Raw genomic sequence first — 56,326 nt, 5'->3', positions numbered from 1 at the left:
CGACCTGCGGTTCGAGCCGCTGCGCCACGAGCGTCTGAAGGTGCTGCGGATCGAGTCCGGCGGGCTGCCGGTCGAGGTCGTGCAGGCGGTCGCGGGCGGCGACCTGCCCGCGCTGGAGCACCTGGACCTGTGGATCGGCTCGGACATGCACGGCGGGTCGTCCGCGGCGGAGGACTTCGCGCCCTTCCTCACCGGCGAGCGGTTCCCCTCCCTGAAGCACCTCGGCCTGGAGAACGGCCCGTTCCAGGACGAGCTGGCGGAGGCGCTGGCGAGCGCCCCGGTCGTCGCCCGGCTGGAGTCGCTCAGCCTGGCGATGGGGATGCTGTCGGACCGGGGAGCGGAGGCGCTGCTGTCCGGGCAGCCCCTCACCCATCTGCGCAGCCTCGATCTGCACCACGCCTTCCTGAGCGAGCCGATGGCCGAACGGCTCCGGGCGGCGCTGCCCGGCGTCGAGCTCGACCTTGAGGACGCGCTGGGCGAGGCGGCGTGGGTGGGACAGGAATGGGCGTTCAGCGACTTCTATGTCGCGGTGTCGGAATGACCCTCGCGGTGGTCGGCACGCCCGGAGACCGGCGTCCCGCGCTGTTCGCCGCGGCATGCCGGTCCGCCGGGCTGCCCGAGCCGCGGCTCGTCCCCTGGACGGACGTGCTGCGCGGAGCCCCGCTCTCCTTCCGGGCGGGTGAGGCGGTCCGCGTCGACTCGCCCGGCGAGGACCCCGAGGCCGACGCGCTGCTGCGCGGTCCCGGCGCGCCCGAGCGGGCGGGCGGCGGGGCGCGGTGGCACCGGACGTTCACCGCGGCGCTGCGGCGGCTGTCGGCGGCGGCGTCGGCGTCCGGTGCCCGGCTCCTCGGCGACGTCGAGGAGATCGCGGTCATGTTCGACAAGCGGCTGACCCACGCCCGCCTGCTCTCCGCGGGTGTCCCCGTGCCGGTCGCCCTGCCCGAGGTCAACGGGTACGGGGAGCTCCGCTCCCGGATGGACGAGGCAGGCGAGCGGCGGGTGTTCGTGAAGCCGGCGCACGGCTCGTCCGCCTCGGGGGTGGTCGCGCTCCAGACCGCCCCGGGCCGCGTGCGGGCCGTGACGTCGGCCTTCCTGGCCGGCGACCGGCTGCTCAACTCGCTGCGCGTCCGCTCCTACGGGACCGAGGACGAGGTCGCGACGCTGGTCGACCTGCTCGCGCCGGACGGCCTGCACGTCGAGCGGTGGCTGCCCAAGGCGACGCTCGACGGGCGCGTGTTCGACCTGCGCGTCGTCGTCATCGACGGCGAGCCCACGCACGCGGTCGTCCGCACCAGCCGGACCCCGATGACGAACCTGCACCTGGGCGGTGCCAGGGGAGACCTGGGGACGGTGCGGCGCGCGCTCGGGGAGGGCGGCTGGAAGCGGGCACTGGACGTGTGTGCGCGCGCAGCCGCCTGTTTCCCGGGCAGCCCGATGGTCGGCGTCGACCTGCTCGTGGGATTCGGATTGAAGCGGTTCGCGGTGTGCGAGGTGAACGCCTTCGGCGACCTGCTCCCCGGGCTGACCGGCCTGCCCGGAAGCTCCGCCGAGGGCCTGGACACCTACGGCGCCCAGGTCAGGGCGATGGTGCACGCATGCACGACATGAACGCGGTCATCGGCGGCCACGACGTGCTGCTGGTGACCCTCGACACGCTGCGCTACGACGTGGCCGCCGAACTGGCCGCGGCGGGGGAGACCCCCACCCTCACCGGACTGCTCCCGGAAGGACGCTGGGAGCGCCGCCACACACCCGGAAGTTTCACCTATGCCGCGCACGCGGCGATGCTGGCCGGCTTCCTGCCGACGCCCGCGTCGCCCGGCCCGCATCCGCGACTGTTCGCCGGCGCCTTCCCGGGCAGCGAGACCACCGCCCCCGGCACCTGGACGTTCGAGGCCGCCGATCTGCCGACGGGCCTTGCCGCCGCCGGCTACCACACGGTCTGCGTGGGCGGCGTCGGGTTCTTCAACAAGCTGACGCCGCTCGGGTCGGCGCTGCCGTCGCTCTTCGCCGAGAGCCACTGGGAGCGCGGGTTCGGCGTGACCGACCCGGAGTCGCTGCCCAACCAGATCGACCGGATCGCCGAGGTCATCGCGCGGCTGCCTGCCGAACGCCGCCTGTTCCTGCTGCTGAACGTCGCGTCCCTGCACCAGCCCAACTGGTTCTACCTGGAGGGCGCCACACGCTCGGACGGGGACACCCGTGCGACCCACGCCGCCGCCCTCCGGCATGTGGACGCGCACATCGGCAGGTTGTTCGGGCTGATGCGCCGCCCGTGCTTCGTCATCGTCTGCTCCGACCACGGGACGGCGTACGGCGAGGACGGCCACACGGGCCACCGCATCGGCCACGAAGTCGTCTGGACCGTTCCTTACGGGGAGTTCGTGCTGTCGTGAACCCATACCGGGCGTACGTGTACGCCTACCCGCACAAGACCGCCTACCGTCCGCTGCAACCGGCACCCGGATTGCGTGATGTGTGGGCGGGGGAGTCGCTCGACGCGCTCTTCCTGTACCTGCACGTTCCCTTCTGCGAGATGCGGTGCGGCTTCTGCAACCTCTTCACCCGCACCGGCGCGCCCGAGGAGCTGACCGGCGCCTACCTGGACGCGCTGGACCGCCAGGCGACCGCGGCCCTGGACGCCCTGGACGGCGCCGCCTTCGCCACCGCGGCCTTCGGCGGAGGGACGCCGACCTACTTCACCGCGTCCGAGCTGGAGCGGCTCTGCGGCATCGCCGGACGCTTCCCCGGGTTCGGGTCGATCCCGCTGGGCGTGGAGACGTCCCCGGCGACCGCCACCACCGACCGGCTGGCCGTCCTCGCCGAGCACGGCACCACCCGCGTCTCCATCGGCGTGCAGAGCTTCCTGGACGAGGAGGCCCGCGCGGCCGTCCGGCCGCAGAAACGCGCCGAGGTGGAGGCCGCGCTGGACCGCATCCGCGCCGTGGGGTTCCCCATCCTCAACATCGACCTCATCTACGGCATCGACGGCCAGACACCCGCGACGTGGTCGCACTCCTTGAACGCCGCTCTCACATGGCGCCCGGAGGAGATCTACCTCTACCCGCTCTACGTCCGCCCGCTGACCGGCCTCGGACGCCGCGCCCAGGACTGGGACGACCAGCGCCTCACCCTCTACAGGCTCGGCCGTGACCACCTTCTTGGCGAAGGCTACGAGCAGGTGTCGATGCGGATGTTCCGGCTGCCGTCCTCAGGCGCCGGCGGCACGGAGTACTGCTGCCAGACGGACGGCATGGTCGGCCTGGGCTGCGGAGCACGCTCCTACACCTCCCGTCTCCACTACTCGTTCGAGTACGCGGTCGGAGCCGGGCAGGTGCGTTCCATCATCGACGACTACGTGCGCGAGACCGACTTCAGCACCGCCCGCGTCGGTTTCACACTGGACGAGGACGAACGCCGCAGGCGGCATCTCGTCCAGTCCCTCCTGCAAGCGACCGGTGTCGACCTGGGCACCTACCGAGCGCGCTTCGGGAGCGACCCGATGGACGACTTTCCCGCTGACCTGAAGTCGTTCGCCGACCGCGGATGGCTGGAGACCGCCGAAGACGTCGTCCGGCTGACGCCGGAAGGGCTCGCCTACTCCGACGCCATCGGCCCGGCACTCTTCTCGTCCCGCGTCCAGGCGCTGATGGCGTCCTACGAGGCGCGGTGATGGACCATCTGACGATCCTCTACCGGGGGCCGTTGGCCAGTTGCGACTACGACTGCCCGTACTGCCCGTTCGCCAAGCGCCGCGACACCCCGGAGAAGCTCCGCGCCGACCGCGCCGCGCTCGAACGCTTCACCGAGTGGGCGTCACGTTGCGACCACCGTGTCTCGGTCCTGTTCACGCCGTGGGGGGAAGGGCTCGTCCGCTCCTGGTACCGGCGCGCCCTGACCGACCTCAGCCACCTTCCGAACGTGGAACGGGTCGCGATCCAGACGAACCTCAGCCACCGCGTCTCATGGACGGCCGGCGCCGACCTCACACGCTTGGCGCTGTGGGCGACGTACCACCCCGGCCAGGTTCCGTACGAGCGGTTCCTGGGCAAATGCCGGGACCTGTCGGTGCGCGGGGTCCGCTACAGCGTCGGAATCGTCGGCCAGCCGGAGCACCTCGACGCCGCCCGCCGCCTGCGCGCCGACCTTCCCGCCGGAACATATCTCTGGGTCAACGCGGCCGAAGGGCGCACCTACGACGACGCCGAGGCCGCCTCCTGGACAGAGATCGACCCGCTGTTCCCCGTGAGCCGCCACCCGCACGCGAGCCGCGGCCTCACCTGCCGGACGGGGAACACGGTCGTGTCAGTGGACGGCGACGGCACGGTCCGCCGCTGCCACTTCGTCCCGTCCGTCCTGGGGAACCTCTACGACGGCTCGTTCCGTGCCGCACCGACGCCCCGCCCGTGCCCTCTCGACACGTGCGACTGCCACATCGGCTACGTCCACCTCGAACCCCTCGGCCTCTACGACACCTTCGCCGGCGGCATCCTCGAACGAATTCCCGCCCTGTTCAGCCACCCCTGACCATTACCCGCGCGGTGAACCGCACGACGGCCGTGAGATCGCGCGGCGGACATCGCGTCGTGCGCGCTGCCGGAGCATGAACCGCTCTTCATCGGTCCCGGCCCTCACCCGAAGCCTGGTCTTGCCCGCTCTGCCCCTCTGGATCGCCGGTGTAGCGGCCGGCGAGTTCGGCGCCGATCCGGGCGAGTTCGCGCCGGACGCTGCCGGGCTCGACGACGTCGAGCAGCGTCCCCCAGCCGGCGAGGTGGCGGGCGATGTCCAGCGGGGTCGGGGCGGCCAGCCGGACCCGGACCCGCCCGTGGTCGGCCTCGCCGTCGGTGTGGCAGTGCCGTCCGAACTGGTCGCGCAGGATCGGCACGAACCGCTCCTCGACGAGCACGGTCGCCCATGTGCGCGAGCGACGCCGTTCGATATCGTCGACGACCTCCTGCCAGGCGCCGGCCAGGGTGAAGTCGTCAGGGCGTTCGGCGGGAAGGCCGGTGGGCTCGGCCCGGGTGATCCGGTCGACGCGGAAGGTTCGCCGTCCTCGGTCGGTATCCGCCAGCAGGTACCAGATGTCGTCCTTGTCGATCAGACCCCACGGGTCGACCAGCCGTTCCGTCGCCGCTCCGGTGCGGCCTGCGTAGGCCAGGCGGACCTTGCGGCGGCGGATCACGGCGGTCTGCAGCAGGTCGACCATCGCGGGCCGGGGGCGGTCCCGCTCGCCCCACCGGACGGGGTCGACGATCGTCGCGTCCATGGCGGCCCCGGCGTCGGTGCGGAAGGTCCGCGGCAGGGCTCCCATGAGCTTGCGCAGCGCCGCTCTGGCCTCGGGTGACACGGCGGCGGGGCCGGCGAGCAGGAACAGGGCCTGCGCCTCGGCCGCTGTCAGACCGCTGAGATCGGTGCGGGCGCCGCCGACCAGTTGCCAGCCGCCGCCGCGCCCCGGCTGCGGATAGACGGGGACGCCTGCCGACGCGAGCGCCTCCAGGTCTCGGCGGGCGGTGGCCACCGACACCTGGAGTTCGGCCGCCACGTCGGCGGCGGTCACTCGGCCGCGGACCTGCATCAGCAGCAGGACGGCGACGAGGCGGTCGGCGCGCATGGAACCAGATTCTCCAACAAAGTGCTCAGAGGATGAGCACTTTACCGGGAAGCATGGAGGTCGTCGCCCACCGAGAAGGGAACCCACCGATGCTGCGAGGCCTCACCACCGACCGACCCCTCCGGCACCATCCTCGGCGTCGTGACCCGTGGCAGGTCGTGGGCCGATGATGCACTTCGCGGACGCCGCCGAGTGGGAGGCGTGGCTGGCCGAGCACCACGACAGCGGTGACGGCGCCTGGCTGAAGATCGCCAAGAAGGGGGCGGACACCGGCTCCGTCACGATCACGCAGGCGCTGGAGATCGCGCTGTGCTACGGCTGGATCGACAGCCGGCGCAGGTCCTATGACGAGCACTTCTACCTGCAGCGGTACTCACGCCGCCGCAAGGGCGGCTCCTGGTCGCGCAAGAACGTCGAGCGCGTGGAGGCCCTGACCGCCGCCGGGCGGATGCGACCGCCCGGCCTGGCCGAGGTCGCCGCCGCCCAGGCGGACGGCCGCTGGGCGGCCGCCTACACCGCCCAGCGGGACGCCGGCGTCCCGCCCGACCTGACGGCCGCGCTCGCCGCCTGCCCGCAGGCCGCCGCCCGCTTCGAGGCGCTCGACAGGACCACCCGGTACCTCCTGATCCTTCCGCTGCTCAAGGCCCGGACCCCGGCCGGGCGCGCCGCCCGCCTGCACAGGGCGGTCTCCGACCTGATGAATCAGTAGACCGGGGCGCAGCATGATCGGGGGCGCGTCACTTCTCACCGGCCGGGCCGCCTGCACTGGTCCGAGTACGACTTCACCCGAGAACAAGCGGCTCAACGCACGTCCTGTTCACCCGCCGGCAAGACGGGGGCGGTTCCGCCCAAGATCTGGTCGGAACCGCCCCCAGGGTCAAGTCTGCTTTTCGGGGTGGTAGTCGGCCTCGTCCACGCCGAACGTCCACGCGACGCCCGCGCGCGCCGTGCGGGTGTCGGGCGGGACGCGCAGGTAGTAGGTGCGGTGCGTTCCGTCCGGTTCAGGGGTGGAGTTGACCACCTCCACCATGACCACCGGCTCGTCGCCCGGCAGGTCGATCGACCACAGGACGCCCGTCTCGTCCCGGTGCAGGGGCCGTGCGCCGGTCTCGGCCAGGTACCGGTCGTAACCGAAGATCTCCAGCATCACGCGGCGCAGCTCGGCGTTCTGCTCGGAGGAGATGCGGTCGGGCGTCAGATTGCTCAGCGACGCGACGAAGTCGGGCGGGATCGGCATGCCGCGCCATGCGTGCAGCGCGAATCCGTCCGGATAGGCGAGGGCGGGACCGTCCCCGCGGTGCAGCCGTCCGGGCTCGTCGCGGTACAGCTCGCTCGGCCGCTCCGAGAGGATCACCAGCCGCTCGTAGGGCCACCACCAGCCGGCCGACCGGGCCACCTCCGCCGGCCCCGCCAGCGGGCCGTCGAGGCGGCCGAGCGACTCGAACAACGCCAGCCATGGCCCGTCGTGCTGGCCCAGGACGGCGTCCAGCGTGGCCGCGCGCAGCAGCGACCCGGCCGCGTCCACCTCCGAGGTGGACCGCCGGTCCGCCGCCCTGCCGGACCCGCTCTGCGCCTGCTCGCCGACCGCGCCGCGGACGCGCGTCACCAGCGACTGCACCTGGTTCCACAGCAGGCCACCGGTCTCGGCCCACGCGCGAGGCCACTGCTCCGGCCCCAGTTCGGAACAGGCCGCCGCACGTTCGGCCTCCCAGGGGCGGGTGCGCACGTCCGTCAGGACGCTCGGCCCCGCCTCACTGGCACCGAGATCGGCGCGGGCCCGCTCCAGCAGCCCGTCCAGCCCGGCCTTCTCCAGCGCCTCGCCGTGCCCGGCGATCACGGCCGCCAGGACGGCGCCGCGCACGGGGGAGGGCACCCACAGGAACCGCTCGGGGGGCCTCAGCCCGGCGGAGGCGTAGGCGGCGGTCACGCCCGCCTCGGCGCGGGCGCGGTCGGTGGGGCCTGTGGCGAACGCCGCCGCCTGCCAGTCGCCCACCACGAAGTGGGTCTCGCGTACCGTTCCGGTAAGCACGGTATCCGCCTCCTAGTCGGCCACGACGCGGACGGAACCGGGCACGTACTCGCGCTGGCGTATCACCCGGTACCAGCCCTTGGGCAGCGTGATCGCCGCGTGCTCCTCGTGCACGAGACGCCCGCCGGACGGCAGGTGCAGGTGGTCCGGCACGAGCGGGTCGGGGGTGCGCAGCAGCGTCCCGGGCGCGGCCAACGCGTGCGCGTGCCCGGTGGCCTCGCCGAGGGCGAGCACCATGCGGCCCCGGCCGTCGCGCGGGGACGGCGGCAGCCCGCGGACGGACTGCGGAACCGTCTCCTCGGGCACGGGCAGGATCAGGACGTCTCCCTGTCGGTACATGCGGCGAACGTAACGCCCGCCACCGACAGAACCACCCCCGCCGGCGACCCGCCACCGGTGGGATCCGTGCACCCCGGACACCCGTCGTCGGCAGGACCGGCCGCCGTAGAACGTGGAGTCCTTCGACAGCAGCGAGTGGAGATCCATCACCGGCCACGCGCTGGCCGGCCTCACCCTGCGGCTGCGCTACAGCGCCCAGCCCATGACCAGCCGCCGGTGGATCGGCTGTCCGACCGACCGGCCGCCGACGAGATCGGCTGTCAGGTGATCGCCTGTCGAGGACCCGGGCGGCGTCAGAAGCCGCGGGTTCGGCGGGCCGCCGGGCGGGCCCAGCGGCCGGACGCGCTCAGGCCGACGTGCTGGAACGCGCGGACGAGTTCGCCGCCGAGGTTCACTCCGGCGCCGAGGGCGAGCGCCACGGACACGGCTCCGATGAGGCTCAGCACGCCGGCCTGCGGCGAACCGGTGTTGAGCTCGACCATGCCGCGGTAGAGCGCCGTCCCCGGCAGCAGCGGGCCGATGGCGGGGACCACGAACGGCATGACGGGCTCCCCGTGCCGGCGGGCGAGCCAGCTCGCCATCACGCCGACGACAGTGGCGGCCAGGGCCGCGGCCAACACGGGTGGAACGTGCCATCCTCGGGCCAGGACGTAGAGCACCCAGATCAGCGCGCCGCCGAGGGCGACGGTGGTCAGCACGTCCCGCGGGGCCGCCAGGGACACCGCGAACGTCAGCGAGATGGCGGCGGCGGCGATGACGGCGACGGGCTCCAGGCTCGCCGACGGGGTGGGCAGATGCCGGACGTCGATCGGCACGCCCAGGCTCACCCCGATGTACACCACGGCGCCCAGCCCGGCGACGATCGCCGCGATCATGAAGAAGACCTCCAGCACCCGCGCCCCGGCGCTGACCAGGTCGCCGGTGATGCCGTCCTGGATGCTCGCCACCAGCGGACGCCCCGGGAGCAGCGCCAGGATCGAGCCGGTGACGATCGTGGCGGCCTGGCCGGGGTTGCCCATCGCCACCACCACCGCGGCCGCCGCCGCGCCGATCGCGGCGGCCACCGTCAGCTGGAAGAACTCCGCGATGCCGCGGCGCGCCAGCGCGGCGGCCGTGCGGTCGCCCAGCATCGTGGCGACGAACGCGGTGGTCGCCACCAGCGGCCCGCCGCCGGACAGCACGCTGCCGGACGCGGCGATGAGCCCGAGGGACACCACCAGCAGCCAGGTCGGATAGGGCGGGCCGGCCCTCTTGATCTCCGCGAGCCGCTTGTGGCCCTCGTCCAGTTCGAGCATGCCGATGGAAGCGTCCTGGACGAGCTGGTGCAGCGCGGTGAGCCGCCAGTAGGCCGGAGTCCGTCGCCGGATGGACCGCGCGCTGGTCATCGGCGCCGCGCCCCCGCCGGGGTGCGCCGAGACGAGGATGCTCGTCAGAGTGACCTGCACCTCGCAACGCGGGAGTTCGTAGGCCACGCCCAGGCCCAGCATGGCCTCGTTCACGCGTTCGGTGGTCTCGCCGCTGGCCAGGAGGAGCTCGCCCACCCGCAGGACGAGGTCGATGACCCGCGGGTCGACGATCTCGCCGGGCTCGTCTTCGGGCGGTTCCGGGGGCGACCCGTCCATGAGGACCTGCCATGTCCGCCGCAAGCGTTCAGCCGCGCCCATACCCCCGCTGGTGTCCCTTCCCGCCCATGAACCGATCTTGACTGGCAGGCTACCCACCAGCCCGGTGTCCCCAATCAGCGGCCTGCGTTCGCCTTCTCCACAGAACGTGATTCTGGTGCGGTGTCTTCCGAGGCACTGGTACGAAGGACGCATGAGCTCCTCGGACGGTCTGCGCGACGAGGCCGAGCGGTGCCTGCGCGCCCTCGCCGGTGACCACGCGCGGCTGCGCGACGACCAGTGGACGGCGATCAGCGCGCTCGTCGTCGAGCGGCGGCGCGCCCTCGTCGTGCAGCGGACGGGCTGGGGCAAGTCCGCCGTCTACTTCGTGGCGACCCGGCTGCTGCGCGAGCGCGGCGCCGGCCCCACGGTGATCGTCTCGCCGCTGCTGGCGCTGATGCGCAACCAGATCGACGCCGCCGTCCGGGCGGGCATCCGCGCCCGCACGATCAACTCCTCCAACACCGGCGACTGGGACCAGGTCTTCGCCGAGGTCGAGCAGGGCGCGGTCGACGTCCTGCTGGTGAGCCCCGAGCGGCTCAACAACCCCGACTTCCGCGATCTCGTCCTGCCCAAGCTCGCCGCGGGCGCCGGGCTGGTCGTGGTCGACGAGGCGCACTGCATCTCCGACTGGGGCCACGACTTCCGCCCCGACTACCGGCGGCTGCGCACCCTGCTGGCCGAGCTGCCGCCCGGCATCCCGGTGCTCGCCACCACCGCGACGGCCAACGCCCGCGTCACCGAGGACGTCGCCGAGCAGCTCGCCGGCGACGACGCCCTGGTCCTGCGCGGGCCTCTCGAACGCGACTCGCTGCACCTCGCCGTGGTGAACCTCCCCTCCGCCGAGCAGCGCATCGCCTGGCTGGGCGAGCATCTCGGCGACCTCCCGGGCAGCGGCATCATCTACACCCTCACCGTCGCGGCGGCCCACGAGATCACCGGGTGGCTCCGCGACCGCGGTCACGAGGTGGCCGCCTACTCCGGCCAGACCGAGCAGGCCGAACGCCTCCAGGCCGAGCGGGACCTCCACGACAACAAGCTCAAGGCCCTCGTCGCCACCAGCGCCCTCGGCATGGGCTTCGACAAACCCGACCTCGGCTTCATCGTCCACGTCGGCGCCCCGCAGTCCCCGGTGGCCTACTACCAGCAGATCGGCCGCGCGGGCCGCGGCGTCGACCGCGCCGAGGTGATCCTGCTGCCCGGCCGCGAGGACCGCGACATCTGGGCCTACTTCGCGAGCCTCGCCTTCCCGCCGGAGCACATCGTCCGCAGCACGCTGGACGTCCTGGACACGGCCGACCGCCCCCTCTCCACCACGGCCCTGGAACCGCTGGTCGACCTCAACCGGGCCCGCCTGGAGATGATGCTCAAGGTCCTCGACGTCGACGGCGCCGCCCGCCGCGTCAAGGGCGGCTGGACGTCCACCGGCGAGCCCTGGTCCTACGACCGCGAGCGCTACGAGCGCGTCACCGCCGAACGCCGCCGCGAACAGCAGGCCATGCTCGACTACATCGCGACTTCCGGCTGCCGCGAGGAGTTCCTGCGCCGCCAGCTGGACGACCCCGCCGCGGCCCCCTGCGGCCGCTGCGACAACTGCACGGGCCGCCACTGGCCCACCGACGTCACCCAGGAGAGCGCGACCCAGGCCCGCGAACGCCTGCAGCGTCCCGGCGTCGACATCGCCCCCCGCCGCATGTGGCCGACCGGCGTCAAGGACGACCTGGGCGTCTCCGGCCGCATCAAGCCCGAGCTGCAGGCCGAGACGGGTCGCGCCCTCGGCCGCCTCACCGACATCGGCTGGGGCAACCGCCTGCGCGACCTGTTCGCCGCCGGCGACACCGAGGTCCCCGCCGACCTTGTGGACGCCGTCGTGCAGGTCCTCGCCGCCTGGGACTGGACGGACCGCCCCACCGGCGTCGTCACCGTCGGCTCCCGCTCCCGCCCCCGCCTGGTCACGACGTTCGGGCGGCGCATCGCCCAGATCGGCCGCCTGCCGTACCTGGGGGAGCTGGTCCCCGTCGGCGAGCCCGTGCCGCGCCGCCACAACAGCGCCCAGCGCCTCCGCTCGGTCTGGCACACCCTGACCGTTCCCACCGACCTGGCGGAGGCCCTCGCCGACGACCCCGGCCACATCCTCCTGGTGGACGACCGCATAGAAACCGGCTGGACGATGACCGTGGCCACCCGCCTCCTGAAGGAGGCCGGAGCCAGAACCACCCTCCCGCTGGCCCTGGCCACCCCCAACTGACGGCGTGCCGCCCGCGCGCCCCCGTGGGCGCGGGCGGGACGTTTTCGGGCCGGCCCGTGCGCGCGGCCCCGCGCACGGGCCGGCGTCCGGTCCCGGCGCCGCGGCGGAGAAGAGCCGCGGCGAACGGGAGACCAGGGCGCCGGGCGGCGGCCCCGGCGGCCGGCACCGCCGGGGCGCGCCCGGGAGCGCCGCCGTCCTGGGGTGGGACGGGTGACGGCGGCGGTGGAGCGGCTCGAAGGAAAGTGTTCTAGAGGTTAGAAAACTCTGTCCAGTTGTTTAGGAGAACATCTTGAGATAAGTTCAGGCGGAAATGTCATCATTTCCCGCTTAGTTGGCCCTGCGGCCATTTCTGCGGGGGTCTTGGAAGAGGTAGTAATGTCCCTCCCCGTGCCACCGACCCTGGAGTCGCTGCTGGAGTGTCCGCCCGGCCTGCTCGACATGACGTTCGACCAGCTGCGGACCCTGCTGGTGGTGCACGAGACGGGGTCGGCGCTGCGGGCGGCGCGGGTGCTGGGGCGCGAGCAGTCGAGCGTCCAGAAGCAGCTCGACACGCTGAACCGCAACAGCCAGATGCTGTGCGGCGAGGTCCTGACCGTCCGGCAGGGGCGCGGGAAGGACTACCTGTTCACCCCGACCGGGGAGACCACGGTCGAACTGGCGCGCACGACGTTCGGGAAATGGCTGGAGTCCATTCACTGGAGCCGCCGCCGCCTCGGACGCATGCTGACGGTCGGCACCACCGAGTTCACCCTGCCGATCGTCTCCAGGGCCTGGGACCGGGTCTCGGAGGAGTTCCGGCAGCGCGAGGTCGAGTTCAAGGTCGCCCACGTCCGCACCAAGGACCTGTGGTCCCGGCTGGAGACCCGCCAGGTCGACCTCATCTGCGGCAGCATCGTCAGCACCCCCGAGGGCGACCTGCGCCTGGAGGAGTACGAGGTCGTCGAGTACGCCCGGGGCCAGGCGCTGCTGCTCACCAACCTGCCGGAGGGCGAGCTGCCCGACACGCCGGTGCAGACCAGCCGCCTCGGGCGGGTCCCGCTGGTGGTACCGCCCGCCGGACTCGTCGCCGACCTGCTCGCCACCTGGTACGGGACGAACTTCCGCGAGCGGCTCAACGTCGTCGCCGACATCGACGACGTGCACTACGGGCTGTCGCTGCTGCGGTCGGGGTTCGTGCGCGGCTGCATGATCGTCACCGGTTCGATCGGGCGGGGCATGGCCGCGCAGGAGGACCCCGACGCCGTCCCGCTGCGCACGATCGGGCTGCACGACGACCTGGAGCCCAAGGCCGAGCTCATGACGGGCGCCTTCGTCCGCCGCGCCGACCTCGAACGCTACGACGCGGGCCACCCCCTGAACCGCCTCTGGGACGCGGTCAGGGAGGACGTCCGCACCTACACCCCGCTCGCCTGAGCGGGCCCGCCCCTACTTGATCTGGTTGTCCACCACGTCGAGGGTCGGACGGGCGCCCAGATGCTGCATGGCGCGGGCGGCCAGGCGGCAGCCCGCGGTGAGGGCGTCGGCCGGCTGCTTGCCGTCCAGCCACGGCGGGAGGAACCCGGCGACGAACGCGTCGCCGGCGCCGGTGCCGTCGATGATCTTCTCGACGGGCTCCGCCGCGACGGTGACGGGCTCGGGGCGGCCGTTGGTGTACCAGAGGGCGCCGTCGGCGCCGGTCTTGATCACGACCTGCGGGTACCAGGCGGTCAGGACCTTGGCGGCCTGCTCCGGCGTGTCGCGGCCGGTGAGGATCTCGGCCTCCTTGGTGTTGACGACCAGGAGGCGGGCGCCCTGCGTCCACTCCAGGAAGGGCTCGGCGCCCATCCGCTTGAGCGGGGAGGACGAGCCGCCGTCCACGGAGACCGACATCTGTATCTTGCGGGCGATCTCCAGAGTGTGGATGGCCGCCTTGCGGGATCCCTCGTTGATCAGGGAGTAGCCCGACAGGTGCAGGTGGGTGCCTCCGGAGAACAGGTCCTTGCAGCGCTCGATGTCCTCCGGCAGGAGGGCGGCGTTGGCGCCGGGGTCCGACAGCATCGTCCGGTCGCCCTTGTGGGTGACCATGACCACACAGGTGCCCGTGGGACGTTCCTGGTCCATGACGAGGCGGGCGTCGACGCCGTAGCCCATCAGTTCCATGTCCCGGTTCCGGCCCGCGATGTCGGAGCCGCGGCGGCCGACGAATGCGGCGTCGGTCCCCTCCACGGCGAGCCATGCGGCCACGTTGGCGCCGGAGCCGCCACCGTGCGTCGTCACGGCGGCGGGCGTGTCGCTCCCCTTGGCCAGGGGAAAGGCGGCACGCGCCACGGTGTCTGTCATAAGATCGCCGACCACGACCACGCGCGTCATGGAGTCATCACCTCGATCAACACGGCCCGCGCGAGCGGCAATTCTTGGGGCGTGGGCTCGACCGTAACAGCTCTGGAGCCCGGATTAGGTCTCGAACGCGCAGCGAAACCGAGGAAGCCGGTTTTTTCGTCGCGGGGCCGTGACGCATCCGTGCCTTACCCTCGGGTACGTGACCGAGCGTTATCCGGATCAGTGGGAGGCCGACGTCGTCCTCAGCGACGGCGGGACGGCCCATCTGCGTCCCATCCGGCCCGAGGACGCCGATCTCCTCCGCACGTTCCACGCGCGGCTGTCCCCGGAGTCGATCTACTACCGGTTCTTCTCGCCGCGCCCCCAGCTGTCGGACCGCGAGATCGAGCACTTCACCACCGTCGACTACGACCGGCGTGCCGCGCTGATCGCGACGATCGCGGGGGAGATGGTGGCGGTCGTCCGCTACGACCGGCTCGCCGACCGGACGGAGACGGCGGAGGTGGCGTTCCTGGTGGAGGACGCGCACCAGGGCCGCGGGCTCGGCGCGGTGCTGCTGGAGCACATCGCGGCGGCGGCGCGGGAGCGGGGCGTGCGCCGGTTCGTGGCGAGCGTCCTGCCCGACAACCGCCGGATGACCCGGGTGTTCCGGGAGGCGGGATACCGGGCGGAGCAGCGCTTCGAGGAGGGCGTGATCGAGCTCGTCCTCGACCTGGAGCCGACCGACACCTCGCTGGAGGTCATGTCGGCGCGCGAGCACCGGGCGGAGTCGCGCTCGATCCAGCGGCTGCTGTTCCCGCGGTCGGTGGCGGTGATCGGGGCGAGCCGGGCCGAGCACAGCGTCGGCCAGACCGTCCTGCGGAACCTGCTCGCCGGGGACTTCAGCGGGCCCGTGTACCCGGTGCACCCGACGGCGGTCGCGGTGGCCGGGGTCCGCGCGTACGCGTCCGTCCTGGAGATCCCGGACGACGTCGACCTCGCGGTCGTGGCGGTGCGGGCCGACGCCGTCCACGAGGTCGTGGAGGAGTGCGCGGGCAAGGGCGTGCGGGGACTGGTCGTCGTGTCGTCCGGCTTCGGCGAGGTAGGAGAGGAAGGACGGGCCGCCCAGGAGCAACTGGTGCGGCTGGCACGCGCCTACGGGATGCGGGTCGTCGGCCCCAACTGCCTCGGGATCGCCAACACCGACTCCGACGTGCGGCTCAACGCGACCCTGGCACCGACCATGCCGGGACGGGGCCCGGTGGGGTTCTTCTCCCAGTCCGGTGCGCTGGGCATCGCCATCTTGCAGCGGACGGCCGAACGCGGTCTCGGGCTGTCCACGTTCGTCTCCGCGGGGAACAGGGCCGACGTCTCCGGCAACGACCTGATGCAGTACTGGGAGGAGGACCCGGCGACCAGGGCCGTCCTGCTGTACCTGGAGTCGCTGGGCAATCCCCGCAAGTTCGCGCGGCTGGCGCGCAGGCTCGGCCGTCACAAGCCGATCGTGGCGGTGAAGAGCGGTCGCAGCACGCAGGGCGTCCCGATCGGGCACGCGGCGCGGGCGCTGACCCTGCCCGACCACGCGGTCAGCGCGCTGTTCGAGCAGGCCGGCGTGATCCGGGTGGAGGACCTCACGGAGCTGTTCGACGTGGCGCAGGTGCTGGCCTACCAGCCGCTCCCGGCCGGCGACCGCATCGCGATCATCGACAACTCCAACTCGCTCGGCCTGCTGGCGCAGGACGAGGCCGTCGCCCTCGGCCTGGAGGTCCGGCCCCGCATCGACCTCGGCCCCCGCGCCGACGCCGACGACTACGAGGCCGCCCTCGCCGGGGCGCTGGACGACGACACGGTCGACGCGGTCGTGGCGCTGTTCACGCCCCCGACGATCGGCGGCTACGACGTGCGCGTCCCCGAGAGGATCCTCCGGCTGGCCACCGAGGGCAGGAAACCGATCGTGGCGACCTACCTCGGCACCGAGGGCATGCCCGCCGACCTGCGCGTCACCGGCCCGGACGGGATGGCCGCGGAGGGCTCCGTGCCGTCCTACACGGCGCCCGAGGACGCCGTCCGCGCGCTGGCGTACGTGATCCGGTACGCGCGGTGGCGGCGGCGTCCCCCCGGCCGCATGCCGGTGTTCGAGGACGTGGACCGCGCCAAGGCGCGGGAGCTGGTCGCCGCGTGGCTGGGCGACGGCGGTCCCGTCGAGGTCGCGCCGGAGCAGGCGGCGGAGCTGCTGGCCTGCTACGGCATCGGGCTCGCCGGCGGGACGGACGGGGTCGCCACCCGCATCGTCGTCAGGGAGGACCCCTCGTTCGGGGCGCTGATCTCGTTCGGGATCGCCGACGAGACCGCCGAACTGCTGGAGGACCGCGCCTACCGCCTGTCGCCGCTGGCGGACGCGGAGGCCGCGGAGATGATCCGCGCGATCCGCACCGCCCCGCTGCTGCTGGGGCACCGGGGCGCCGACCCGGTCAACCTCGGGGCCCTGGAGGAACTGCTGCTGCGCGCGTCCCGCCTCGGCTACGACCTTCCGGAGGTGGCGCGGCTGGAGCTGAACCCCGTCATGGTGGGCCGGTCCGGGGTCGCGGTGCGGGCCGTGACGCTCACGCTGGAGCGCCCCCTCGGACCGCGGCCCGAGTTGGAGCCGCGCCACCTCTGATTCCGGCCCGGGCGTCCGGGGCCCGGACACCGTCCCGGGTCTGCGGCGCCGCCTGAACAGTGGCCGCCTGAACAGGGAAGGCACGACGGTTCACGCGCACGCGTGAACCGTCGTGCTCGGCGTCAGCCGGGGGGCGGGGGAGGGCTGGGCTCCGGCGTCGGCGGGACGGGGTCCGGCGGGGGCCCGGGCGGGATCGGCTCGGGCCCCGGCGCGGGCGGGGACGGCTCGGGCGGCGGTCCGGGCGGCACCGGCTCCGGCGAGGGGCCGGGCGGGACGGGGCCGGGAGGCCGCGGCGCGGGTCCCGGGGCGGGGCCGGGAGGCGGCTCGGGCGGCACCGGGGGCTGCGGGGGCGGCGCCGGGTCGGGGGTGGGCGGCGGCACCGGCGGCGGGGTCGGCAGGGGATGCTCGTCCATGACCACCCTCTACCCCGCACACGGACATATGACCGTGTGCCGCGGCGGTCATGTGCGCGTCCGGCCCCGGACAGGGCAGGATGGGGCCATGAGGGAAACCCGAGCGACCGTCAGTGGTCTGCGCACGGCGATCGAGCGCAGCGGTTACTACCCGGCCCTGGTCGCGGACGCGGTCGAGTCGGCCGTCGGGGACGAGCACGTCACCGCCTTCGTCGTCCACCACGAGGCGACCTTCGACCCCGCGATGGAGGTGCGGAGGCACGTGACCGTGCTCGTGCTGTCGGCGAGCCGGCTGCTGGTGTGCCACACCGACGAGCACCCGCCCGGCGAGGGCATGACGCGGCCGCACGCGTCCACCACCACCGAGGCCGTCAAGCTGGAACGCGTCCAGTCGGTCGCGGTGACCCGGGTGGTCCCGGACCCGGCGTCCTACGTGCCCGGGGTGCCGCCCACCGAGGTGGTGCTGACCATCGGCTGGGGCGCCATCGCCCACATCGACCTCGAACCCGCGACGTGCGGCGACGAGAACTGCGAGGCCGACCACGGCTACACCGGCAGCGTCACGGCCGACGACCTGTCGCTGCGGGTCAGCGAGGCCGCCGACGGCGCGGACGCCGTGGGCCAGGTGCTGGCCTTCGCCGAGGAACTGTCCGCCGCGACGGCGCAGTGAGCGAGGCGGTCGCAGGGCGGCGCGGCGGGTCCGGACGCGGGGAGGGCGGGTCCCTCCCCGAACCGCCCGTCCCGCGGTACGGCGAGGCCGCGCTGGCCGATCTGCCGTCCTCCGCGCTGGCCGCGCTGGGCGTCCCGGACGCGCCGAACGTCCTGGGCCTGCCCGCCGTGCCGCGCGTCTGCGTGCTGCTGGTCGACGGCCTCGGCTGGGAGCAGCTGAAGGCACATCCCCGCGAGGCGCCCTTCCTGAACGCGATGGACGGCGGCCCGATCACGGCCGGGTTCCCGGCGACGACCGTCAGCAGCCTCGGCTCGCTGGCCACCGGCGCCCCGCCCGGCGAGCACGGTCTGCTCGGCGTGCAGGTCGCGATCCCCGGCACGGGGCGGCTGATGAACTGCCTGCGCTGGCGGGACGACACCATCGAGCCCGAGACGTTCCAGCCGGTTCCGACCGCCTACGGGCGGGCCGCCGCGGCCGGTGTCGAGGTCGCGTACGTGGCGCACCCTCTGTACCGGGGGTCCGGCCTCAGCCGCGCCACCGCGCGCGGCGCCGACTACCTGTCGGCCAACGGCCTCGGCCAGCTCGTCGGCCGCGCCGAGCTGGCCCTGCGCCGCGGCGACCGGGCCTACGTCACCGTGTACCACGCCGACCTCGACGCGACCGGCCACCAGTTCGGGGTCGGCTCCGCCGACTGGCGGCACCATCTGGGGTTCGTCGACCTCCTCGCGCAGCGGATCGCGGACGTGCTGCCGCCGGGCTCGTCCCTGCACGTGACCGCCGACCACGGCATGGTCGACCCGGACGAGCGGATCGACGCCGACACCGTCCCCGAGCTGGCGGAGGGAGTCGCGCTGCTCGGCGGGGACGCCCGCGCCCGCTACGTCTACAGCCGGCCGGGCGCCCACGGGGACGTGCTCGCCGCCTGGACGGCGACGCTGGGTGACCGGGCGTGGGTCGTCAGCCGCGAGCACGCCGTCGAGAGCGGCTGGTTCGGCACGATCGGCCCCGGGATGCTGGAACGGATCGGCGACGTGATCGCCGTCCCGCGCACCGACCTCGCGATCGTGGCGTCCGAACGGGAGCCGTGGCTGGACCGGATGGTCGGCATGCACGGCTCCCTCGTACCGGCCGAGCAACTGGTGCCGCTGCTCACCGCGTCCCGGCCCTGAGACCCCGCGGAGTTGAGATGAACCCGGATTCGCCCCTCCAAAATCGGCGCGACGGCGGCCAAACTGGCGATGTGCACCCTCTCATCGAAGTGCCCGCGCTGGACCGGCTGCTCCGACGGCAGGCGAACGTGGTCCTGCTGGACGTCCGATGGCATCTGGCCGGACCGCCGGGGATCGAGTCCTACCGCAGGGGGCACCTGCCCGGCGCCGTGTTCGTCGACCTCGACCGTGACGTGGCCGGGCCTCCCGGTCCCGGCGGCCGCCACCCCCTGCCGGTCCCGGCCGCCTTCGAGGCGGCGATGCGCCGCGCCGGGGTCTCGGCCGACAGCCTGGTCGTGGTCTACGACGACGCCGACTCCACGGCCGCCGCCCGGGTGTGGTGGTCGCTGCGCTACTTCGGGCACGACCGGGTCCGCGTCCTGGACGGCGGCTACCGCGCCTGGACGGAGGCCGGCCACGCGGTGAGCACCGCCGAACCCGAGGCCAAGCCGGGCGACTTCGTCGCCGCCCCCGGCCGCCTGCCCGTCCTGGACGCCGAGGGCGCCGCGGAGCTGGCCCGGGCGGGCGTGCTGCTGGACGCCCGCGCCGCCGAGCGCTACCGCGGCGAGCAGGAGCCCGTCGACCCCGTCGCCGGGCACATCCCGGGCGCCCGGAACGCTCCCACCTCCGGCAACGTCGGTGTCGACGGCCGGTTCCTGCCGCCCGAACTGCTCCGCGAGAGGTTCGCGCAGCTCGGCGCGACCGACGCCCTCGACGTCGGCGCCTACTGCGGCTCGGGCGTCACCGGCGCCCACGAGATCCTCGCCCTCCACCTCGCCGGCATCCCGGCCGCCCTCTACGTGGGGTCCTGGTCGAACTGGGTGGCCGACCCCGGCAACCCGATCGCCACCGGCGACGGCTGACCCACAGGCGGCGGCTTCAGCCGGCGCCCATGGCCAGGAAACCGGTCGTGGCCGGGGCCCGGGCGGTGGCGGCCAGCGCCCGGGAGGGGGTCTTCCCGGTCGCCAGCGCCGTGTGGAAGGCGGTCATGAAGGCCGGGGTCGCGTCGTCCCGGACGGGCAGAACGCTGGCGATCACGGTCGCGGTGCCCAGGGCCAGCAGGGCGCCGGCCATGCCGAGGACGGCGTCCCCCTCGTCGGCGCGGCCGATGTCGCACGCGGACAGGACGATCAGGTGCGGCGGATCGGCCAGCTCGTCCAGGTCGTGGACCATGAGGGGGCCGTCGGCCAGGCGCAGCCGGGAGAACAGGGCGTTGCCCTGATGGAACTCGCCGTGGGCGGCGATGTGGGCGACGGCGGCCCCTTCCAGGGCGTCGCGGACGGGTTCGGCGCGGGCGTCAGGGCCGTCCAGGACGACGGCGCCGGGGTGGAGGCGGCGGAGGGCGGCGATCTCGCGGTCGGCGTGCTGGAGGTCGGGGCCCGCCACGAGGACGGCGTGCCCGCCGGAGGGGGCGCGCGTGCGGGCGTGGAGCCAGGCCCCGGCGGACGGGACGACCGTGAACGGGCGCCCCGCCAGGGACGGGAGCGCCGCCCAGGGCAGCCCGTGCAGGACTCCCGTCGGGGCGATGACCAGCTCGCGGTCGCCCAGGACGGGCCGCAGCGGGGCGAGCAGGAGGCGGTCGAGGCGTTCGGCCGCGCCCGCGAGGGCGGGCGGCGCGGGCGGCCCGCCGTCCTCGGCGAGGCGGCGGGCGGCGAAACGGAGCAGGCCGGTCTCGCGGCGCGCCCCGTCGCCCGCGCCGAGGCGGTGGCGGCGGGTCCGGCCGCCCGCGACGGTGACGGCGTGCAGCTCGTCGCCGATCGCGATCAGCTCGACGAGGGCGCGGTCGCCGAGCGCGGCGGCGACCGCGCCGGCCGCGGCCGGGCGGCCCGGGGAGGCGCCGGACGGGCGGCGGCGCGTCCGCTCGCGGATCTTCGCCTCCAGCGCGGTCAGGCGCGCCTCCCGCGCGGCCGGGTCGGCCCCCGGCGCGGGCGGGGCCCCGCCGCGGGCGGTGTCGGCCGTGCGGTCGACGCTGAGGGCGCGCAGCGCGGTCAGCGCCGCGGCGCGCCCGGGGTCCTTGGGCGGGCGGACGCGGACCGGCCGCGCGATCGCCCGCCGCCGCTCCTCCACGGCGAGCAGTTCCCGCGCCGACCCGGACAGGCGGAGGCCGAGCTCCGCCAGCTCGGTGGCGAGTCCCGCCGCGCGGGCGCGCAGGTCGAGCGCGTCCAGGACCTCCGCATGCTCCTCGGTCACCTCCAGCCCGGCCCTGACCGCCGCCACCGCGCCCTTGCGGGCGTCACGGGAGGAGTGTTCGAGGGCTATCGCGTGCCAGGCGGCGATCCTGCCCGAGGCCGGGCCGCTCGTCCGCCGGACGGGGGCCAGCAGGTGACCTGCCGGGCGGCCCAGCGACAGCGCCACGCGCGCGGCGACGATACGGGCCTCGTCGGCGGCGTCCACCCATCCGCCGCCCTCCAGCCGTTCCGCCGCGGCCGTGGCCGAACGGAGCAGGACGGCGGTTCGCTCGCCGGCCGCCCACCGGGCCTTGAGCAGCACATGCTCGGCCAGAAGCGCCCATCCGGTGCGCTGCTGCTCGGTGAACGTCGTGCGGGCCCGCTCCGCCGCCACCGTGGCCTCCTCCGCGTTGCCGTCGGCCAGCTCGGCGTGGGCGAGGAGCAGGTAGCCGTCCGCCGTGTCGCATCGGTACCCGTTCGCCGTGGCCGCGTCCAGGGCGGCGGTGAGGACGGGACGCGCCTCGCCCGGCAGGCCGGCCATGATGAGCGTCTCCGCCTGGTCGAACCGGCACTGCGCCAGGCGCTCACCGGTCAGGCCCTGTTCGGCCTCCGCGAAGAGGCGGAGCGCGCGCGGGACGTCCCCACGCCGCGACACCGTGAAAGCCAGATTCCCCTTCGCCATGGCCGTCTGGTGGCGTAACCCGGCGGACTCGCCGACGGCGACGGCCTCGGCCAGCGCCTCCTCCGCGCCGTCGTAGTCACCGCGGAACACCCGCGCCAGGCCGAGGTTGGTGAGCAGACCGTTGAGCGCCGCCGGATCCTGCCCGGCACGCAACCGGGGCAAGGCCTGCACGGCGACTTCGTGGGCCTCCTCCAGACGTCCGGCCCGTGCCAGCGCGCCCGCCTTGTTGGCGGCCAGACGGTCGGCGTCGGGCCCGTGCAGGACGGTCTCCGCCCGCCGCGCGTGGGCGAGCGCCCCGGTGACGTCACCGCTCGCCGTGAGCAGCCCCACGAGATTCATCCGCACCTGCGCCGCCGCATACGGGTCGGACCCGGAGGCCAGTTCCAGGGCGCGCTGGAGGAAGGCGAGCCCTTCGTCCAGCCGGCCCAGCTCCTTGGCGGCGAGGCCGGCCACGCGCAGAGCCAGGATCCCGCCGCCGTCCTCCAGCAGCGCGAGCGCCCGCGTGAAGGCGGTCGCGGGATCCCTCGCCGCCATCCGCAGCAGGACGCGCTCGTCCTGCCCGGTCACAGCCGGATCCAGCTCGTGACGATCGAGGTGCCGTCGTCCAGCCGCAGGATCAGGCTCACCAGCCCGGCGGGCACGCGAGGCAGCCAGAACATCCCCTCCGGCTCCGTGCGCGCCGTGATCCCGCCCGGCGGCAGGTCGCGGTGCCGGACCTCGACGAGCGCCTCCGCGGACGGGACGAGCCGCCCGTGGATCTCCCGGAGCCGGCCGTCCGGCGTCACCTCGATCTCGACCGTCGCGTCGGGGCAGGTGAACGTCAGCGTCCGGGCCGGGCCGCCCCGCACCCCCGCCGCGGGGCCGCCCCGGTCGTGCTCCAGCTCCGCCAGCCGCGCGGCCGGCGCCCGCCACGCGATCGACGCGCGGGCCGCCGCGAGGACGGCCGCCGGCACCGGGTCGAGGATCCGGAACGTCTCGCGGACCCCCGCCATCAGCTCGTCGTCGTTCACGGGACGAGCCTCCGCAGCGACTCCAGGCAGCGCGCCCGCGTCGGGCCGACGCTGCCCACGGGGATCCCGAGGGCGGCGGCCAGCTCGGCGTGGCTCGGCGCGAGCGCGAACAGCCGCAGCAGCGTCCGGCAGCGCAGGGGCAGCCTCTCCAGCGCCGCGCCGACCATGCCGAGCCGCTCGCGCGCCGCGACCACCCGCGCGGGGTCGGGCTCCGGCTCGCGCGGCGCGGGCACCGACGGAAGCGTGCGGCCGCGCCGGCGTGCCAGCCGCAGGCTCTCGTGGCGCGCCGTCGTGGCCAGCCAGCACGCCGCCGCGGCGGGCTCGCGGAGCTCGTCGATCCGCTCCACCAGCCGCAGCCACGTGGTCTGCACCGCGTCGCCCGCATCGGCGTCGTTCAACCCGTACGAGCGCGCGATCGACCACAGCAGCCCGCTGTGCCGCTCGACCAGCCGGGCCCACGCGTCACCGTCGCCGTCGCGTGCCCGGACCACCAGCTCGTCCGTATCGTCCCTACGGGCCACCGAAGTCTCCTCCCGAGGCCCCCCGCTCCCCTTTCACCCTATGACACCGAGCGATGACGCGGCGTGCACTTCGGTGCCTAGGCCGGGAAGTACCGGGTGCCGGGCCGGATCGAGCACGCGGTCGGCCGCCTCGGACGCGCCGATGCCCTCCTCCGCCGCGAGGGCGGCGATCCGTCCCGCCACGACCGGCGTCGCGAACGACGTCCCGCTCCATGTCGCATAGCCGTCGAACCGGTCGGGATCGGCACCGTCCACCGCGGAGCGGGGGCCGTCGAACCGGACGAAGGCACTGGCCACGCCGACGCCCTGCGCGCAGGCGTCCACCCACCATCCGTGGTTGGAGAACCAGGCCCGGTCGTCGCCGTCCAGGGCGGCGACGCCGATGACCGGCTTCATCGCGGCGGGCCAGAACGGGCGGTCCGTCGCGGTGTTCCCCGCGCACGCCACGACGACCGTGCGGCGGCCGAGCGCGGCGATCGCCTGGGAGAGCACCGGCGAGGGGCGGTCGTCGTAGGTGTGGCAGCCGAGCGAGATGTTGACGATGTCGGCGCGGCCCCAGGCGGCGAGCCACTCCAGCGCCCGGATCACGTCCAGCTCGTCGCCGATCCCGTGGCCGTCGATGACGCGGCGGGCCCGCAGCGCGGCGGACGGCGCCTGGGACAGCACGACGCCCGCGATGAACGTGCCGTGCCCCGCCTGCGCGTCCAGCTCGAAGTCCAGATCGGCGTCCAGGACCTCCGCCGCCTCGTCGCGCTGCTCGCGGTACCAATCCTCGCCCTCGTACCAGGGGTGCGGCGACAGCCCGGTGTCCAGGATCGCGACCGTCACGTCCCGCCGGACCGGGCCGCCCTCGGGCGCGGGCAGGGGAGGGGCCGGGCGGGGCAGGTCCGCGGGCCCGCTCCACCACATCGGCTGGCCGAGGACGAGATGGTTCGGCGCCGCGCTCAGCCGGCGGTGCCGCCGGTCCGCGCCGCCGAGGACGGCCGCCAGCTCGCACACGTCGACCTTCGCGGGGGCGCGCAGCCGCAGCCGCGTGACGCCGCCCTCGTCGTCGCGCGAGTCGTACCAGCGCCGGACCAGCGACTCGGCGGCGCCCGCGTCCCGTCCCGCGACCAGGATCTCGTCCCGGCGGATCAGCGCCGGTCGCCCCGGCATCGGTTCCACCACGACGGCGTCCGCGTGCCGCGCCAGCACCCGGTCCAGCCGGGCCTGTTGATCGAACATCGAGCCTCGCCCTCTCCGCACCGACCCTTTCGCTCATCGTGCCGGAATGATGACGCTCCGTGCCGGGAAACGGGCGGAACGCGGGCCGATGACGGCTCCGTGACGAGTCTCACCCCGAGAGGGGCGCACACCTCTCTCCCCTTCGCAATAGTGGATCTTGCCGGAGTCGCCGGGTGAACGATGTGCATCCTGTGTTCAAGCGTTCAACAAACTGCGAACTCACGGTGGTGCGACTCCGGCCGATGATGCACAATGAGGGACGCGGACGCCGACTTGGGACGTACGAGGCCGTAGGGGAAGACGAGCCTCGGTACAGATCCAGGAGGTCCGGTGACCGCACGTGGCGTTTTTTACGTCCACTCCGCGCCACCTGCGCTGAGCCCGCACATCGAGTGGGCCGCCGCAGGTGTTCTCGGGGTGCCCGTTTCCCTTGAGTGGGCAGATCAGCCGGCCGCGCCCGGAACGCTGCGCGCCGAGCTCCATTGGGAGGGCAGGCCCGGTACGGCGGCGGGCATCACCTCCGCGCTGCGCAACTGGAAACTGGTGCGGTTCGAGGCCACCGAGGATCCGACGCCCGGCACCGACGGCGTCCGCTTCAGCTTCACCCCGACCCTCGGGGTGTTCACCGGGGTCATCGGCGCCAGCGGCGACATCATGATCCCCGAGGACCGGCTCCGCGCGGTGATGGCGAACGCCGCCGTCGGCAAGGCCACCCTGGAGCAGGAGCTCGACCGGCTGCTCGGCACGCCGTGGGACAACGAGCTGGAGCCCTTCCGCAGGGCCGGCGACGGCGCCCCCGTCCGCTGGCTGCACGCCGCCGTCTGACGGACCCGCCGGCGCGGAGCGTGCCCGTCCCGCAACTCGCACGCTCCGCCGCGGAGGACGGTCATGCCCGCCACCCGGTCGGCCCGGGAGGTGTGGAGGCGCGAGCCCCGGGGCAGGCAAGAGAAGTGTCCGTTTTGACCCGCAACAACGTTCATGACCTGGGCCGACGGTCAGGTCAGCCCATGATCTTCGCGCACGGGTTCGGCTGTGACCAGACGATGTGGCGGCTCACCGCACCGGCCTTCGAGGCCGAACGCCGGGTCATCCTGTTCGACCACGTCGGGATGGGGAACTCGGAGCTGGCGGCCTACTCGGCCGACCGGTACGACGCCCTGGACGCCTACGCCGAGGACGTGCTGGACATCGTCCATGAACTGGACCTGCGCGATGTGATCTTCGTCGGGCACTCGGTCAGCGCGATGATGGGGGTGCTGGCCGCCAACCGGGAGCCGCATCGCTTCGCCGGCCTCGTGCTGGTCGGCCCCTCTCCCCGCTACATCGACGAGGGGGACTATGTCGGCGGGTTCAGCGGCGCCGACATCACGGAGCTCCTGGAGTCGCTGGAGAGCAACTATCTCGGCTGGTCGAGCCGGATGGCGCCGCTGATCATGGGGAACGCGGAACGGCCCGAGCTGGGCCAGGAGCTGACCAACGCCTTCTGCCGTACCGACCCCGACATCGCGCGGCAGTTCGCCCGCGTGACCTTCCTGTCCGACAACCGGGCCGACCTGCCCGAGGTGAGCGTCCCGGCACTGCTCCTGCAGTGCTCGGAGGACATCATCGCCCCGGAGGCGGTGGGGGAGTACGTGCACCGCGCCATCCCCGGAAGCGAGCTGGTGCGGCTGCGGGCGACCGGGCACTGCCCCATCCTGAGCGCGCCCGAGGAGACGATCGAGGCGATCAAGGCCTTTCTGGAGAAGGTTCCGGGTGGCCCCGATGTCCGGCACGGATGACGAACTCGCCCGCCTGCGGGACCTCTATGAGCACGCGCCCTGCGGCCACCTGTCGCTGAGTCCTCCCGGGACGATCACCAGGGTCAACCAGACGTTCCTCGACTGGACGGGCTACCGCGCCGAAGAGCTGCTCGACGGCACGCGCTTCCAGGAGCTGCTCCCCGTCGGGGACCGCATCTACTACGAGACGCACGTCCGGCCGCTGCTGACCATGCAGGGCGAGGTCCGCGAGATCGCGGTCGACCTGAAGTGCGCCGGCGGCGAGCGGCTGCCCGCGCTGGTCAACTCGACGCTGCGCCCGGAGGAGCCGGGCGGGTCCGCCTCCGTCCGGGTCTGCGTCTTCCGCGCCACCGACCGCCGGGAGTACGAGCGGGAACTCCTCAACGCCCGCCGGCGCGCGCGGGAGTCGGAGGCACGCGCCCGGCAGCTCGCCGAGACCCTTCAGAGCAGCTTCATCCCGCCCGCGCTGCCGTCCGTGCCCGGCCTGGAGGTGGGCGGCGCCTACCGCCCGGCAGGGGCCGGCGACGAGGTGGGAGGGGACTTCTACGACCTGTTCGAGATCACTCCCGCCCGGTGGGGGCTGGTGCTGGGGGACGTGTGCGGCAAGGGGGCCGGGGCCGCGGTGGTGACGAGCCTGGCGCGGTACACGGTGCGGGCGGTCGCCACGGAGGCCGAGTCGCCCGCCGACGTCCTCCGGAAGCTGAACTCGTCTCTGCTGAGCCATGGCGAGGAGCGGTTCTGTACCGCCGTCTACGCCGGCATCGAGTGCGGTCCGGGCGGCGGGCCGCTCCTGACCGTCTCGCTCGGCGGTCATCCCGCGCCGCTCCTGGCCACCCCCTCCGGCGAGGTGCGGCCCATCGGCCGGCCCGGCGACCTGCTCGGCCTGCTCGACGACGTGGTGCTGGCCGACGAGGCCGTGGAGCTGCGGTCCGGCGACGCCGTCCTGTTCTTCACCGACGGTGTCAGCGAGGCGCGCCGCGGCCGGGAGTTCTTCGGCGAGGACCGGCTCGCCGCCCTGCTGTCCGACGTCAGGGCCCACGCCGCCGACGCCATCACCGGACGCATCGTCGACCGCGTCCTCGGGTTCCAGGACGGCGTGCCGCGCGACGACATCGCCCTCGTCACCCTCAGGGTCCCCTAGTCTCGGAGCCCGCACGCGAGGCTCGCGGTCACGGGCGGTGCCAGGCCGCGGGGGAGGCGTCCGCATCCACGGGACGCCACGCGGGGCCGTCGCCGTCCCGCCGGACCCGCCCGAACACCACGTCGGCGAAGTGGACGCCGAAGCCGATCGTGCCGGGCTCCTCCAGCTCGGCGACGAGACGGCGGCGGTGGTCGGCGGACCGGGCGGGGTCGTGGTCGACGGACGCGGACCATTCGGGGTGGTCGATCTGGATGGGTGAGTGCAGGGCGTCGCCGAACGCGATCAGCCGCTGTCCGCCCGAGGTGACGACGTACTCGGCATGGCCGGCCGTGTGCCCCGCGGTGATCCGGACCCGCACCCCCGGGAAGATCTCCTCGCCCTCTGTCACCGTCCTGACGCGCGACGCCATGGCGGTGACCTCCTCGGCCATCACGTCGCGCTCGGCCCATTCCGACTCGGACACCAGGTAGTCGGCGTGGGCGAACACGGGACGGTCGCTCCCGGGGGCGGGATGCCAGGCCCAGCCGAGGTGATCGGAGTGAAGGTGGGTGAAGGCGACGGCCTCGATCTCTTCCGGCCCGCGGCCGAGTTCGGCCAGGCTCTCCAGAAGCGCGCCCCCGTGGATGTCGCCGCGCGGGGTGCTCGGGTCGGGCGGCAGCGACTGCGGCCCGAACCCCGCGTCGATCAGCAGGGCGCGGTCGCCGTGCTCCACCAGCAGGCCGCCGATGCTCGCCACGAGGTGACCGGAGGCGTCCAGGTAGTCCGGGTGGGTGATCCACACCTCCTCGGTGGTGTCCGGGAGCCAGCCGCGCGGAGGGAGCCGCACGGCGCCGTCCGGTACGTAGGACACCCTCATGTCGCCCAGCGGGAGCGAGCGGATTCCCGCCGGCCGCCGCAACCGCTCGGCCTGGTCGACCACGGAGTTCGTCATGATCCCTTCCCTTCTTCGGTGCCAGGTCGTCGCCGGGCTCCGCGGCGACGGCACCCACCATAAGCATCAAGCTAGAAACATTCAAGCTCTAATTATTATGACTTGATGCACTTGCTAGGATGGCTGCATGACAACGCCCCGGGAGCCACAGGCGGCCGCCGAGCGCGAGGTGTGCGGTCTGGTGAACGGGCTGGCCCAGCAGATCGCCGATCACGTACGCGACCGCGCCGTCACCCTGGGCCTCACCGCGGCGCAGGCCACCGCGCTGCGGGAGATGACCGGACCGATGACCATGCGGGAGCTCGCCGAGCGCATGAGCTGCGAGCCCTCCAACGCCACCTTCGTCATCGACAAACTGGAGAAGCAGGGACTGGTCGAGCGCCGGGCCCATCCCACCGACCGCCGCGCCAAGCTGCTCGTCCTCACCGCTGACGGCGACGTGCTCCGCGAACGGCTCCTCGAACTCCTCGTCCAGGACTCACCGCTGGCCGGCCTCACCGCCCAGCAGCAGCGCACCCTTCAGGACCTGCTCGAGCAGGCCATCACCCGACGGTGAACCGACGCGTCGGGTCTGTGCACGCGCGAACGGCCCGACGGGTCTAAACCCGGCGGGCCGTTCGGTGAGAAGGCTCAGAGAGCGCGCTGGAAGGCGACCGACACGTTGTGGCCGCCGAATCCGAACGAGTTGTTGAGCGCCGCCGCCGGGCCGTCCGGGAGCTTGCGCGGCTCGTCCCGCACGATGTCGAGGTCGACCTCGTCGTCGAGGTCCTCCAGGTTGGCCACGAACGGCACGAGGCCCTCCTTGAGCGCGAGCACCGTGAAGATCGACTCAAGCGCGCCGGCGCCGCCGAGCATGTGCCCGGTCATCGACTTGGTCGCGGTGATGACCACCTGGCGCGCGGCCTCCTCGCCGAGCCCCGCCTTGATGGAGGCGAGCTCCGCGACGTCGCCGGCGGGGGTGGAGGTGGCGTGCGCGTTGATGTGGACGAGGTCGCCGGGCTCCAGGCCCGCGTCCTTGAGGGCCCGCTGCATCGCCTTGGCCTGCCCGGCGCCGGACGGGTCGGGCAGCACGATGTCGTAGGCGTCGCCGGAGTAGCCGCAGCCGGCCGCGATGCCGTGGACGTTCGCGCCGCGGGCGCGGGCGTGCTCCTCCGATTCGAGGATCATCACGGCGGCGCCCTCGCCGAGCACGAAGCCGTCGCGGTTCTTGTCGTAGGGCCGGGACGCGCGCGCGGGCTCCTCGTTGCGGGTCGACATCGCCCGCATCGCCCCGAACGAGGCCATCTGCAGGGGGTGTATGCACGACTCGGTGCCACCGCAGATCACCACGTCGGCGCGGCCGGCGCGGATCATGTCGATGGCGTACCCGACCGCCTCGCCGCTGGACGCGCAGGCGCTGACCAGGGCGTGCGAGCCGGCCATCGCGCCGAACTCGATGCCGACGTGCCCGGAGGCGCCGTTCGGCATCAGCATCGGGACGGTGAAGGGCGAGACCCGCGACCAGCCCTTCTCCCGGAAGACGTCATAGCTGTTGAGGGCGGTGTGCAGGCCGCCGATGCCGCTGGACAGCACCACGCCGAGGCGCTCGCCGTCGACCGTGAAGCCGCCGTCGACGCCGGCGCGGTCCATGCCCTTCTGGGGCTTGCCGCCCGTCGGCGCGGCGAACCCGGCGGACGTCCAGGCCTCGCGCGCGGCGATCAGGGCGATCGCCTGGTTGCGGTCGAGACGCCGCAGGTTCTGCTTCGGCATCACCTCGGACGGGTCGACCTTCAGCGTCGCGGCGAACCGGACCGGCAGGTCCTCGACCCCCTCCCAGTCCAGCTTGCGGATACCGGACTCGCCGGCGAGCAGGGCGGACCAGGTCGACGGCATGTCGCCGCCGAGTGGGGTCGTTGCACCGAGACCGGTCACCACGACCCTGGTCTGGCTCTTGCTCATAGTGCGTGCTCCTTGCGGACTGTGAGGGGAGGAGGGAGGGCGCGCCGCCTCCCGGGTGGCGGCGCGCCCTCCTGCGGCTCAGCTCTGCAGGTTCTGGACGAAGTTGATGACGTCCTTGACCGTCTTGAGGTTGCGCAGCTCGTCGTCGGGGATCTCGACGCCGAAGCGGTCCTGGGCGGCCACCGCGATCTCCACCATCGACAGCGAGTCGATGTCGAGGTCGTCGATGAAGTTCTTCTCCGGGGTCACCTCGGACTTGTCGATGCCGACGATCTCATCGATGATCTCCGCGAGGCCGTCCAGAATCTCCTGTTCGGTGGCGACTTCTTTCATGTTCCTGGGTTCTCCTTCGGTGGGTTGGTCCAGAGCCTGCGAGCAGGCGTGACGGCCTACGGGATCTGGATGACTTGGGCAGCGTAGGACAGCCCCGCACCGAATCCGACCAGCAGGGCCGGGGCGCCGGACGGCACGTCGCCGCGTTCGATCATTCGGGACAGCGCAAGCGGGATCGAGGCGCCCGAGGTGTTGCCGGACTGCCTGATGTCGTCGGCCACGACGGCGTTGGACGCCTTCACCTTGCGGGCGATCGCCTCGATGATCCGCAGGTTGGCCTGGTGCGGGACCACGGCGGCGAGCTCTTCGGGCTTGACCCCGGCCCGCTCGCACGCCTGGATCGCGATCGGCGCGATGGCGGTGGTGGCCCAGCGGAACACCGCCTGCCCCTCCTGCCGGATGAACGAGTTGCGGTCCTCGATGATGATCTTGTCGTACTTGTCGCCGGCGCTGCCCCACACGACGGGGCCGATGCCGGGGGTCTCGCTGGCGCTGACGACCGCCGCGCCCGCGCCGTCGGCGAAGATGATGCAGGTGGAGCGGTCGGTCCAGTCGATCCACTGGGACATCTTCTCGGCGCCGATGACCAGCGCGTTGCGGGCGCTGCCCGCCCGGACGGCGGCGCTGGCGGTGGCGAGCGCGTAGCAGAAGCCGGCGCAGGCGGCGTTGAGGTCGAACGCGCCGGGCGCCTCGATGCCGAGGCGGTGCGCGATCTGCGCGGCGTGGCCCGGCATCGGCGTCTCCGCCGAGCAGGTCGCGAGGATCACCAGGTCGATGTCGGAGGGGGCGAGGCCGCTGCCCGCCAGCGCCTTGCCGGCGGCGTGCGCGCCGAGCTCGACGATGCCCTCGTCGTCGCCGGCGATGCGCCGCTCGGTGATGCCGACGCGGCTGCGGATCCACTCGTCGTTGGTGTCGACGGTCTGCGCGAGGTCGTCGTTGGTGACGATGCGGGCGGGCCGGTAGTCGCCGAACGCCAGGATGCGGGCGCCGGGCGCCGCCTCGGGGATGGTGAGCGCTGCGGTCATGACGCGTCCGCCTCGATCAGTTCGCGGGCCTTGTCCAGGTCGGCGGGGGTCTTGAGGGCGACCAGCTCGATGCCCTTCAGCTCGCGCCGGGCCAGGCCGGTGAGCGTCCCGGCGGGCGGCAGCTCGATGATCCCGGTGACGCCGAGCTCGCGCATGGTCTCCATGCACGCGTCCCAGCGGACGGGGGCGCTGACCTGCTCGACGAGCCGGGCGACGAAGTCGCGGCCGCTCTCGACGACGGCGCCGTCGCGGTTCTGGAGCAGCTTCGCCCGCGGGTCGGCGACGGGCACGCCGGGCGCGAGGCGGCGCAGGGCCCCGACGGCGGGCTCCATGTGCTCGGTGTGGAAGGCCCCCGCGACCGACAGCGACCGCAGGCGCGCCTTGGGGGGCGGCTCGTCGGCGAACTTCGCGAGCCGCTCGGTCGTCCCGGCGGCGACGATCTGGCCGGCGCCGTTGACGTTGGCGGGGGTGAGGCCGTGCTTGTCGATCGCGGCGAGCACCTCGTCGGCCTCGCCGCCGAGCACGGCCGTCATCCCGGTCTCGGTGACGCCGGCGGCCTCGGCCATCGCCCGGCCCCGCTCCCGGACGAGGACCAGCGCTGCCTCGGGGGTCAGCACCCCGGCGATCGCGGCGGCGGCGAGCTCGCCGACGCTGTGCCCCGCGACGGCGTCCGGCCCCGTCCTCCCGCCCGGGGCGCCGTCGTAGAGGGCCTCGGACGCGGCGAGCGCGGCCGCCACGAGCAGCGGCTGCGCGACCGCGGTGTCACGGATCTCCTCGGCGTCCGCGGACGTCCCGTACCGGACCAGGTCCAGACCCGTGACCGCCGACCACCAGGCGAACCGGTCGGCGACTCCGGGTTTCTCTAGCCATGGCTGCAGGAAGCCGGGGGTCTGGGCGCCCTGGCCGGGCGATGCGAGGAGAATCACAGCGTCCAGCCTGCCGTCATGTGCCCGCGCCCACGATGCCGATCACGACGAAGTTTGGTCTTGGCGCTTTGTACGACCCCTACAAGAAACCCTGGTGAGCGCCTGTAACCCGGGCTGAGGCCCCCGATGCGACGCTCCTCACTTCCCGCCGTCCTGACTACCCGGTCGTCCTGGCGGCGCGGGCGTGGAAGCGGCCGAGGACCAGGGCGATGCGGAGGGTGAAGGCGTTGCGGCCGTCGGTGGGGGCCAGGCCGGTCAGCTCGGCGACGCGGCGGAGCCGGTAGCGGACGGTGTTGGGGTGGACGAACAGGAGCCGGGCGGTGGCCTCCAGGGACGAGCCCTGTTCGAGATAGGTGGTGAGCGTGTCCAGGAGCGGGGCGCCGGCGGCGAGCATCGGGTTGTAGACGCTGTCCACCAGGTAGCGGCGCGCCTCGTCGTCGCCGTCGAGGGCGCGCTCGGGGAGGAGTTCGGTGGCGAGGACGGGACGGGGCGCGTCCGGCCAGCCCGCGGCGGCGCGCAGGCCGGCGACGGCGGCGCGGGCGGAACTCGTGGACTCGTAGAGGTCGGAGACCTGCGGCCCGACCACGACCGGGCCGGGCCCGCACTTGGCGGCGATCGGGCGGGCGGCCTCCATCGGGTCGGTGTCGCCGCCCACGATGACGACGACCCGGTGCCCCTGGACGCCGGCCAGCACGTCGGCGCGGGCGCGGCGCGCGGCCAGCTGCATCTGGTCGATGGTGACCTCGGGCTCCTCGTCCTCCGGGGTGAAGCCGGCGATGACGGTGACGGGCTTGGACGTCCAGCCGAGCGCGGCGGCCCAGGAGTGCATGCCGTCGTCGACCTCGTCGCGCAGCACCGCGTTGACGACGAGGGCCTCCAGGCGGGCGTCCCAGGCGGCGCGCGTCTCGGCGGCGCGGGCGTAGACCTGGGCGGCGCCGAACGCCACGTCCCGGGTGTAGCGCAGGATGGCCTCGCGCAGCTGGGCCTCGCCGCCGGGCGCGGCCAGCTCGTCCAGCCGGGTCTCCACCACGTCGATGATGACGCGGATCATGTCGATGGTGTGCTGGAGCTTGATGGAGCGCAGCAGCTCGCGGGGCGCGGTGCCGAACACCTCGCCGGCGATGGCCGGGCGGCTGCGCTCGTTGCTCTTGAACCACTCCACGAACGCGGCGATGCCGGCCTGCGCCACGAGGCCGATCCAGGAGCGCTGGTCGGCGGGCATGCGCCGGAACCAGGGGAGCTGCTCCTCCATGCTGGTCAGCGCCGCGGTGCCGAAGGTCCCCATCGCCTTCTCCAGGCGCTGGGTGGTCTGCTCGCGGATCTCGGCCTCGTTCGCGGTGTTCACCATCCCAGGGTGCCACCACACCTGCGGTGTCCTCGCCGGAAGCGGGTAAACGGGTCAGCCTTGGGTCACCGCGGAGGCGCGTCCGAGCGCGATGTCGGTGAGGTTGCGCAGGGACGCGGAGCCGGGGGCGAGGTAGTCGCTGTGGCCTCCCTGTCCGGCGTCGAAGACCCGGGCGCCGAACCCGGTGGAGACCGGGTCGGGACCGAGGCCGAGCCCGAGGAACCGCACGTGCGGGACGTCCTCCATCCAGTCGGTCGAGCCCCGGCCCGCCCAGACGCGGGCCGACCCGCTCAGCCTGGACGCCGACCAGGCGGTCGTCCCTGGGCTGCCGTAGAGGGCGATGTCGGTGACCTGCCTCCAGGCGGCGCTCCTGGAGTCGCTCAAGGCGGCCCGGCCGCAGACCACCGAGCCGTAGCTGTGGCAGAGGAGACCCACACGCGCGCCCGGGTTGACCTGGTGGACGCCCTTCATGAACGTGCGGAGACGGACGGCGCCTTCGGCGGCCCGCTCGGCGGTGAGGACGTCGCTGCTGAACGTCTTGGGCGCCGCGTAGCCGAGCCAGGCGACGACCGCCAGGCCGGGCTCGGGCGACAGGGAACGGGCCTGCTGGTAGACGGCGCGTGCGCCCCCGCCCGGCGTCGACCAGGGTTTGCCGCCGCGCTTGTCGAACGCGGACAGCGTGGTGTCCGCGCCGGGGACGAGCACCGCGACGCGCCGCGCCCGGGTGAGGTCGCCGATGACCTCGATGGCCCGCCCGCGGCCGCGCGGGTCGAAGTAGAGGAAGCGGCGTCCGGGCTGGAGGAAGGCTCCCAGCGACGCGCGCCGGTCGGTGTCGCCGACCTTCTCCGCCGTCTTGAGGGCCTCTTCGATGGAGCGCCGCTCGGCGGCGTACCGGACGTCCAGCGTCGAGGGCGCCATCCTGGGGACCGCGACGGGCGCCGCGTACGGGTCGGCATGGCCCGTCCCGGCGGTCGTCAGCATCACCACGCCGATGGACGCGGCGGCGGCGGTGGCCCGCCGGAGGCGGCGGGCGTGCCGTCGCGGGGGGCGCGGCGAGGTCGTCGTGAGGAGCGGCGGCATCGTCGCCTTTCTACCATCGAAGATCGTCAGTGTGGGCCCGGCTCACCCCCGGTGGATCAGGAGACGCCTCTGGAGAAGTACGGGCCGGGGACCGCGTTGGTTCCCGGGGGCGGCGTGTCCCGCGCGTGTCGCCGCAGTCTTGGGAAGGCGGCGGCCAGTGCCCCGCCGGCGGCGAGCGCTCCGCCGAAGGCGACCAGCCACGCCAGGCGCTCGGCGATCCATTCCGGCCGGTCGGGAACGGTGTGCAACCCGTTCAGGCTACCGAACGCGAGCAGCGCCCCCAGGGTGACGAAGATCATCGCCGTCTGGTGCCAGAGATAGATCCGCATCGCGGAGCGGTTGGCCGCCGCGATCGCCGACCGCGCCCGGGCGTGTCGCGTCCAGCGGGTGAGGGGCCCGTGCAGCAGCGTCGCGAGGCCCGTCTGGGCGAGGCCGAACGCGACCGCCGCCAGCGTCGGCGGGCTGAGGTTGGAGACCGCGGCGCCCGGGACGCCGACCATGCTCGCCGGGTATCCGGCGAGCGGGACGAGCAGCGCGGTCGCCGCGGCGCCCCCGCCCAGCAGGGCGAGCCCGGCCCTGCGGGACCGCAGCGCTCCGCCCGACCAGCCGACGCCGAGGTAGAACGGCAGGAGCCAGGCGGTGAGGACGGTGGCCCAGCCCGTCCAGCCGGGCGCGCCGAGGACGAAGCGGCCGACGTCGATCCCGGCGGTCCCGGCGACGAGGAGCGCCGCCCCCGCGAGCCCGAACCGGTTCCAGGCCGCCGCGATGAGCGGGGTGAACGCCGTCAGCACCGCGTAGACGCAGAGGAACCACAGCGGGCTCAGCACCAGTTCGATCAGCGTGCGGACGCTGCTTCCGGGGAGACCGGCCCACGACAGGGCCGCGGCGACCGGAATCCAGATGATCGCCAGGGCCGGGAGCGGCCGGGCGAAGCGCGCGAGGCGCCGCCGCAGCCGATGGCTCCAGTGCTCGCCGGGACGCAGGCTCCTCGCCGCCGAGTAGCCGCCGACGAGGAAGAACACGGCGAGCGTCTGCAGGACCCAGGAGAGGGGCGCCAGTTCGGGCATGGTCTTGAGCGGGCTGGTGACGTGCAGCCGGTCGCCCGGGGCGTCCACGACGAGCGCGGTGACGAGCCAGTGGCCGAGGACGACGCCGAGGATCGCGAAGGCGCGCAGGGCGTCCACGGCCCGGTCGCGGTACCCGTCCTCGCCAGGGCTCCGGTCTTCAGGCATGGGTGACCTCCGCGTCGCGGCCGAGGGCGATCAGGGCGAGGTTGCGCAGCGCGAGGGAGCCGGGCTTCAGGTAGCCGCTGTGCGGGCCCGTCCCGGCGTCGAACCGCAGGGCGCCGAAGCCGGGCGAGACGGGATCGGCGCCGAACCCCAGCCCCGCGAGGCGGACGTGGGGGACGTACCGCACCCAGTCGCCCTTCGCCCGGCCCGCCCAGACGCGCGCGGACGTCCCGAGGTCGGAGACGTGGCGCAGGGTGGTGCCGGGGCTGCCGAACAGGGCGATCTGGTCCACCGGCAGGGGCGCCAGACGCCGGGCGGCCTTGCCGCAGACCACCGAGCCGTAGCTGTGGCAGAGCAGGGCGAACCGGGCCCGCCCGTTCACGCGGTGCACGCCGGCGAGGAGACGTTCGAGAGCCCGCGCCCCCTTCTCCGCATGTCCGCTTCTCAGGGCATGGGTGCTCAGCGTCGAGGGGGAGTCGTAGCCGAGCCAGGCGATGACGGCGATCCGCGCACCGGGCGCGGCGGCGCGGATCTGCCGGTCGAGCGCCCGGCTGCCGCCGCCGACGAACTTGGGCGAGTCGTAGTTGGCCAGAGAGTTGTCCGCGCCGGGCACGACCACCGCGATCCGGTCGGCGTGCTTGAGGTCGCCCAGGACCTCCACGGCGCGCCCGTCGCCTCGCGGGTCGAACGACAGGAACCGCCGGTCCGGCCCCAGGAAGGCGGACAGCGCCCGCGCCCGTCCCTCGTCGTGGACGCGCCTCGCGATGGCCAGAGCGCGCGTGATGTCCCGGCCGGTGGCCTGGTAGCGGGCGTCGAGTGCCGGCGCCGACAGTGCGGGTGCCGGGGCCGGCGGCGCGTACACCTCGGCGTGCCCGGCGGCCGTCGAGCCGGCCGCGGCCAGCACGGAAACGGCGGCGACGGTCCTGCGAACGCTGGGCATCCGGCCCGTCCTTCCTGGTCAGTGAAGCGGAGCACTGATCAGGAAGGTAGAAATCAGACGTGTGAGCGCACATCGGCCGACGGTGCCGTCCCGTGCCGTGCGCCCCCGGTATGACGAGATGCGCCCCCGGTATGACGGGAGGCGGCCGGCATCAGTCGCCGGGCCGCACCAGCCCCACCTCGTAGGCGTAGACGATCGCCTGCGGACGGTCGCGCAGCCCGAGCTTCATCAGGATCCGCCCGAAGTGCGTCTTGACGGTCTGCTCGGCGACGACGAGCCGTCCGGCGATCTCGCCGTTGGACAGGCCGCGCGCCACCAGCCCGAGCACCTCGGTCTCCCGCTCGGTCAGCTCCTCCAGCCGCTTGCGGGACGGCGCGCGCGGGCCACCGAGCCGGGAGAACTCCGCGATGAGCCGCCGCGTGACCGACGGGGACAGCAGCGCGTCGCCCGCCGCCACCACCCGCACCGCCTCGGCGAGTTCGGTCGCGGACGCGTCCTTCAGCAGGAACCCGCTGGCCCCCGCCCGCAGCGCCTCGTAGACGTAGTCGTCCAGGTCGAACGTCGTCAGCATGAGGACCCTGGGGGCGCCGTCCCCGGCGTCCGCGAGCAATCGGCGGGTCGCCTCCAGGCCGTCCATCACCGGCATCCGGACGTCCATCAGCACCACGTCGGGGCGCAGTTCGGCGACGCGGCGCAGGCCCTCCGCGCCGTCGGCGGCCTCGCCCGCGACCTCGATGTCGGGCTGGGCGTTGAGCAGCACGCCGAAACCGGTGCGCACCATGCCCTGGTCGTCGACGATCACGACCCGGATCGTCACGTCGCGTCCCGCGCCTTCACCGGCAGCGATGCGGTCACGGCGAATCCTCCCTCGGACGTGGGGCGGGCGGTCAGCTCGCCGCCCAGCGCGGCGGCCCGCTCCCGCATCCCGACCAGCCCGTGGCCGCCGCCCGGAAGCGGCGGGACGGACCCCGGCCCGCCCGCGGGCGGGCCGTTGACGACGCCGAGCCACACTATGCCGTCATCGCAGGACACTTCGACCTCGACGCGGGAACCGGGCGCGTGCCGCATGGCGTTGCTCAGCGCCTCCTGGAGAATCCGGTACGCGGTGAGCCCCACGCCAGGGGGCAGCTCCGCCAGGTCGCCGCTCAGCCGCGTCTCCACGCGCAGACCGGCGCCGCGCGCGTTGCCGACGAGCTCGTCCAGCCGCTCCAGGCTCGGCTGCGGGGCGGTCTCGGCGCCGTCCTCCGCGCGCAGCACGCCGAGGATGCGGCGCAGCTCCGTCAGCGCGTCCAGCGCGGTCGCGCGGATCTCGGCGAGGTCGCGGCGCGTCTCGTCCGGGACGGTCTCGACCTTGTAGGGCGCGGCCTCCGCCTGGATGGCGATCATCGACATGTGGTGCGCGACGACGTCGTGCAGCTCCCGCGCGATCCGCTGCCGCTCGGTCAGCACCGCCTCGGCGTCCTGGTGCCGCCTCTCCTGCTCGGCCAGCTCGCGCCGGGACGTCTGCCGGACGCGGACGGCGTAGCCCACCGCCAGCGGAAGCAGGAGCAGCACCGACGCCCCGGCCCCGGTCTCCGGGTCCTTGAGCCACACCCCGGCGAAGGAGATGATCGCGACGCCCAGCGTGACGTCGCGCGAGCAGCGCACCGCGACCGTGTACACGGTCACGATCGCCGCGAACGCGCCCGCCGGGACGTAGGGGACGGTCAGCCAGCCGTCGATGTCGATCAGCGCCATCGCCAGGAAGCTCAGCCGCCATGCGCCGAGCGGGTGCCGGTCCCGCAGCGCCAGCGGCGCCGTCACCGCCACGGCGATGAAGAGCTTCGTGCCGTCCGACACGTAGAGGCCGCGCCGCATCGTCTCGGTGGACAGCAGCGAGACCGTCCCGGCGACCAGCCCGACGGTCAGGGCCAGCCCGAACAGGTTCGCCACCAGCCCGTACGGCAGCCGCCCCACGCCGATGTACCGCGTCCAGCGCAGCAGCAGGGGCCACGGCCGGGTCAGCGGAGCCGGGTCCGCCCTGCCGGTCACGGCGGCGGCGAGCAGCACGTCCCGCAGGACGCCGCGCAGTGTGAGGTTCTCCCCGGCCATGAGCACCAGGCTAGGCAGCCCCGGTCTCGCTCGGATGACACCGTGGTGGGACGTGCCGGGTCATACCTGGGTACGGTGCGAGGCGTGGAGCCCGTCGAAGCGCTGCGCCGCATCGCGTTCCTGCTGGAGCGCGCCCATGAGCCGACCTACCGCGTCCGGGCGTTCCGCACGGCCGCCGCACGCGCGGAGGAGACGGCCCCCGACGAGCTGGCCGACCGGGCCCGCGACGGGACGCTCACCGCGCTGCCCGGCGTCGGCAAGGTCACCGCCCTGGTGATCGAGGAGGCGCTGCGCGGCGAGACCCCGGTCTACCTGCGGCGCCTGGAGGCGACCGAGGGGGAGCCGCTGGACGAGGCCACGGCCGCGCTCCGCTCGGCCCTGAAGGGCGACCTGCACACCCACAGCGACTGGTCGGACGGCGGGTCCCCGATCCTGGAGATGGCCGAGACCGCCCGCTCCCTGGGCCACGAGTACCTCGCGCTCACCGACCACTCGCCGCGCCTGAAGGTCGCGGGCGGCCTGTCCGCCGACCGCCTGCGCCGCCAGCTCGACGTCGTCGCCGAGCTCAACGCCTCCCTGGCGCCCTTCCGCATCCTGACCGGCATCGAGGTCGACATCCTGGAGGACGGCGCCCTCGACCAGGAGCCCGATCTCCTCGACCGCCTCGACGTCGTCGTCGCCAGCGTGCACTCCAAGCTCCGCATGGACCGCGTCGCCATGACCAGGCGGATGGTCGCGGCGATCGCCGACCCGCGCGTGAACGTCCTCGGCCACTGCACCGGGCGCATCGTGAAGGCCGGCGGCAAGCGCGGCGGCCTGCGCCCGGAGTCGGAGTTCGACGCCGCGCTCGTCTTCGACGCCTGCGCCGCCTACGACGTCGCCGTCGAGATCAACTCCCGCCCGGAGCGCCTCGACCCGCCGAAGCGCCTGCTGCGCCTGGCGGTCGAGGCGGGCTGCCGCTTCTCCATCGACTCCGACGCCCACGCGCCCGGGCAGCTCGACTGGCAGCCGTTCGGCTGCGAGCGGGCCGCCCGGTGCGGGGTGCCGGCGTCACAGGTCGTCAACACCCTCACGGCCGACGACCTGCTCGCCTGGACGCGCTCGAAACGGTGACGGTCAGCGCGTCCCCCGGTGGATGCGCCCGGGGAAGGAGGCCCCCTTGGCGGTGATCTCCACGGGATGGAACTCCTCCGGGGCCAGGCCCTCGAAACCGGTCTCGACGATGTCGCTGTAGAGGGACGAGGACACGATCAGCGCCATCTCGCGGACGGGATCGGCGCGCAGTTCGTCCCGCAGCTCCTGGGAGTCGAGGAGCCGGGCGACCACGATCGGCGCCTGGCCCACCGCCCCGAAGAGCCCGTCGGACAGGGGGCCGTGGTGCATCGCCACCCGGAGCCTGATCGGCGGCCTCCGCTCTCGGTTGAGCTCGGCCAGTGCGGTGGCCAGCGCGCGTGGATAGGACACCAGCACCAGCAGCCCGTCGGTGTCGGGCGGAAGGATCGCCATCTCGCCGTCGCCGCCGACCTGCCGCAGCCAGGTCCGCCGGTCGAGACCGGCCGCGGCCGCCGCGGTCTCCAGGATCTGGTGCAGATCCTGCTGGACCTGCTTCTGCTGCGCCGTGCTCAGCTTGCTGTAACCCTCGATATCGACCGCGATGAGAAAGTGATACGTCAGTCGATCGGTCACCGGCACGGTGAACGGCATGTCCGCTGGGTTCGGCGCCGCCGTTTCCGTCGCCGCCGTGTTCGCCGCTGTACTGCTCATCCGCTACCCCGTCGGGTGACCTGGCGTTCGTAATACCCCGGTTCTCATCACACCTCTGCCTTCGGTCATGGCCGACGCGCCCACTGCCCCCTCTTCGTATGTTGCGCGCCTGCCAGCGTTCGTGCAAGGTTGCATGTAGGGTTTCTTGTATCCGTGCACGAGAGTTTTCAGGAGAAGGGCATGGCGGTCCGCCAGTCGCCGTCCGTGCGGGCCCGGCAGCTCGCCCGCGAACTGCGCGGCCTGCGCACTCGTGCCGGAGTGACGATCGACCAGGTCGCCGCTGAGATGAAGTGGTCGACGGCCAAGGTCTCCAGGATCGAGACCGCCTACACCCTGATCACCGTCGCGGACCTGCACCGCCTCCTCGCCTTCTACGGGGTGGAGGAGCCGGCGGTGGAGCGCTACGTCAGGCTGGCCCGAGCCGCGCGCGAACGTGGCTGGTGGGAGACCTACGGCGAGACGCTCGGGGAGCGCTACGCCGCCTTCATCGGCCTGGAGGCCGACGCGCAGGCGATGCACTCCTACCGGGTGGCGATCATCCACGGCCTGCTGCAGACGGCCGACTACACCCGGGCCTGCATGATGGCCAGCGTCCCCGCGCTGCCGCCCGGGGAGGTCGACCGGCAGGTCGAGATCCGGTTGAAGCGGCAGGCGCGGCTGCGGTCCCTTGAGGCGATGGAGCTCTTCGCCGTCCTGGACGAGGGTGCGCTGCGCCGGCGGATCGCGGACGACGGGGTGATGCGGGACCAGCTGGAGTATCTGCTGGAGGCCGGGAAACTGTCGAATGTGAGAATTCTGGTCGTTCCATTCGACAACGGCTACCCTGGCGGCCTCACGGACTTCAGCGTGCTGAAGTTCCAGGAACCCGAGTACCCGGATATCGTGTACATCGAGCAGATGGGCGGTAGTCTGATCATCGAAGATGAGAGCCAGGTCTTCCGTTATACGAGCGCGTTCGAGAAAATCTGCGGTAATGCGCTCGACGAGACCGGTTCGCGTGACCTCATCGCCCGCATAGCCAGGGCGTACTAGCAGAACAGTGAATCTCCGTTAATGACGACGACGTCTCATGGTGCCGCCTTCGCATGGCGAAAGAGCACCCGCAGTGCCGCCAGTGACGAATGTGTCGAACTGGCCGCGCGCATTATCGGTGGGGGCCGTTCCCCGGCCGTGTTCATCCGTGATTCCAAGGCGCCGGGCGGAACCGTTTTCCGCTTCGGGGGCGCCGAGTTCGCCGCATTTCTGGCCCGGGTGAAACGCGGCGAACTCGACCTGTGAGGATCAGCCGCCGAGGGCGTGCACCATGCGCATGATCGTCTCGATCTGCCTGCCGCCCTTCATGTCGTAGGCGGTGTCGCCGCCGTAGCCCCACCAGTTCCAGCAGCCCTGCGGGTTGCCGCCCAGCCAGCTGGACGCGGTGGCCTGCGGATACAGGACGATCATGCCGTTGGTGTCGGCGTACTCGTTGAGGTAGGTCTTCGTCGCGAACGCCTTGCCGACGACGCTCCGCCCCTGCTGGCACCCGTGCAGCGCGACCATGAGCCTGCACGTCCCCGACTGGCAGCCCGCCGGGATGTAGGCGAAGCCCGTCGCGTCCATGCTGATGGACGAGGCGCTCCCGCCCGTCGCGTAGGCGTTCTGGTCGAACTCCATGAGCGTGCCGCCGGGTGAGGGGGCGGGCGAGGCCACGGACCCGAACAGGTGCCCCAGCATCGAGCGCTCCGGATCGTCACCGCACTTGTTGATGTAGGGGGTGTAGGTGGCCGAGCAGGGGTTGGGGCCGATCGGGCTCACCCAGGCGTGCCCGGCCTGCGAGGTCTTGGTGTAGGAGACGGCGGATCCGAAGTTCCGGTAGAGCCCGGCGAGGTCGTCGTTCACCGACTGCTTCACGGTCGAGTCGTTCGTCCCGTGATAGATCCACACCGGATGCCCGGACAGGTTGCTGACGGGATCGACGCTTCCCTGCGCCGCCCGGTCGCGGGCCGTCCGTTCCAGTTTCGCCGGGTTGTCGTCGTAGATGTCGTTCATGCAGGCGAGCTGCGCGGTCGTCAGGTTCCCCCGCGCGCAGTGGTAGGGCCCGGCGGTGAAGATGCCGGCGCCCCGGAACGTCCCGGAGTAGGCGATGTGCAGCTGGTCGGCCATGTAGCCGCCGGACGAGACGCCGCTGACGTACGAGGCGCTGATCGAGTGGCGGGGAAGCGCGGCGGCGGCCGCGGACGCGGGTGACGCGCTGACGGTCGTTAAGGCGAGGGCGGCGGCCGCGAGGAACGGGGTGGGTCTCATGGTGTCCCCTAGCTGATGGAGCAGGTGTTGACGGTGTCGCCCGACGTGGGGCGGGGGAGCGTGGCGCTCTTCGGTGGGGTGGTGCCGTGCTGCGTCCAGGACTCCAGGGCCGTGAAGGCCGTGCGCATGCAGGGCAGGAGCGGGCGCAGGCGGTCGGGGAAGGAGTCGTAGAGGCCGTCGACGTGGTTGGCGGCCTCAAGGCGGTAGTAGCGGTAGGGCGCCTTTCCCTTGGCGCGGACGAGTTTCGCGTAGACGTCGGAGTCGGTGGTGATGGGCAGGAGCGCGTCGTAGGTGCCGTGCAGGGTGATCATGGGCTTGCGGATGCGGCCCGTGAGCGCCATGCGGGCGACGGCACGGTGGACGCTCTCCGGACGTGCGGCGTAGTTGTAGTCGGCCTCCTCTCCCGTGTAGGCGGGGTCGAATTCAGCGCGGTAGATGCGCTGGGTGAGCTCCCAATAGACCTGGTCGTGGAACGGCCAGAGGAACTCCGAGCCGGGGGCGAGGCCCGCGTTCAGGAGCGCCTTGTGGGCGGACGGGTCTCCGGTGGCCGCGTACGAGGGGTAGGCCCGCAGAACCCGCGGGAGGTAGGTGAACAGGTTGGGGCCGTCGGCGCGCCAGAGCGTGCCTTCCGCGTCGATGCCGCCGTCGTACAGCTCCGGGCGGTTCTCCAACTGCCAGCGGACGAGGTATCCGCCGTTGGAGATACCCGCCGCATACGTGTGGCGGGGCGCGCGCCCGTACCGTTTCGCGACGACCTTCTTGGCGGCCCGCGTGAGCTGCGTCACCCGGTCGTTCCATTCGGCGACGGCGTCGCCGGGGCGGCGGCCGTCCTTGAAGAACTCGGTGCCGCTGTTGCCCTTGTCCGTCGCGGCGTAGGCGTAGCCCTTGGCGAGCGCCCAGTCGGAGATCGTGAAGTCGTTGGCGTACTGCCGCCTGTTGCCGGGAGGGCCGGCGACGACGAGAGCGCCGTTCCAGCGCTCGGGCAGGCGGATGACGAACTGGGCGTCGTGGTTCCAGCCGTTGTTGGTGTTGAACGTCGAGGTGTCGGGGAAGTAGCCGTCCAGCTGGATGCCCCGGACCCCGGACGGGTTGCGCGTCCCGGCGGCGTGCAGCCCGGCCCAGTCGGCCGGGACGGTGTGGCCCGAGCCGACCGTCCCCGCGGTCGTGAGGTCGTCGAGGCAGGCGGCCACCTGCTTCTCCGCCCCCGGCACCGCGAGCCCGGACGCGCAGGCGGGGCCCTGCCGCGCGTCGGCCTGCACGGCCAGGGGCACGGCCAGGGCCGCGGTGAGGGCGCCGGCCAGGGTGCCGGCGGCAAGGGCGGGTCGGACGATGGGCATTCCGGCTCCTCGGGGCGGACGTCAGATGCCCGCCATGGTGAGCGCCGGTTGTGACCGCTGCCACGTGGCCCGCACACATATCGGATCACCCGGCCATGTGCCCGTGGTCGTGACCTGCGCGTGATGTGGCTCACACCTGTATCCGGACATCCGAATGTGGGTGCCGGTCACATGGTCCGGTCCGCGGGTGCCACCTAGCGTTCCCGGTCACGGCGGCCCGAGTGCGGTTCGGGCCGTCCACGACGAGCGCGAGGAGGGCGCATGGGCGACCCGGACCGAAAGGCCCCGGTGCTGGCGGCGCGCGGCCTGGTCAGGGAGTTCCGCGGCTTCAGGGCCGTGGACGGCGTGGACCTCGACGTCGCCGAGGGGTCCGTCCACGCGCTGGTGGGGCCGAACGGCGCGGGCAAGACCACGCTGTTCAACCTGCTCACCGGATTCCTGAAGCCGACCGCGGGCAGCGTCCGGCTCGGCGCGCACGAGCTGGCCGGGAAGCGCCCCGAGCTGATCGCGGGGCTCGGCCTGGCCCGGTCGTTCCAGATCACGAGCCTGTTCGCCGAGCTCACCCCGCGCCAGCACGTGGAGCTCGCGCTCGCCGGGCGCACGGGTCTCGGCTGGCGGTTCTGGCGCTCGGACAAGGCGCTCGGCCGCCACTCCGAGCGCGCCGCCGAACTGCTCGGGCAGGTCGGGCTGGACGAGCACGCCGACGTCCCGGCCGGGGCGCTGGCCTACGGCCGCAAGCGCGCCCTCGAACTGGCGCTGGCCCTCGCGCTGGACCCGAAGGTGCTGCTCCTGGACGAGCCGACCGCCGGCATGGGCGTCGAGGACGTCGGCCGCACCGTCGACCTCATCAAGAAGGTGCGCGCCGGGCGGACCGTGGTGATGGTCGAGCACAACATGAGCGTCGTCTCCAGCCTCGCCGACCGGGTCACCGTCCTGCAGCACGGCCGCGTCCTCGTCGAGGGCCCCTACGCCGAGATCCGCCACGACCCCCGCGTCGTCACCGCCTACCTCGGAGACTCCCATGCTGCGCATTGACGGACTGTCCGCCTGGTACGGCGAGGCCCGGGCGCTGCGCGAGGTGTCGCTGCACGTCGACGAGGGCGAGATCGTCACCCTCGTCGGCCGCAACGGCGCCGGCAAGACCACGCTCCTGCGCTCCCTGATGGGGCTCCACCGGGGCGCGTCCGGAACGGTCCGGTTCCTGGACGAGGACATCTCCGGCCTCAGCCCGCACAAGCGCGCCCGGCGGGGCCTCGGCTACGTCCCCGACGACCGCGGCATCTTCGCGACGCTCTCGGTGGAGGAGAACCTCACCCTGCCGCCCGTGACGGGCCCCGGCCCCTGGTCGCTGGAACGGGTGTACGAGACGTTCCCGCGCCTCCGGGAGCGGCGCCGGTTCCCCGGGACGAAGCTGTCGGGCGGCGAGCAGCAGATGCTCGCGCTCGCCCGGGTGCTGCGGACCGGCGCCCGCCTGCTCCTGTGCGACGAGCCCACCGAGGGCCTGTCCCCGCTGATCGTCCAGCAGATCGGCGAGATCCTCCGCGAGGTCAAGGCGGCCGGGGTGACCGTCCTGCTCATCGAGCAGAACGTGCACTTCGCCGCGACCGTCGCCGACCGCCACCACCTGCTCGCCGAGGGCCGGATCGTCGAGTCCATGGACAACGACGAGGTCCGCGCCCGCGAGAGCGAACTCCTCCAGTACCTCGGAATATAGGGAGACCCCGATGAGAGTTCTCGGACGCTCGGCCGCGCTCGCGACCGCCGGAGCGCTGCTGGCCGGCTGCGCGGGCGGACCCGGCGGGGGCGGGGGCAAGATCAGCGACGACAAGATCGTGCTGGCGGTGCTGACCGACCAGTCCGGCGTGTACGCCGACCTGTCGGGCAAGAACGCCGTCGAGGCGGTGAAGATGGCCGTCGCCGACTTCAAGGCCAAGTACGGCGGCAAGGCCGTGACCGACGAGATCGAGGTCATCTCCGCCGACCACCAGAACAAGCCCGAGGTCGCCAACTCCAAGGCCCAGGAGCTCTACGACCGCAAGAAGGCCGACCTGATCCTGGACGTGCCCACCTCGTCCGCCGCGCTCGCCGTCGCCACCGTCGCCAAGAACAAGAAGAAGCTGTTCATCGACGTCGGCGCCGCGACGACCGAGCTGGAAGGCAAGCAGTGCAACAAGTACACCTTCCACTACGGCTACAACAGCTACATGCTCGCCCACGGGACGGGCACCGGGGTCACCAAGGACGGCGGAAAGAACTGGTACATCGTCTACCCGGACTACGCGTTCGGGCAGGACATGCAGAAGACGTTCACCACGGCCATCAAGGGCGCCGGGGGCAGCGTCGTGAAGAGCGACCCGACGCCGTTCCCGAACGACAACTTCTCCACGTTCCTGCTGAAGGCGCCGGGCCTGAAGCCCAAGCCGCAGGTGCTCGGCGCCATGCAGGCCGGCGGTGACCTCGTCAACCTGGTCAAGCAGTACAACGAGTACAAGCTGGGCGAGAAGGGCGTGAAGCTCGCCGCGGGCCTGATGTTCATCACCGACATCCACTCGCTCGGCTCCGACGCCCTGGCCGGGACGCGCTTCACCGACTTCTGGTACTGGAACGCCAATCAGGGCAACCGCGCCTGGGCCGACAAGTTCAAGGCCAAGACCGGCGCCCGCCCGACGGCCGTGCAGGCGGCCGACTACTCGGCGGCGCTGCAGTACCTGGAGGCCGTGCAGCGCGGCGGCACCGACAAGTCCGACGATGTGGTGAAGCAGCTCGAGGGCGCCAAGGTCAACGACGCGTTCACCTCCACCGGCACGATCCGCGCCGAGGACCACCTGCTCACCCACGACGCCTACGTCGCCGAGGTCAAGCCCAAGAGCGAGGTCAAGGAGCCCTGGGACTACGAGAAGATCCTCAGCACGATCCCGGCGGCGGAGGCGTTCCAGCAGCCCGACCCGTCCTGCTCCCTCTAGGCGGGCCGCGACGTGCTGCAACAGGCGTTCAACGGGCTGGTGGGCGGGGCGTTCTACGCCCTGCTCGCCCTCGGCCTGGCCGTCATCTTCGGGATGCTGGGCGTGGTCAACTTCGCGCACGGGGCGTTCTACATGCTCGGCGCGTTCGGCTCCTTCGTGCTGCTCGACTCCTTCGGCGTGAACTTCTGGCTCGCGCTGGTGATCGTGCCCGTCGCCCTCGGGATCGCGGGCGTGCTGCTGGAGCGGCTGTTCATCCACCGGCTCGCGCCGCTGGACCCGCTCTACAACTTCCTGTTCACCTTCGGGCTCGCGCTGATCCTGCAGGACCTGGTGAAGCGGCGGTACGGGGTGCAGTCGCAGCCCTATCCGCGCCCGTCCGCGCTGGACGGGTCGATCGACCTCGGCCTGTTCACCTACCCGACGTACCAGGTGTTCGTGCTGGCGGTGTCGGTGCTGGTGTGCGCCGCCGTGTGGGTGGTGCTGACCCGGACCCGCGTCGGCATGATCGTCCGGGCGGCGACCGAGCGGCCCGAGCTGTCGCGCGCCCTCGGCATCGACGTCGCCCGCTGGGTGACGCCGGTGTTCGGGTTCGGCATCGCGCTCGCCGCGTTCGCCGGCGTGCTCGCCGCGCCGATGCGGGCGGTCAACCCGCTGATGGGCTCCGACCTGATCATCACGGTGTTCGCGGTCGTGGTGATCGGCGGCCTCGGGTCGGTGTTCGGCTCGGTCGCCGCCGGGTTCGCGGTCGGGCTCGTGTCGGCCCTCGGCAACTACTACGTCCCGTCGCTGTCGCAGACGCTGGTGTTCATCCTGATGGCCGCCGTGCTGCTGTGGCGCCCCGCCGGCCTGTTCGGACGCGAGGAGGCCCTGTGACCGCCGAGGAGAACCTGTGATCCTCTCCAAGCTGGCCGGACGGCCGGTCCTGCTGGCCGCCGGGCTCGTGGTGGCGCTCGTCCTGCCCTGGTTCATCTACCCGCCGGTCGCGCTGGACATCGTCTGCTGGGCGCTGTTCGCGGCCGCCGTCGACCTGCTGCTCGGCTTCACCGGGCTCCTGTCGTTCGGGCACGCGGCCTTCTGGGGCGGCTCGGGCTACGCCACCGGCCTGATCGCGCTGCACTCCGGGCTGCCGTTCCCCGTGGCCGTGCTGGGCGGCGCCGCCTTCGCGGCCGCCCTCGCCGTCCCGATCGGCTTCCTGTCGGTCCGGCTGCGCGGCATCTACTTCGCCATGGTCACACTGGCCTTCGCGCAGATGGTGTACTTCATCGCCAACCAGTGGAGGGAGGCGACCGGCGGGGAGAACGGCCTGCAGGGCATCCCCAGGGAGCTGTTCGGGCTGGACCTGTCCGACCCGTTCTTCTTCTACTACGCCGCGCTGCCGTTCATCCTGGTCGGGCTGTTCGCCGCCTGGCGCATCGTCCGGTCCCCCTTCGGCAGGGTCCTGATGTCCATCCGCGACAACCCCAACAGGGCGCGGGCGCTCGGCTACAGCATCGACCGCTACAAGCTGCTGGCCTTCGTCCTGTCGGCCGCCCTGTCGGGCCTGGCGGGCGGGCTGTTCACCGTCGGGCACGGCTTCGCGTCCCTCCAGGGCGTGTACTGGACGACCTCGGGCCAGGCCGTGATGATGGTCGTCCTCGGCGGCATCGGCACCCTGTGGGGCGGGGCCGTCGGCGCCGCGCTGATCGTGGAGCTGAACGACTACCTGGCCGGCGCCGGGTTCGAGGAGACCGGGATCATCACCGGCGCGATCTTCATCGTGGTCGTGCTGCTGTTCCGCCGCGGCGTCTGGGGCACGGCCCGCGATCTCGTCGCGGCCCGAGCTTCCCGCGCACGTCCCGCGCCCGAGAACGACGACGCCAAGGTCGAAGCCTCCGTGTGACACGAACCGAGCGCGCGGCGTGCCGTCCCCCAGGGGGCGGCGCGCCGCGTTCCGGCGTGCTCAGCGGGAGAGGCGGTGCAGGCGCAGGGCGAGCTGGAGTTCGAGGGCCTGCTCGGGGGCCTGCCAGTCGTCGCCGAGGAGGCGGGCGATGCGGTCGAGGCGCTGGCTCACGGTGTTGACGTGGATGTGCAGGCGCTCGGCCGTCCGCGACAGGCTGCCGCCCGTCCCGAAATAGGCCTCCAGCGTCTGGACGAGGGCCGTGCCGCGCCGCTCGTCGTAGTCGAGGACGGGACCGAGCGCGCTCCCGAGGAAGCCCGTCACGTCGCGGTCGTCCCCGATGAGCAGGCCGACGAAGCCCAGCTCGGACGCGCCGGCGCCGTCGCCGCGGCGCCCGAGGGCCAGCAGCGCGTCCGCGCAGCGCTGCGCCTCCCGGTGGGCGGGGGCGACCCCGCCCGGACCGCGGACCGGGCCGGCCGCGCCGACCGTGGCGGACCCGCCGAGGGAGGCGCCGAGCTCCTTGGCGACCCGGCGCGCCGCGTCGCCCGGCCGGTCGCCCGGCAGCAGCAGGACGATCTCCTCCGCACGCGAGGCGGCCAGGCCGTGCTCCACCGCCGCGAACGACGACGCCCAGAAGGCCGCGCGGGGCCGGTGCTCGCGGGAGTCGTACGTGGCGCACAGCACCACGTGCGGAGCGCCCAGATCGACGCCGACGCGCCGCGCCCGCGCCGTCAGCGCCTCCGCGCCCGCCCGGCGGCCGGACAGCAGGTCGTCCAGCAGCTCGCCGCGCACCCGCCCCTCGGCCTCGGTGGCGCTCCGCTGGAACAGCAGCAGCAGCGCCGTCACGAGCGCCGCGCGCTCCAGGATCCGCTGGTCGGCGTCGTCCACCTCGTCGGCGGTGCGCAGCACCAGCGTGCCGAGCATCTCGTCGCCGGTGGAGACCGAGGCGATCCACAGATCGCCGCGCCTGACCGTGCGCCCCTGCGCGCGTGCGGAGTGGGCCGAGGCCGAGACCCCGCCCAGTTCGTCGTCGCCGAGGGGCTCCGCCGCCGCGCCGGTCGTCGCGAGTCGCCGGCCGTCGGCGTCCAGGACGTGCAGGGTGCCGCCCAGCAACTCGGTCACCACGGCGCCGACGTCTTCCACGCCGCCGCCCCGGACCACCACGGCGGTCATCCGGTCGTGCGCGCGCGCCGCCCGCTCCACGGCCGCGCTACGCGCCTTGACCTCTTCGTTGGCGGCGCTCAGCTCGGTCAGAGCGGTACGGGTCTCCTCCAAGAGGCGGGCGTTGTCGATGGCGATCGCGGCGTGCGCGGCGAGCGAGCCGAGCAGCGCCACCTCCTCCTGGTCGAACGGGCGCTCACTGCGGTTCGCGGCGGTCAGCACGCCGATGACCCGGCTGCCCAGCCGCATCGGCACGCCGAGGATGGCGACCAGGCCCTCCTCGGCGACCGCATCGTCGATGAACCCCCGGTGCTCGAACTGGGCGTCCACCAGGTAGTGGTCGCTGTTGTAGGGCATCGCGGTCTGCGCGACCAGGCCGACCAGACCGGTGCCCATCGGCAGCCTCAGCCGCCGGAACGCCGCCGACACCGACCCGTCGGTCACCCGCATGTAGGTGTCGCCGCGCGCGTCGTCGTTCAGCGTGAGGTAGGCGATGTCGGCGTTCAGCAGCCGCCGTGCGCGGCGGGTGATCGCCTCCAGCACCGCGTCGAGGTCGCGCAGCCCGGCGAGGTCGCCCGCGGTGTCGAACAGCGCCGCCAGCTCGTTCTCCCGGCGGGCGTGCCGCCGCATGATCGTCCGGACCCGCAGCGCGGCGAGCTTCGTCGCCTCCAGTTCCTCCAGGACGGCCGGAGGCGCGCCCTCCGCCCGCGCCTGCACGAGGGGGCCCTCGAACTCGACGGGGGAGGCCTCCCGGGCCAGCAGTTCGAGGAAGACGCCGCAGGTCATACGGCTCATTCTTAGTGCGCCGTCCAGCCGCCGTCGAGTGCCAGGGAGGCGCCGGTCACCATCGAGGCGGGCGGCGAGCACAGATAGGCGACGAGTTCCGCCACCTCGTCCGGCTCGATCAGCCGCTTCACGGCGGCGTGGTCGAGCATGATCCGCTCGACGACCTCGTCCTCGGGCATGCCGTGCGTGCGCGCCTGGTCGGCGATCTGGTTCTCCACCAGCGGGGTCCGGACGTAGGCGGGGTTGACGCAGTTGGACGTCACGCCGTGCGGGGCGCCCTCCAGCGCGATCACCTTGGAAAGCCCCTCAAGGCCGTGCTTGGCCGTCACATAGGCCGACTTGTACGGCGAGGCCCGCAACCCGTGCACGGACGAGATGTTGACGATGCGACCCCAGCCGCGCTCGTACATGCCGGGCAGCGCGTCCCGCACCAGCCGGAACGGCGCCTCCACCATCAACCGCAGGATCCGCCCGAACGTCTCCGGCGGGAAGTCCTGGAGCGGCGCCACGTACTGGATTCCGGCGTTGTTGACCAGGATGTCCGTGCCGGAGGCCAGGCCGCCGAGCGCGTCCACGTCGGCCAGATCGGCCAGCAGGGGGACACCGCCGATCTCGGCCGCGGTCCGCTCCGCCGCGTCCCCGTCTATGTCGGCCACCACCACCTCGGCGCCCGCCGCCGCGAGCCGCCGGGCGCAGGCGCGGCCGATGCCGCTCGCGCCTCCGGTGACCAGGGCGCGCCTGCCCGACAGATCCAGCGTCCCCGAAGTCCCCGCGGTCGCCCGCGGTGTCACGCTCGTCATGCGCAGAACCTATGGAGCGCGGCCCCGCCCTCCCATGTGGCCCGCGCACACAATCCACCACCGGACGGTATGGATCGGTTCAGACCGGCCGGGTCACAACAGCCCGTTCCACATCTGCTCGACGACGAGGGACCACCAGCGGTCCTCCCCGTGGAAGGCGGCCGGGTCGACGGAGGCGAGTTGTGCCTGGATCCGCTCGACGATCTCTCCGGCCCCATGGGCGTCCCTGCCCCGCATACGCCGCCGTCCGTGCGACAGCAGCGCCAGCGAGCGGGCGAGCTCCCCCGGGCCGCTGTTGACGAACCGGGTCGTCCCGAGGACGGGGTCCACCGCCCACACCCCGCCCAGCACGTGCGGAGGACCGGAGATCAGCAGGCCGATCATGCAGTGACCGTCCCCGCCGATGCTGACGAGCGAGGCGAACTCGTGCAGCCTGTCTTCCGAGAGCGGGCTGCGGCGGATGCCGAGCTGCTCCGGCATCGGCCGGGCCGTCCACGCCTGGAAGATGTGCGGGAGTTGCGCGGGGAGCCCGGCCACCTCCAGCACGGCCGCCTGTGCGGGTGGCACCCCGATCCGCTGCAGGTCGCCGGCCTGGTAGCGGCGCACCTGCGCGGGGCCGAACGCCGATGCCAGCACCTGCGCGAGCTGCGCGGGATCCAGCGGCGGCGCCGGCGGCGCGCCCGCGGGCGGCGGGACCGGCGATGCCCCGGGCGGCGCGGACCGGCCCATCATCCGGGCGAGCGCCGCCGCCTGCTCCGAGTTGGCCGCGACCGCGGCGGCCCGTTCCCGCGCGGTGGCGCCGTAGGGCCGCCCGAACGAGATCTCGGCGTGAGGGAAGGCGAAGTCGCGCAGGAGCGGGTCGCAGTAGCACCCGGGAAGACGGCACGGCTCGATCTCGGAGAAGGCCGCCGTCACGTTCTCGGCGGGGATCCCGAGCCGCTGGAGCTCCTCCCACGCCTGCCAGAAGGGACTCGGGAGCCCGGGCCCGGAGATCTTGGAGAGATAGACCTCCTCGCCCTGTGCGTCCCGGTAGTTGAGGGTGAGGGTGTTGCCCGCGCCCACCGCCGGAAGGTGCCCGGGCGTCGGGCTTGCCTGTGCCTGCCCGCCCGTGTGGCCGCCCGTGTGGCTGCCGTCGTACATCCTGTTCCACTCCTCGCCGGTGTGCGGGTTCGTCCGCGCGTTCGATCTGGCCGAGCAGTGTCGCAGGTGCGGGCGCATGCGTTGGGACCGTTCCAGCCGATTTCCTGTTTTTGTGATCAAGAATGCCGTCCGGCGGGGGATAGCGTTGGACGGACCGGCCCGCGCCACCCGAAGGGTTCCAGATGACCGAGATCAGGCACCGCTTCGTCCGGTCGGACAGCGGGCTGCGCATGCACGTCGCCGAGGCGGGCGAAGGACCCCTCGTGCTCCTCCTGCACGGCTTCCCCGAATGCTGGTACTCCTGGCGGCACCAGCTCACCGCGCTCGCCGAGGCCGGGTTCCACGCCGTCGCGCCCGACCAGCGCGGCTACGCCCGCACGGGCGGCCCTGCGGACGCCGGCCGGTACACGATCCTGCACCTGGCCGCGGACGCGGTCGGGCTCATCGGCCCGCTCGGCGCGGACCGCGCCGTCGTGGTCGGCCACGACTGGGGCGCCCCCGTCGCCTGGGCCGTGGCCCAGATGCGCCCCGACAGGGTGCGCGGCGTGGTCGGCATGTCGGTTCCGCACCGTCCGCGCAGCAGCGGGCCGCCCGTGGAGTCCATGCGCCGCCTCTTCGGCGACGGCTTCTACATGGTGCACTTCCAGCAGCCGGACGTCCCGGAGGCCGAACTCGACCGCGACCGGGCCGCCACCTTCCGCCGCATGCTGTACGGGGTGTCCGGCGACGGCCCGTGCCCGCCGCTGGTCGTCCCGGAGGGCGGCGGCTTCCTCGACGGCCTCCCCGAGCCGGAGAAGCTGCCCGGCTGGCTCACCGCCGAGGACATCGCCGCCTACGTCGAGGAGTACGCCGAGAGCGGCTTCACCGGCCCCGTCAACTGGTACCGCAACCTCGACCGCAACTGGGAGCTCACGGCAGCCTGGCACCGCGCCCCCATCGGCCCGCCCGCCCTCTACATCGCGGGCGACCGCGACCTCGTCGCCATCGGCGCCCGCGACACGATCGCCTCCATGCGCGACTTCGTGCCGAACCTGCGCGACACCGTCTGGCTGTCCGGATGCGGCCACTGGACGCAGCAGGAACGCCCCGCCGAGGTCAACGACGCCGTGATCGGCTTCCTCCGCGCCCTCTAGGCGCGCGAGGGCCGTCATTCCCCGGGGGACGACCGCGGGGAACGGCAGTATCGATCCCGGCGAGATCACGGCTGAGTGGACCCGGGAGTCCCTTTGGAAGCGCTGCGCGAGGGCGATCCCCACCGGATCGGCCCGTACCGGTTGGAGGGGCGGCTGGGCGCCGGCGGCATGGGCGAGGTGTTCCTCGGCGTGTCGGCGGGCGGCCGCCGGATCGCGGTGAAGGTCATCCGCGCCGAGCATCTCGGCCGTCCAGAATTCCGGGCGCGGTTCGCGCGTGAGGTGGAGGCGGCCCGCAAGGTGGGCGGTTTCTACACCGCGCAGGTGGTGGACGCCGATCCGGAGGCGGACGAGCCGTGGATGGCGACCGCCTACATCCCCGGCCCGTCCCTGCGGGACGTCGCCCCGCTGCCTTCCGACGAGCTGCACCGGCTCGGTGCGGCGCTGGTCGAGGGGCTGGCGGCGATCCACGCGTGCGGGCTGGTGCACCGTGACCTCAAGCCCGGCAACGTCATCATGTCGCCGGACGGCCCGCGCATCATCGACTTCGGCATCGCCCGCGCCGTCGGCGCCGGAGCGCTCACCGCGGACGGCGCGGTCCTCGGCACCTACGCCTACATGGCGCCCGAGCAGGTGCTGGGCGAGCCCTGCGGGCCGCCCGCCGACGTGTTCGCGCTGGGTTGCGTGCTCGCCTTCGCCGCGAGGGGGCGCGGCCCGTTCGACACCGCGACGATCCCCGCCACCGTGCACCGCCTCCTCAACGAGCGGCCCGACCTGGACGGGCTGGCGGAGCCGCTGCGCCCGCTCGTAGCGGCCTGTCTGGCCAAGGACCCGGCCGAACGGCCGGCCACCGTCCGGATTCTCGCCCACCTGGCCGACCCGGACGCCGCGCCGGTGGCCGCCACCGCCGCACGCCCGGAGGGGCCGGACACCGAACGCACGGTGGAGCGCGGCACGACACCGTTCACCCGCGTGGCGGCCGCCGTCCGGCCCGCCGCCGGGATCCGGCGCCGGACGGTGCTCGTCGGCGCGGCGGCGACGGTGGCCGCCCTGGGAGTGCCGGCATTCCTGCTCGCCCGGGGCGGTGGGCGGCCTCCGGGGTCGGCGTCCGCACCGGCCGGCGACGTGATGATGCCGCCCGCCACCACGCTCGCCAAGGAAGGGCGACCGGTGGAGGACGTGGCGTTCAGTCCGGACGGCCGGATCCTGGCCTGCGGCGGGACGCTGGGGGAGACCGTGTACCTGTGGGACCCCGCCTCAGGCCACGTCATCCACGAGTTGCGCGCTCCCGCCGGGGTGGCCGCGATGGCGTTCACCCCGGACGGAAGGCTGCTGGCCACCGGCCACACGAACGCCACCGTCCGGCTGTGGGACGTCGAGTCGGCGGACACGCGACCGCCTCGCCCGCTGCGGACGCTCCGCGCCAGGGGGGCCCGCGTCAACGCTCTCGCGTTCAGCCCGGACGGCCGGACCCTCGCCGGGCCGGACCGGCTCTGGGACACCGCCACCGGAGGCGTTCTGGGCGACGTCTTCGGCGCTGACGGCGTGAACGCCGTGGCCTTCAGCCGGGACGGCCGTCGGGTCATGG

Annotated in this window: 53 protein-coding genes (2 of these 53 running past the window's edge); 26 read left to right on the top strand and 27 right to left on the bottom strand. The window is 73.2% G+C overall.

Annotated features, from left to right (window positions below):
- The 5 genes in view from BJ999_RS30885 to BJ999_RS30865 are tightly spaced (each overlapping or abutting the next) and all read left to right on the top strand, a layout consistent with a single transcriptional unit that may run on beyond the window.
- Nucleotides 1–541: the 3' portion of an STM4015 family protein gene (locus BJ999_RS30885; protein WP_179836523.1), read on the top strand. It extends 413 nt beyond the left edge of the window; the window shows 541 of its 954 coding nt (coding positions 414–954); its start codon lies off the left edge, out of view; its stop codon occupies nt 539–541.
- A complete protein-coding gene (locus BJ999_RS30880) occupies nt 538–1,608 on the top strand; it encodes an STM4014 family protein (RefSeq protein ID WP_179836522.1) in 1,071 nt (356 codons plus the stop codon). Before BJ999_RS30885 ends, BJ999_RS30880 begins: the two co-directional genes overlap by 4 nt.
- Nucleotides 1,596–2,396, top strand: a complete 801-nt coding sequence (locus BJ999_RS30875; protein ID WP_179836521.1) for an STM4013/SEN3800 family hydrolase — start codon at nt 1,596–1,598, stop codon at nt 2,394–2,396. The genes BJ999_RS30880 and BJ999_RS30875 overlap by 13 nt, the downstream gene beginning before the upstream one ends.
- Complete coding sequence (locus BJ999_RS30870) at nt 2,393–3,673, top strand: STM4012 family radical SAM protein (protein ID WP_229810149.1); 1,281 nt, start codon at nt 2,393–2,395, stop codon at nt 3,671–3,673. The genes BJ999_RS30875 and BJ999_RS30870 overlap by 4 nt, the downstream gene beginning before the upstream one ends.
- Nucleotides 3,673–4,527 (top strand): STM4011 family radical SAM protein, encoded by an 855-nt coding sequence (locus tag BJ999_RS30865; protein WP_179836520.1) that lies wholly within the window; start codon nt 3,673–3,675, stop codon nt 4,525–4,527. The genes BJ999_RS30870 and BJ999_RS30865 overlap by 1 nt, the downstream gene beginning before the upstream one ends.
- 88 nt (nt 4,528–4,615) lie before the next feature.
- Here the strand turns inward: BJ999_RS30865 and BJ999_RS30860 are convergent, their stop codons facing one another.
- Nucleotides 4,616–5,611, bottom strand: a complete 996-nt coding sequence (locus BJ999_RS30860) for a helix-turn-helix transcriptional regulator (RefSeq protein WP_179836519.1) — start codon at nt 5,609–5,611, stop codon at nt 4,616–4,618.
- A 166-nt stretch (nt 5,612–5,777) separates the two neighbouring features.
- Here BJ999_RS30860 and BJ999_RS30855 point away from each other — a divergent pair, with 166 nt between their 5' ends.
- Nucleotides 5,778–6,320, top strand: coding sequence for a YdeI/OmpD-associated family protein (locus tag BJ999_RS30855; protein ID WP_179836518.1), 543 nt, complete (start codon nt 5,778–5,780; stop codon nt 6,318–6,320).
- 168 nt (nt 6,321–6,488) lie between these two features.
- Here the strand turns inward: BJ999_RS30855 and BJ999_RS30850 are convergent, their stop codons facing one another.
- The 3 genes from BJ999_RS30850 to BJ999_RS30840 form a co-directional block, all read right to left on the bottom strand.
- Nucleotides 6,489–7,640, bottom strand: coding sequence for a DUF6745 domain-containing protein (locus tag BJ999_RS30850; RefSeq protein WP_179836517.1), 1,152 nt, complete (start codon nt 7,638–7,640; stop codon nt 6,489–6,491).
- A gap of 12 nt (nt 7,641–7,652) precedes the next feature.
- Complete coding sequence (locus BJ999_RS30845; RefSeq protein ID WP_179836516.1) at nt 7,653–7,979, bottom strand: hypothetical protein; 327 nt, start codon at nt 7,977–7,979, stop codon at nt 7,653–7,655.
- A 293-nt stretch (nt 7,980–8,272) separates the two neighbouring features.
- On the bottom strand, nt 8,273–9,601 hold the full coding sequence (locus tag BJ999_RS30840; protein WP_179836515.1) for a threonine/serine exporter family protein: 1,329 nt from the start codon (nt 9,599–9,601) through the stop codon (nt 8,273–8,275).
- 193 nt (nt 9,602–9,794) lie between these two features.
- On the opposite strand from BJ999_RS30840, the gene BJ999_RS30835 reads away from it, so the two are divergent.
- Both BJ999_RS30835 and BJ999_RS30830 read left to right on the top strand, forming a co-directional pair.
- Complete coding sequence (locus BJ999_RS30835) at nt 9,795–11,888, top strand: RecQ family ATP-dependent DNA helicase (protein ID WP_179836514.1); 2,094 nt, start codon at nt 9,795–9,797, stop codon at nt 11,886–11,888.
- A 387-nt stretch (nt 11,889–12,275) separates the two neighbouring features.
- Nucleotides 12,276–13,301, top strand: coding sequence for a LysR family transcriptional regulator (locus tag BJ999_RS30830; protein WP_218935304.1), 1,026 nt, complete (start codon nt 12,276–12,278; stop codon nt 13,299–13,301).
- A gap of 12 nt (nt 13,302–13,313) precedes the next feature.
- On the opposite strand, the gene BJ999_RS30825 is transcribed toward BJ999_RS30830, so the two are convergent.
- Nucleotides 13,314–14,237: a carbohydrate kinase family protein gene (locus BJ999_RS30825; RefSeq protein ID WP_179836513.1), complete on the bottom strand. Its 924-nt coding sequence runs from the start codon at nt 14,235–14,237 to the stop codon at nt 13,314–13,316.
- A gap of 169 nt (nt 14,238–14,406) precedes the next feature.
- On the opposite strand from BJ999_RS30825, the gene BJ999_RS30820 reads away from it, so the two are divergent.
- Complete coding sequence (locus tag BJ999_RS30820; protein ID WP_179836512.1) at nt 14,407–16,845, top strand: bifunctional acetate--CoA ligase family protein/GNAT family N-acetyltransferase; 2,439 nt, start codon at nt 14,407–14,409, stop codon at nt 16,843–16,845.
- Between the two features lie 122 nt (nt 16,846–16,967).
- Here the strand turns inward: BJ999_RS30820 and BJ999_RS30815 are convergent, their stop codons facing one another.
- Complete coding sequence (locus BJ999_RS30815; protein ID WP_179836511.1) at nt 16,968–17,258, bottom strand: hypothetical protein; 291 nt, start codon at nt 17,256–17,258, stop codon at nt 16,968–16,970.
- An 88-nt stretch (nt 17,259–17,346) separates the two neighbouring features.
- Between BJ999_RS30815 and BJ999_RS30810 the strand changes: the two genes are divergently transcribed.
- The 3 genes from BJ999_RS30810 to BJ999_RS30800 all read left to right on the top strand — a co-directional run bounded on the left by BJ999_RS30810 (nt 17,347) and on the right by BJ999_RS30800 (nt 19,999).
- Complete coding sequence (locus BJ999_RS30810; RefSeq protein WP_179836510.1) at nt 17,347–17,928, top strand: DUF5998 family protein; 582 nt, start codon at nt 17,347–17,349, stop codon at nt 17,926–17,928.
- A gap of 92 nt (nt 17,929–18,020) precedes the next feature.
- Complete coding sequence (locus BJ999_RS30805) at nt 18,021–19,097, top strand: alkaline phosphatase family protein (RefSeq protein WP_218936217.1); 1,077 nt, start codon at nt 18,021–18,023, stop codon at nt 19,095–19,097.
- A 71-nt stretch (nt 19,098–19,168) separates the two neighbouring features.
- Nucleotides 19,169–19,999, top strand: a complete 831-nt coding sequence (locus BJ999_RS30800) for a sulfurtransferase (protein WP_229810148.1) — start codon at nt 19,169–19,171, stop codon at nt 19,997–19,999.
- 16 nt (nt 20,000–20,015) lie between these two features.
- Here BJ999_RS30800 and BJ999_RS30795 read toward each other — a convergent pair whose 3' ends face one another.
- From BJ999_RS30795 to BJ999_RS30780, 4 genes are read right to left on the bottom strand one after another with little or no spacing between them, the layout of a single operon-like run.
- On the bottom strand, nt 20,016–22,553 hold the full coding sequence (locus tag BJ999_RS30795; RefSeq protein ID WP_229810147.1) for a CHAT domain-containing protein: 2,538 nt from the start codon (nt 22,551–22,553) through the stop codon (nt 20,016–20,018).
- Nucleotides 22,550–22,996, bottom strand: coding sequence for a hypothetical protein (locus BJ999_RS30790; protein WP_179836507.1), 447 nt, complete (start codon nt 22,994–22,996; stop codon nt 22,550–22,552). The genes BJ999_RS30795 and BJ999_RS30790 overlap by 4 nt, the downstream gene beginning before the upstream one ends.
- Nucleotides 22,993–23,517: an RNA polymerase sigma factor gene (locus tag BJ999_RS30785; RefSeq protein WP_229810146.1), complete on the bottom strand. Its 525-nt coding sequence runs from the start codon at nt 23,515–23,517 to the stop codon at nt 22,993–22,995. Before BJ999_RS30785 ends, BJ999_RS30790 begins: the two co-directional genes overlap by 4 nt.
- Nucleotides 23,518–23,550: 33 nt before the next feature.
- Nucleotides 23,551–24,741: a S8 family peptidase gene (locus tag BJ999_RS30780; RefSeq protein WP_179836506.1), complete on the bottom strand. Its 1,191-nt coding sequence runs from the start codon at nt 24,739–24,741 to the stop codon at nt 23,551–23,553.
- Nucleotides 24,742–25,071: 330 nt separating this feature from the next.
- On the opposite strand from BJ999_RS30780, the gene BJ999_RS30775 reads away from it, so the two are divergent.
- The 3 genes from BJ999_RS30775 to BJ999_RS30765 all read left to right on the top strand — a co-directional run bounded on the left by BJ999_RS30775 (nt 25,072) and on the right by BJ999_RS30765 (nt 27,660).
- Entirely contained in the window at nt 25,072–25,566 is a 495-nt protein-coding gene (locus BJ999_RS30775; RefSeq protein ID WP_179836505.1) for a DUF3145 domain-containing protein, read from the top strand.
- A gap of 182 nt (nt 25,567–25,748) precedes the next feature.
- Nucleotides 25,749–26,519 (top strand): alpha/beta fold hydrolase, encoded by a 771-nt coding sequence (locus tag BJ999_RS30770; RefSeq protein ID WP_179836504.1) that lies wholly within the window; start codon nt 25,749–25,751, stop codon nt 26,517–26,519.
- Nucleotides 26,503–27,660, top strand: coding sequence for a SpoIIE family protein phosphatase (locus BJ999_RS30765; RefSeq protein WP_179836503.1), 1,158 nt, complete (start codon nt 26,503–26,505; stop codon nt 27,658–27,660). The genes BJ999_RS30770 and BJ999_RS30765 overlap by 17 nt, the downstream gene beginning before the upstream one ends.
- Nucleotides 27,661–27,688: 28 nt before the next feature.
- Here the strand turns inward: BJ999_RS30765 and BJ999_RS30760 are convergent, their stop codons facing one another.
- The gene (locus BJ999_RS30760) at nt 27,689–28,591 is read right to left on the bottom strand and encodes an MBL fold metallo-hydrolase (protein ID WP_179836502.1); all 903 of its coding nucleotides are present in this window, start codon (nt 28,589–28,591) and stop codon (nt 27,689–27,691) included.
- Between the two features lie 127 nt (nt 28,592–28,718).
- Here BJ999_RS30760 and BJ999_RS30755 point away from each other — a divergent pair, with 127 nt between their 5' ends.
- A complete protein-coding gene (locus BJ999_RS30755; RefSeq protein WP_179836501.1) occupies nt 28,719–29,147 on the top strand; it encodes a MarR family winged helix-turn-helix transcriptional regulator in 429 nt (142 codons plus the stop codon).
- 74 nt (nt 29,148–29,221) lie between these two features.
- Here the strand turns inward: BJ999_RS30755 and BJ999_RS30750 are convergent, their stop codons facing one another.
- From BJ999_RS30750 to BJ999_RS30705, 10 genes are all read right to left on the bottom strand, one after another.
- Nucleotides 29,222–30,529 (bottom strand): beta-ketoacyl-[acyl-carrier-protein] synthase family protein, encoded by a 1,308-nt coding sequence (locus tag BJ999_RS30750; RefSeq protein WP_179836500.1) that lies wholly within the window; start codon nt 30,527–30,529, stop codon nt 29,222–29,224.
- Nucleotides 30,530–30,607: 78 nt separating this feature from the next.
- Nucleotides 30,608–30,862 (bottom strand): acyl carrier protein, encoded by a 255-nt coding sequence (locus BJ999_RS30745; RefSeq protein WP_179836499.1) that lies wholly within the window; start codon nt 30,860–30,862, stop codon nt 30,608–30,610.
- Nucleotides 30,863–30,918: 56 nt separating this feature from the next.
- A complete protein-coding gene (locus BJ999_RS30740) occupies nt 30,919–31,887 on the bottom strand; it encodes a beta-ketoacyl-ACP synthase III (protein WP_179836498.1) in 969 nt (322 codons plus the stop codon).
- Nucleotides 31,884–32,813 carry an ACP S-malonyltransferase gene (locus tag BJ999_RS30735; RefSeq protein ID WP_179836497.1) on the bottom strand — a complete coding sequence of 310 codons (930 nt, stop codon included), beginning with the start codon at nt 32,811–32,813 and terminating at the stop codon, nt 31,884–31,886. The genes BJ999_RS30740 and BJ999_RS30735 overlap by 4 nt, the downstream gene beginning before the upstream one ends.
- A gap of 157 nt (nt 32,814–32,970) precedes the next feature.
- On the bottom strand, nt 32,971–34,098 hold the full coding sequence (locus tag BJ999_RS30730; RefSeq protein ID WP_244984552.1) for a PucR family transcriptional regulator: 1,128 nt from the start codon (nt 34,096–34,098) through the stop codon (nt 32,971–32,973).
- Nucleotides 34,099–34,212: 114 nt separating this feature from the next.
- Entirely contained in the window at nt 34,213–35,238 is a 1,026-nt protein-coding gene (locus BJ999_RS30725) for an alpha/beta hydrolase (RefSeq protein WP_179836495.1), read from the bottom strand.
- Between the two features lie 56 nt (nt 35,239–35,294).
- Entirely contained in the window at nt 35,295–36,470 is a 1,176-nt protein-coding gene (locus tag BJ999_RS30720) for an acyltransferase family protein (protein WP_229810145.1), read from the bottom strand.
- Complete coding sequence (locus tag BJ999_RS30715) at nt 36,463–37,407, bottom strand: alpha/beta hydrolase (protein WP_179836494.1); 945 nt, start codon at nt 37,405–37,407, stop codon at nt 36,463–36,465. Before BJ999_RS30715 ends, BJ999_RS30720 begins: the two co-directional genes overlap by 8 nt.
- A 151-nt stretch (nt 37,408–37,558) precedes the next feature.
- Nucleotides 37,559–38,224: a response regulator gene (locus BJ999_RS30710; protein WP_179836493.1), complete on the bottom strand. Its 666-nt coding sequence runs from the start codon at nt 38,222–38,224 to the stop codon at nt 37,559–37,561.
- Entirely contained in the window at nt 38,221–39,498 is a 1,278-nt protein-coding gene (locus BJ999_RS30705; protein WP_179836492.1) for a sensor histidine kinase, read from the bottom strand. The genes BJ999_RS30710 and BJ999_RS30705 overlap by 4 nt, the downstream gene beginning before the upstream one ends.
- An 84-nt stretch (nt 39,499–39,582) precedes the next feature.
- Here BJ999_RS30705 and BJ999_RS30700 point away from each other — a divergent pair, with 84 nt between their 5' ends.
- Complete coding sequence (locus BJ999_RS30700; protein ID WP_229810144.1) at nt 39,583–40,611, top strand: PHP domain-containing protein; 1,029 nt, start codon at nt 39,583–39,585, stop codon at nt 40,609–40,611.
- 3 nt (nt 40,612–40,614) lie between these two features.
- Here the strand turns inward: BJ999_RS30700 and BJ999_RS30695 are convergent, their stop codons facing one another.
- The gene (locus BJ999_RS30695; protein ID WP_338070789.1) at nt 40,615–41,184 is read right to left on the bottom strand and encodes a nucleotidyl cyclase domain-containing protein; all 570 of its coding nucleotides are present in this window, start codon (nt 41,182–41,184) and stop codon (nt 40,615–40,617) included.
- A 231-nt stretch (nt 41,185–41,415) separates the two neighbouring features.
- On the opposite strand from BJ999_RS30695, the gene BJ999_RS30690 reads away from it, so the two are divergent.
- The gene (locus BJ999_RS30690) at nt 41,416–42,294 is read left to right on the top strand and encodes a helix-turn-helix domain-containing protein (protein WP_179836490.1); all 879 of its coding nucleotides are present in this window, start codon (nt 41,416–41,418) and stop codon (nt 42,292–42,294) included.
- A gap of 21 nt (nt 42,295–42,315) precedes the next feature.
- Nucleotides 42,316–42,540 carry a DUF397 domain-containing protein gene (locus BJ999_RS30685; RefSeq protein ID WP_179836489.1) on the top strand — a complete coding sequence of 75 codons (225 nt, stop codon included), beginning with the start codon at nt 42,316–42,318 and terminating at the stop codon, nt 42,538–42,540.
- 3 nt (nt 42,541–42,543) lie between these two features.
- Here BJ999_RS30685 and BJ999_RS30680 read toward each other — a convergent pair whose 3' ends face one another.
- Both BJ999_RS30680 and BJ999_RS30675 read right to left on the bottom strand, forming a co-directional pair.
- Complete coding sequence (locus BJ999_RS30680) at nt 42,544–43,545, bottom strand: extracellular catalytic domain type 2 short-chain-length polyhydroxyalkanoate depolymerase (protein ID WP_179836488.1); 1,002 nt, start codon at nt 43,543–43,545, stop codon at nt 42,544–42,546.
- Between the two features lie 8 nt (nt 43,546–43,553).
- Entirely contained in the window at nt 43,554–44,882 is a 1,329-nt protein-coding gene (locus tag BJ999_RS30675; RefSeq protein WP_179836487.1) for a tannase/feruloyl esterase family alpha/beta hydrolase, read from the bottom strand.
- A gap of 261 nt (nt 44,883–45,143) precedes the next feature.
- Here BJ999_RS30675 and BJ999_RS30670 point away from each other — a divergent pair, with 261 nt between their 5' ends.
- From BJ999_RS30670 to BJ999_RS30650, 5 genes are read left to right on the top strand one after another with little or no spacing between them, the layout of a single operon-like run.
- Nucleotides 45,144–45,917 carry an ABC transporter ATP-binding protein gene (locus BJ999_RS30670; protein ID WP_179836486.1) on the top strand — a complete coding sequence of 258 codons (774 nt, stop codon included), beginning with the start codon at nt 45,144–45,146 and terminating at the stop codon, nt 45,915–45,917.
- Nucleotides 45,904–46,596, top strand: a complete 693-nt coding sequence (locus tag BJ999_RS30665; protein WP_179836485.1) for an ABC transporter ATP-binding protein — start codon at nt 45,904–45,906, stop codon at nt 46,594–46,596. The genes BJ999_RS30670 and BJ999_RS30665 overlap by 14 nt, the downstream gene beginning before the upstream one ends.
- Before the next feature lie 10 nt (nt 46,597–46,606).
- Nucleotides 46,607–47,845 carry an ABC transporter substrate-binding protein gene (locus BJ999_RS30660; protein ID WP_179836484.1) on the top strand — a complete coding sequence of 413 codons (1,239 nt, stop codon included), beginning with the start codon at nt 46,607–46,609 and terminating at the stop codon, nt 47,843–47,845.
- A gap of 12 nt (nt 47,846–47,857) precedes the next feature.
- Complete coding sequence (locus BJ999_RS30655; RefSeq protein ID WP_179836483.1) at nt 47,858–48,718, top strand: branched-chain amino acid ABC transporter permease; 861 nt, start codon at nt 47,858–47,860, stop codon at nt 48,716–48,718.
- Nucleotides 48,719–48,734: 16 nt separating this feature from the next.
- The gene (locus BJ999_RS30650) at nt 48,735–49,724 is read left to right on the top strand and encodes a branched-chain amino acid ABC transporter permease (RefSeq protein ID WP_179836482.1); all 990 of its coding nucleotides are present in this window, start codon (nt 48,735–48,737) and stop codon (nt 49,722–49,724) included.
- A 60-nt stretch (nt 49,725–49,784) separates the two neighbouring features.
- Here the strand turns inward: BJ999_RS30650 and BJ999_RS30645 are convergent, their stop codons facing one another.
- From BJ999_RS30645 to BJ999_RS30635, 3 genes are all read right to left on the bottom strand, one after another.
- Nucleotides 49,785–51,668, bottom strand: a complete 1,884-nt coding sequence (locus BJ999_RS30645) for a helix-turn-helix domain-containing protein (RefSeq protein WP_229810142.1) — start codon at nt 51,666–51,668, stop codon at nt 49,785–49,787.
- 11 nt (nt 51,669–51,679) lie between these two features.
- On the bottom strand, nt 51,680–52,468 hold the full coding sequence (locus BJ999_RS30640) for a 3-hydroxybutyrate dehydrogenase (protein ID WP_179836480.1): 789 nt from the start codon (nt 52,466–52,468) through the stop codon (nt 51,680–51,682).
- A gap of 93 nt (nt 52,469–52,561) precedes the next feature.
- Nucleotides 52,562–53,608, bottom strand: a complete 1,047-nt coding sequence (locus tag BJ999_RS30635) for an SUKH-4 family immunity protein (RefSeq protein ID WP_179836479.1) — start codon at nt 53,606–53,608, stop codon at nt 52,562–52,564.
- Nucleotides 53,609–53,790: 182 nt separating this feature from the next.
- Between BJ999_RS30635 and BJ999_RS30630 the strand changes: the two genes are divergently transcribed.
- Entirely contained in the window at nt 53,791–54,741 is a 951-nt protein-coding gene (locus BJ999_RS30630; RefSeq protein ID WP_179836478.1) for an alpha/beta fold hydrolase, read from the top strand.
- A 93-nt stretch (nt 54,742–54,834) separates the two neighbouring features.
- Nucleotides 54,835–56,326 carry the 5' portion of a WD40 repeat domain-containing serine/threonine protein kinase gene (locus tag BJ999_RS30625; RefSeq protein WP_179836477.1) on the top strand. 455 nt of this gene lie beyond the right edge of the window, so 1,492 of the gene's 1,947 nt are visible here — the first part of the coding sequence; it begins with the start codon at nt 54,835–54,837; its stop codon lies off the right edge, out of view.

The organism is Actinomadura citrea, assembly GCF_013409045.1.
Lineage (GTDB): Bacteria > Actinomycetota > Actinomycetes > Streptosporangiales > Streptosporangiaceae > Spirillospora > Spirillospora citrea.
This window is presented reverse-complemented; position numbering and strand designations above follow the sequence as displayed.

Coding starts and splice junctions, on each gene's coding strand:
- BJ999_RS30680 (WP_179836488.1), bottom strand. CDS start 43,545: ATGAGACCCACCCCGTTCCTCGCGGCCGCCGCCCTCGCCTTAACGACC.
- BJ999_RS30730 (WP_244984552.1), bottom strand. CDS start 34,098: ATGGGGACCTTCGGCACCGCGGCGCTGACCAGCATGGAGGAGCAGCTC.
- BJ999_RS30630 (WP_179836478.1), top strand. CDS start 53,791: ATGACCGAGATCAGGCACCGCTTCGTCCGGTCGGACAGCGGGCTGCGC.
- BJ999_RS30770 (WP_179836504.1), top strand. CDS start 25,749: ATGATCTTCGCGCACGGGTTCGGCTGTGACCAGACGATGTGGCGGCTC.
- BJ999_RS30760 (WP_179836502.1), bottom strand. CDS start 28,591: ATGACGAACTCCGTGGTCGACCAGGCCGAGCGGTTGCGGCGGCCGGCG.
- BJ999_RS30835 (WP_179836514.1), top strand. CDS start 9,795: ATGAGCTCCTCGGACGGTCTGCGCGACGAGGCCGAGCGGTGCCTGCGC.
- BJ999_RS30665 (WP_179836485.1), top strand. CDS start 45,904: ATGCTGCGCATTGACGGACTGTCCGCCTGGTACGGCGAGGCCCGGGCG.
- BJ999_RS30865 (WP_179836520.1), top strand. CDS start 3,673: ATGGACCATCTGACGATCCTCTACCGGGGGCCGTTGGCCAGTTGCGAC.
- BJ999_RS30860 (WP_179836519.1), bottom strand. CDS start 5,611: ATGCGCGCCGACCGCCTCGTCGCCGTCCTGCTGCTGATGCAGGTCCGC.
- BJ999_RS30855 (WP_179836518.1), top strand. CDS start 5,778: ATGATGCACTTCGCGGACGCCGCCGAGTGGGAGGCGTGGCTGGCCGAG.
- BJ999_RS30840 (WP_179836515.1), bottom strand. CDS start 9,601: ATGGACGGGTCGCCCCCGGAACCGCCCGAAGACGAGCCCGGCGAGATC.
- BJ999_RS30810 (WP_179836510.1), top strand. CDS start 17,347: ATGAGGGAAACCCGAGCGACCGTCAGTGGTCTGCGCACGGCGATCGAG.
- BJ999_RS30740 (WP_179836498.1), bottom strand. CDS start 31,887: ATGACCGCAGCGCTCACCATCCCCGAGGCGGCGCCCGGCGCCCGCATC.
- BJ999_RS30755 (WP_179836501.1), top strand. CDS start 28,719: ATGACAACGCCCCGGGAGCCACAGGCGGCCGCCGAGCGCGAGGTGTGC.
- BJ999_RS30780 (WP_179836506.1), bottom strand. CDS start 24,741: ATGTTCGATCAACAGGCCCGGCTGGACCGGGTGCTGGCGCGGCACGCG.
- BJ999_RS30670 (WP_179836486.1), top strand. CDS start 45,144: ATGGGCGACCCGGACCGAAAGGCCCCGGTGCTGGCGGCGCGCGGCCTG.
- BJ999_RS30660 (WP_179836484.1), top strand. CDS start 46,607: ATGAGAGTTCTCGGACGCTCGGCCGCGCTCGCGACCGCCGGAGCGCTG.
- BJ999_RS30765 (WP_179836503.1), top strand. CDS start 26,503: ATGTCCGGCACGGATGACGAACTCGCCCGCCTGCGGGACCTCTATGAG.
- BJ999_RS30880 (WP_179836522.1), top strand. CDS start 538: ATGACCCTCGCGGTGGTCGGCACGCCCGGAGACCGGCGTCCCGCGCTG.
- BJ999_RS30725 (WP_179836495.1), bottom strand. CDS start 35,238: ATGCCGCCGCTCCTCACGACGACCTCGCCGCGCCCCCCGCGACGGCAC.
- BJ999_RS30825 (WP_179836513.1), bottom strand. CDS start 14,237: ATGACGCGCGTGGTCGTGGTCGGCGATCTTATGACAGACACCGTGGCG.
- BJ999_RS30875 (WP_179836521.1), top strand. CDS start 1,596: ATGCACGACATGAACGCGGTCATCGGCGGCCACGACGTGCTGCTGGTG.
- BJ999_RS30640 (WP_179836480.1), bottom strand. CDS start 52,468: ATGACGAGCGTGACACCGCGGGCGACCGCGGGGACTTCGGGGACGCTG.
- BJ999_RS30745 (WP_179836499.1), bottom strand. CDS start 30,862: ATGAAAGAAGTCGCCACCGAACAGGAGATTCTGGACGGCCTCGCGGAG.
- BJ999_RS30845 (WP_179836516.1), bottom strand. CDS start 7,979: ATGTACCGACAGGGAGACGTCCTGATCCTGCCCGTGCCCGAGGAGACG.
- BJ999_RS30645 (WP_229810142.1), bottom strand. CDS start 51,668: ATGACCTGCGGCGTCTTCCTCGAACTGCTGGCCCGGGAGGCCTCCCCC.
- BJ999_RS30685 (WP_179836489.1), top strand. CDS start 42,316: ATGACGACGACGTCTCATGGTGCCGCCTTCGCATGGCGAAAGAGCACC.
- BJ999_RS30815 (WP_179836511.1), bottom strand. CDS start 17,258: ATGGACGAGCATCCCCTGCCGACCCCGCCGCCGGTGCCGCCGCCCACC.
- BJ999_RS30720 (WP_229810145.1), bottom strand. CDS start 36,470: ATGCCTGAAGACCGGAGCCCTGGCGAGGACGGGTACCGCGACCGGGCC.
- BJ999_RS30675 (WP_179836487.1), bottom strand. CDS start 44,882: ATGCCCATCGTCCGACCCGCCCTTGCCGCCGGCACCCTGGCCGGCGCC.
- BJ999_RS30705 (WP_179836492.1), bottom strand. CDS start 39,498: ATGGCCGGGGAGAACCTCACACTGCGCGGCGTCCTGCGGGACGTGCTG.
- BJ999_RS30750 (WP_179836500.1), bottom strand. CDS start 30,529: ATGAGCAAGAGCCAGACCAGGGTCGTGGTGACCGGTCTCGGTGCAACG.
- BJ999_RS30635 (WP_179836479.1), bottom strand. CDS start 53,608: ATGTACGACGGCAGCCACACGGGCGGCCACACGGGCGGGCAGGCACAG.
- BJ999_RS30715 (WP_179836494.1), bottom strand. CDS start 37,407: ATGCCCAGCGTTCGCAGGACCGTCGCCGCCGTTTCCGTGCTGGCCGCG.